The sequence below is a fragment of the Pseudomonas rubra genome (assembly GCF_028656935.1).
GTDB lineage: Bacteria > Pseudomonadota > Gammaproteobacteria > Pseudomonadales > Pseudomonadaceae > Aquipseudomonas > Aquipseudomonas rubra.
Genome location: NZ_JAMDGZ010000037.1, coordinates 1 through 56,280, shown reverse-complemented (window position 1 = coordinate 56,280; position 56,280 = coordinate 1). Strand labels below are relative to the sequence as shown.

The following is a 56,280-nucleotide window of genomic DNA, read 5'->3' as shown; positions in this document are numbered from 1 at the left end:
GGAGGCGGGCGCGACATTGATGACCCTGGGCAGTGACCTGTATGCCGAGGCCGGTGGCGCGCAAGTCGCCATCAGTGGCTTGATCAAGCGGCGCAACGCCAGCCTGGCTGAGGAGATCACCACTACCCGGGCGCTGCACCTGCAAGAGCTCGAAGGCAAGCGCCGGCGCCTGGCCGTGCTGCAAAGCGAACAGGGCAAAGTCGTCAGTCAAATGGGCATCAGCCGCCAGCGCCTGGGGCTGGCCGAGGGCATCGCCGCGCGCTACGCCGAGCTGCAGCGCCAGGACTATGTGTCGCGCGACCAGCTTCAGGAAAAGCAGGATGCGGTGCTGGAGGTGCGCCTGCGCAGAGAAGAACTGAGCCGTTCGTTGCTGTCGTTGCGCAACGACATCACCACCCTGCGCGCCGAGCTTGCCGAGTTGCCATTCAACCAGGGCAAGCAACTGGCGGAGCTTGAGCGGCGCTTGTCGGAGAGCCAGGGCAGCCTGTTGGAAAGCGAAGTCAAACGTGAGGTGCTGATTACTGCGCCGGCCAGTGGTGAAGTCACGGCCATTGGCGTGGTCAACGGTAGCCGTGCTGACGGCAGCCGGCCGCTGTTGAGCATTGTGCCCAAGGATGCCCAGCTGTATGCCGAACTCTACGTGCCCAGCCGTTCGGCAGGTTTTGTACGCGCCGGGGATGCGGTGCGCCTGCGTTATCAGGCTTATCCCTATCAGCATTTCGGCCTGGCCCGCGGCACCGTGGCGTCGGTGTCGCGCAGCGCGTTGCCGGCCGATGAAATCATGAGCGTGGGTGGTGTATCCGAGCAGCAGCGCGAACAGGGGCCGTTGTACCGGGTCAGGGTCACCCTCGAACACCAGAGCATGCTCGGGCGCGGTTTGAACGAGCGCTTGCGCTCGGGCATGCAACTGGACGCAGACATTTTGCAGGAGAACATGCCGCTCTATGAGTGGCTGCTTGAGCCCCTGCGCGGCATAGGGAAACGCCTTTGAACATGCACCAACCCCTGGCTTTCGGTATTGGTCGTAAATTGCCCATGGTGCTTCAGGCTGAGGCCGCCGAGTGCGGCCAGGCCTGCCTGGCGATGATCGCCGGTTACCATGGCCAGCACCACGACCTGTTCTCCCTGCGCCAGAAGCTGTCGCCGTCAATGAAGGGCGCGACCCTCAAACAACTGATGGCCATGGCCGCCCAGTTGGGCCTGGCCAGCCGGCCATTGCGCCTGGAGCTGCAAGCGCTGGGGCAGTTGCGCTTGCCCTGTGTGCTGCACTGGAACTTCAACCACTTCGTGGTGCTCAAGGAGGTCGGGCCGCGTGGGGTGACGCTGCACGATCCGGGACGTGGGGTGTGCAAGCTGTCGTTCGAGGAGGTGTCGGCAGCCTTCACTGGCGTGGCGCTGGAGCTATGGCCACAGAGCGACTTCCAGCCGGGGCCGGCCAATCCGCCGCTGCGTGTGCGCCAATTGCTGGGCCGGGTGCAGGGCTTTGGCGGGGTGCTCAGCCATGTGCTGCTGTTGGCGGTGGCGCTGGAGCTGTGCATGGTGCTCAGCCCGTTCTTCTTGCAAACGGTGATCGACAAGGTGCTGGTCAGCGCTGACCTGGACCTGCTGGCGGTTCTGGCGATCGGTTTCGGCTTGCTCCTGCTGATGCAGCAAACGCTGGCCCTGGCCCGCTCCTGGGCCCTGATGTACCTGGGTACGCTGCTCGGCAGCCAATGGCAGATCAATGTTTTCCGCCACTTGGTGCGCTTGCCCGTGGCCTTTTTCGAGCGGCGCCATCTGGGCGATATCGTTTCGCGCTTCGGCTCGCTCAAATCGATCCAGCACACCCTGACCACCTCGTTCGTCGAGGCCTTGCTCGATGGCCTGATGACCCTGGTGACCCTGGGCCTGATGTTCGCCTACAGCCCGCCACTGGCCCTGATCGCCCTAGTGGCCATGCTCATCTATGCCCTGGCTCGCTGGGCCTGGTTCGGCCCGTTGCGCCGCGCCAGCGAAGAGCAACTGGTACACGCCGCCCGCCAGCAGAGCTACTTCCTGGAAAGCATGCGCGGGGTGCGCACCATCAAATTGTTCGGCCATCAGGAGCAGCGAGCCAGTACCTGGGGCAGCCTGCTGGTCGAGGAAATCAACGCCGGCTTGCGCCCGCAGAAGCTGGAGCTGGCTTACCGCGCGTTCAATGGCCTGTTGTTCGGCCTGGTGACCTTGCTGGTGATCTGGCTGGGTGCGCGGTTGGTGCTCGAGGGCCAGTTCAGCGCCGGTATGCTCATCGCCTTCAACGCCTACAAGGAACAGTTCAACAGCCGTGTGGCCGGGCTGATCGACAAGCTGGTCGATGTGCTGATGCTGCGTCTGCATGGCGAACGCCTGGCCGATATCCTCTTGCAGGTGCCCGAACGCGCCGCGTCTGCCGAGGCCGACGACAACGACGCGGTCGATAGCGTGCCAAGCCTTGAAGTGCGCCAACTCAAGTTCCGCTACAGCGACCATGAACCCTATGTGCTGGACGAGGTGTCGGTGCGCATCGACGCCGGGGATTCTCTGGCCATTGTCGGCCCCTCGGGCGGCGGCAAGACCACCTTGCTCAACGTCATGCTCGGTATCCTCACCCCGGTCAGTGGCAGTGTGTTGCTCGACGGTGTGGCGATCGATAGCCATAACCTGGAGCGGCTGCGGCGGGTCAGCGCCACGGTGTTGCAGGACGATGTGCTGTTCGCCGGCTCCATTGCCGACAACATCAGCTTTTTCAGTGCCGAGGCCAACCCGCGCTGGGTCGAGCAGTGCGCGCGCATGGCGGCGGTACATGACGATATCGCGCAGATGCCCATGGCTTACAACACCCTGGTGGGCGACATGGGCACGGTGCTGTCGGGTGGGCAGAAACAACGCATCCTGCTGGCACGGGCCTTGTACCGGCGGCCCAAGCTGCTGTTTCTCGACGAAGCCACCAGCCACCTCGACATCGCCAGGGAGGCGGCGGTCAACCACGCGCTGCAAGCGTTGAATATCACCCGCATCATTGTCGCTCATCGGCCCGATACCATCCGCTCGGCACGCCGGGTGCTGGCGCTCGACAACGGTCGGGTGGTGTATGACGGGCCGCTGATCGAGACGGTTGAAGAGCCGGGCGCCGTGGTCCAGGATGCGGCGTCCTCGTCATGAGCAGGCACCTGCTTGGTTGGTGTCTGGTTGGGTTGCTGGCGGCCTGCGCGAATGCACAGGGTGGGGCCGTCGATGCCTGCCCCAGCCATGTATCACTGTCCGAGCCGCTGGGCTTGTCCACTGCCGTCGCCATGGCCCTGTGCGCCGACCCTCAGGTACGCGAGGCCTGGCTGTCGCAACTGAGCAGCCAGGCCAACCTTGACGCTGCGCACTCGGCGTATTGGCCGACCGTGCAAGCCCAGCTCAGCAGCGGCCGCGCCAACCGCAAGACGCGTTATGACAATTTTCCCGAAGCCGATTCGACCTTGAGCACCCGCACCAACAGCTACGGCCTGGACTTGAGCTGGGTGTTATACGACTTTGGCCTGCGGGCGGCTAAAGTCGAGGGCGCCCGCCAAGTGTTGAATGCCGCCAGCAGCAGCCGCGTGGAGAAAATCCAGGCAACGGTGCTCGACACCAGCAAAGCCTTCTACCAGGTCCAGGCCAACGCAGCCTTGCTCGAGGCCAAGCGCAGTGCCGAGTCCCTGGCGGCCAACAGCCTCAAGGCGGCGACGGCCAAGTACCAGGCCGGGGCCGGCGAGCAGAGCGATCGCTTGCAGGCGCAGACCACCCATGAACAGGCGCAGCTCGAACGGGTGTTGGCCGAGGGTGAATACGCCGCAGCGCAAGGCGCCCTGGCCAGTGCTCTGGGGCTGTCACCCTCAGCCCCGCTGACACTCGCGGCCTTGAACGAACCGGCGGGCCAGGAGGCTGAGTTCACAGCCAGTGTCGATGCGCTGATGGCGCAAGCCAGGGCCCAGCACCCGGCCATCGACAAGGCCCGCGCCGAGTGGGCCGCAACCCGCGCCAAGGCGGACGAAGCGCGGGCCGAGGGACGCCCCAAGGTGTCGCTGTTCAGCAGCTACCAGCAGCAGGACACGCCGATCGACCAGGTGTCGACGCGCCAGCAGATCGAGACCTGGAGTGTCGGGGTGCAGATCAGCGTGCCGATCTTCGACGGCTTTCTCAGCCGTCGGCGTGCCCGCGCCGCCGATTACGAAGCCGGCGCCCGCGAGCAGGCCGTGGCGCAGACCGAGCGCACAGTCGCGCTGAATGTCTGGAAGAGCCGTCAGGCCCTGGATGCCCGCACACGGGCTCTGTCGATCAGCCGCAGCTTTGTCAGCAGCGCCGGGCAATCCCACCGGGTCGCACTGGGGCGCTACAAGGCCGGGGTGGGCAGCATCATCGAACTGCTCAGGGCGCAGAACGAACTGGCCATCGCCGAGCAGCGGCGTGTGGAGGCGCAGGTCAACTGGTACACCGCCAGGTTGCAGCTGGCGGCGGACCTGGGGCAGTTGCATGGCGCGCTGTAGGCCGGGTTGTCTTGAGGTCTAGAATCACCCTGGTATTGACCCACCGTGGAGAATCAGAATGAGCAATAAAACTACGCTCTGCCTCTGGTACAGCACTCCCGCCATGCACCAAAGCTAACAACGCCGCTCCTACAGGCCATGGCACGTTGCAGCAAATGTGGGAGCGGCGGTGCGACGACTCGACCTTGCCCCGCGATGCGCCGCGCGGGCGGCGCTCGATCTCAAGGGCGCCACAAACCTTGCGGCGTACACCTGGTAGGCATTATGCCATCTCAAGCCCTGCGCCTTTGCGCCGTCACCCAATCCAGAGATGTGTAGATACCGATGTTCATCGCGGGGCAAGTCGGATCGCCGCACCACCGCACAAGCCCCCGCGATCGTTACCAAAATTGCCCTTCAGAAGCCCAGAGTCGCGGATACCAGGTAGGTTCGTGGCGTCGACAGGGTCAAGCCCGCCTCGCTGTCGTCGGAGGCGCCGGCCGAGGCCCAGTAGCGGTCGTCCAGCACGTTCTCGACACTGGCGCGCAAGGTGATGTCCTTGTCGTCGACCTTGAAGGCATAGCGCGCTCCCAGGTCGTAACGCTCCCAGCCGTCGATCTGCTTGCTGTTGGCCTGGTCCAGGTACTGTGAGCTTGAATGGATACCGCGTGCCGTCAGGGTCAGCCCGGACAGGGCCGGCACGTCGTACTCGGCGCCCAGGCTGACGTTGTACTGCGGTGTTGCCGGAGCGCGGTTGCCATCGAAGGTGCCACCGACGGTGTCGGTCAGTTCGCTGTCGATGTACATCACCCCACCCAGCAGACGAAAGCCCTTGAGCGGCTCACCAAATACATTGAGCTCGACGCCCTTGTTCTCGCGTTTGCCGTTGGGCCCGAACACCCGGGTGCTGGCGTTGGTCTCGTAGGCCGGCTGCTTGATGCGAAAGACACTGGCGGTCAGGGCGAAGCTGCCCAGGTCATACTTGGCGCCGACTTCCACCTGACGGCTGATGAACGGTGCAAAGATCTGGTCTTGGTTGATCGAGGTCGACGGGGCGATCTTGCCCTGGCTCAGGCCTTCCATGTAGTTGGCATACAGCGAGAGCTGGTCGCTGAGCTTGAACAGGATACCGCCCGAGGGTGAGAGCTTCTCTTGGTCATAGGCGGTGTCGCCCTTGATGCCATCGCTCCAGTCGTCGACCTGAACCCGCTGCCAGCGCGCGCCCAGGGTCAGCAGCAGACGCTGGTCGAAAAAGCCCAGGGTGTCGGACAGCGCCACGCCGCTGAAGCGGTTCTCGGTGTAGACCTTGGGGTCCGAGCGCAGCAGCGTGCCCGGCGTTGGGGTAGGGCGCGGGTTGTAGAGGTTGCTTGCGCCTGCGGCATAACGACCGCCGCCGTTCTCAAAGTCCATGTAGAAGTAGTTGGCCGCCAGGTTGAGCTCATGGCTGACCGGGCCGGTCTGGAACCAGTTGCGCAGGCCGGCGGTGGCGGTGCGCACGTTTTCATCGCGGGTGAAGTCGCGGGGCTGGACACTGAAGTCGCCGGCATCGTTGGAAACCGGCACGTTGTGCCGGAGGAAGTCGTGGTTGCTCTTGCGTGCGCCGACTGCGCCATAGGCCATCAGCGCGTCATTGATGTCGAACTCGGCGTTCAGCGTGCCGAAGGTATCGTTGGTGCGCGCCTTGCTCCAGGCCTGGGCGTAGTTGCGCCGCACATCCTCGGCATCCGGCACCTTGGCATTGGCGCCGATGATCACGCGTTCCTGGGGCGCATCGGTGTTGCGCTCGGTGTGGCCGATGTCGGTCGACAGGCGCAACCGCTCGCCGCGAAAGTCCAGGCCGAGCACGGCCATCTCGCGGTCGACGCTTTGGTGGTCCCATTCGGTGTCGCCCGATTGCTTGACGCCGTTGAAGCGCAGGCCGAACATGCCGTCCTCGCCAAAACGCCGGCCGATATCGACGGCGCCACCGACCTGGCTGTCTGAGGCGTAACTTCCGGTGAACTCGGTGATTGGCTTGTCGCTGGCGCGCTTGGGCACCACGTTGATGCCGCCGCCGACGCTGCCCCGTGGCGAGATGCCGTTGATCAGCTGGCTGGGGCCTTTGATGATGTCGACGCGGTCGGCCATTTCCATGTCGATCGAATAGGTCGGCAGGACGCCGTACAGGCCGTTGTAGGCGACATCGCTGTTGAACAGACTCAAGCCACGAATGGTGAACTGCTCGAAGCGCCCGCCGGCCGGGTTGGTGGCGCGCACCGACGGGTCGCTGGCGATCAGGTCGCCGAGGGTCCGCGCCTGCTGGCCCTTGATCGCCTCGCTGGTGTAGGTGGTCATGCTGAAGGGCGTTTCCATGAAGTCCCGCGAGCCCAGCAAACCTTGCGAACCGCGACGGGCGACCTGGCCGCCGGCGTAGGGTTGGCCATCGTCGTTGCCGCTGTGAGCGCCGAGGATGCTGGTCGGGGCGATTTCCAATGCGTTGCCGCTTTGCGGTGTAGGCACCAGGGTGTAGGCACCCGCCGCCACGGGTTGCAGTTGCAGGCCAGAGCCCTGCAGCAACCGGGCGAAGCCTTCGTCGACGCTGAAACTGCCGCTCAAACCGGCACTGCGCCGGCCATTGACCAGGCCCGGGTCCACCGACAGGCTGACCCCGGCCTGGGCGGCGAAACGGGTCAGCGCTGCGCCCAGCTCCCCTGCCGGAACCTGGTAGCTGCGGCTGGCGGCGTCGGCCAGCGCCGCCAGCGGGGCCAGCGACGTCAGGCCCAGTACCAGGCACAAGGTGGGCGATGAAAACGAAGACGCCAGGCGCGTTCGGTGGCGTGTCAGTGCGGGCATTGTTGCGCTCTCTTTTGGGTTCACATGCCCTTGATGACAAGCGAGCGAACAAAAGGGGACAAAGATTTCGCCAATAATGCCACGCGCTGCGCTGGCGGGTCAGGCCGGCTGGTACGGCGGGTAGTCGATGTAGCCTTTGGCTCCGCCACCGTAGTAGGTGTCGCGGTCCGCCGGGGTCAAGGGCCAGCCGTTTTTCAGGCGTGCGACCAGGTCGGGGTTGGCGATGAAGGGCTGGCCAAAGCCTGCCAGGTCGATCAGGCCGGCGTCGACCAGGGCCTGGGCACGCTCCAGGGTCATGTCGCCGGCCAGGATCAGCGCGGTGCGGCCCAGTTGCGCCTTGCACTGCGTCAGCAGCTCACGCAGTGCCTGCTCCTGGGCCTGGGCACCTTCGCTGGCGAGGAAGAAGTGGGTCTGGTCCATCACATGCACGTAGGCGATGCCGCGTGCGCCCATGCCCGCGCAGAGTGCCGCGTAGGTCTCGTCGATTTCAGGGTAGAGCGGCATGTCGAACAATTGCCCGTACGGCGAGATGCGGATGCCGACCTTGTCGGCGCCGATGCGGCTGGCCACGGCGTCCACCACTTCAAAGACGAAGCGCAGGCGGTTTTCCAGGGTGGCCGCCGAGTAACGGTCGCTTCGATCGTTGACCTGCGGATTGAGGAACTGCTCGAGCAAGTAGCCGTTGGCCCCGTGAATCTCGACACCGTCGAAACCGGCATCGATGGCGTTGGCTGCGGCCTGGGCAAAGTCTGCGACCACCTGGCTGACTTCATCGGTGGTCAATGGGCGCGGCGTCGAGGTGGGGACGAAACCCGGCTCGCCACTGTCGTCATAACCGAAGGCGATCGCCCCCTGGGCAACGTTGCCGGTGGCGCTGACCGGGGCCTGGCCGTTGGGCTGAATCGAGGTGTGCGACACCCGGCCGACATGCCACAGCTGGGCAAAGATCTTGCCGCCGACGCTGTGCACCGAGTCGGTCACCAGCTTCCAGCCCTGGATCTGCTGCGCGCTGAAGATGCCCGGGTTGAACAGGTAACCCTGGCCCTGGCGGGAGATCGGCGTGCCCTCCGAGACGATCAGGCCGGCACTGGCGCGCTGGGTGTAATGCAGGGCGATCTGTTCGGTGGCAATGTCTTCAGGTGCACGTGAGCGGGTCATCGGCGCCATGACGAAGCGGTTGCTCAAGGTCAGTGGGCCGAGGTGATAAGGGGCAAACAGGTCATTCATGGGGGGCGCTCCAAGTGGAATGGCGCCATCCTAGGTTTTTGCCAAAACAGCCACAATCAAACTAAAAGGCAAAACACTATTGCTGATAAAGCAATACACTGGCTGGATTTCCCGTTGCCGGAGCCGTCCATGCACCTCAAAGCCCATCGGTTTTTCGCCATGGTGGCCGTAACTGGCAGCTTCTCCGCTACCGCCCGGCACTTTCAGGTACCTGCCTCGTCGGTGTCACGCTTCATTGCCGCGCTTGAATCCGAGGTCGGGCAGCAGTTGCTGTACCGCAACACCCGCGCGGTCAAACTGACCGAAGCCGGCGAGCGCTATTACCTGCAGATCCGCGAGGTACTGGAACTGCTCGATGCCGCTGACGAGTCGATCAGCGGCAAGGCTGGCGACATTCGCGGCCTGGTGCGGATCAACGCGCCGGTGGCCTTCGCTCATCTGCATATCGTCCGGCTGCTCAATGGCTTGCAGGAGCAGTACCCGGAACTGAGCGTGGAGCTGACCGCCACCGATGCCTATATCGACCCGGTGCAGGAGGGCGCCGACATCACCTTTCGCGTCGGCCATCTAGAGGATTCGGGGCTGATCGGGCGGCAGATCTGTACCCAGCGTTATGTGCTGTGCGCCAGCCCCGACTACCTCGCCAGACATGGCCATCCGACGTCCGCCCAGGACCTGCGCCAGCACTGCTGCCTGGTCTACAAAGGCACGGGCGGGGCGCAACGTTGGCACTTGCGCCGCCCGGGCAGCGATAGTGTTGAAGTGGTCGACGTACAGGGGCCGCTGCGCAGCAACAATGCCCAGGTGCTGGTCGAGGCGGCACTGGCCGGGCGGGGCATTGTGTTCTTCCCCTCCTGGCTGTTCAGCAAGCACAGCTTTACCAGCAAGGCCCTGGTGCAGTTGTTGCCCGACTGGGAAGGCGCCGTGGAGGCGACGCCCAGTCAGATCCACCTGTTGTCGCCGGAAAACCGCCTGCGCTCGCAGAAGGTGCGTCGGGTCTGGGATTACTTTCTCGACGCCATCGGCACGCCGCCGTACTGGGACGACCTGGGCGCTTGAATCAACCCTTGGCGCGCCAGAGCACCGGCCAGTATTCCTCGTTGATGCTGTCGCAGCGCCACATCGTCCGGCGGTCCTTGAGCTGCATGGCCGCACCGTCGTACTGCCAGATCGAGCTTTCGCCGCAGTCTTTGCCCATCTCGCGGTAGATTTTCAATTGTCCGCTAACCGGATTGAAGCTGATCTGCCCATACAGGTCGGGGCTAAAGTGAGCCTTGGGGTCTGCTTTGAGTTCCAATGGCGTCGCCTGGTAAGGCGCCGAGCGTGAGACGCGGTAGAGGCTGTGGTTGCAACCGTCTTCGGCGCAACCGTAACGCAGGCGCACCAGGGCATGGGCCGGGTCCAGGGGGTAGACCTCGGCCTGGGCTTTCCAATTCTGATGGGGGGAGGCACTCAACTCGTCTTTGGTCTGCGCGATCATGTCATCGCCGATTGCCTGTTGCTCGGCGTCACTCAAGGTCGGCGCCAGGGTAAAACGCGGCAGTCTGGGCGTGGCCGGGGCGGTGGGCAGGCGGCTGTCTGGCTGGAAGCCTGGGCGCACAAATGCGCTGGGGTGGCCGATGCGCCCTTGCACCGAATCCATCAACAGCAACGTGGCGCTCAAGCCCTGCAGCGATACCCGGCGCTCGCCATGGTTGCTGTTGGAACTCAGGGTGTCGCCGATGCTCAGCTCGCGCAGCTTTTCAACGGCGGCGTCGCCCTCAAGGTAATAGTACTCACGCGCTGTCGAACCGTACTTCCAGGGTTCGGTAGGGTGGCCGTCGAGGTGAAATTCGTAACGCAGGCTGATGTCGTCGTAGCTGATCGCACTGACCCGGGTGCTGCCCTTGAGCCCGGCTTCGCGGACGATGTACAGGCCCATGCCCGGGTTGTCGGTGCTGCCCGACACCGCCGTGCAGCGGCGGGTGTTGTCGCAGGCCACCCGCCAGTCCTGGAACACCCGGCTCAACGGTACTTGTTCCGCCGCGGCGGCCAGGGTCAGGGTGGGTAACAAGGAAAGGGCCAGCCAGTTCCATCTTGCTGAAAACATCGTGCATCGATCCTGCGCAGTCACTGAAGGGCGGCATGATCGCACCTTGGTGTTAGTCTGGCAGCTGTTTATGGTCAATCAGCGCAGGAAGCCTTGTGATCTGCATACGTCCCGTTTCACCCCATGAATGGCCAACCTACCGCGACCTGCGCCTGCGGGCACTGCGCGATTCGCCCGATGCCTTTGGCAGTACCTTTGACGCCGAGTCGCAACGCACTGATGAAAACTGGGCCGCGCGGATCGCGGTGGCCGCTGCCGGTGGCAGTGATCGGGCGTTTTTCGCTTTTCATGGCGATGCAGTATGTGGGCTGGTGTGGTGCAAATTGTCCGCGGCCGAGCCGGGTGCGGCTGACCTTTATCAGATGTGGGTCGACCCGGTTTCGCGTGGCCTTGGCGCCGGTAGTGCGTTGCTCAAAGCGGCATTGCAGTGGGCGGCAAGCGCTGCGGTGCTCCAGGTGCGCCTGGGTGTCACACTCGCCGATACCCCGGCGATGCGCTTGTACCAGGCCCATGGTTTCCAGCCAGTTGGTGCCCCGGAACCACTGCGTGAGGGGTCGAGCCTGTTGTCGCAAGCCATGGCGTGCAGGCTGGGCGCCTAGTCCTCAAAGCGCCCTGACGCATCGCGATCTTTTTCGTAATACCTGCTGAGCGGGAAGGGCGGCAGCCAGGATTCGCGGCGGATAGTCCAGCTTTCGTAGGTGGGCGTGAACAGGTCTGGGGCATCCATTGAGCCGAGGTTCAGTTCGATTTCATCGCCTGAGCGGGCGAACACCGACGAACCGCAACGGGGGCAGAAATGGCGCCCGGCGTAGTCACGGGTTTTGCCCTCGATGCTGACCGCGTCTTTGGGGAAGATCGCCGAAGCGTGAAACAGCGCGCCGTGATGTTTGCGACAGTCCAGGCAGTGACACAGGCCCACCCGGTAGGGACGGCCCGAGGCTGAGAATCGTACGTCGCCGCACAGGCAACCGCCGGTGAATCGGTCCATGGTGCGTCTCCTGTCGCGTATTACGAGCGCGCGAGCGCAACGGCATGCTTTTATCAAAAGAGCTACGAGGGGGCCTAATGGATATTGGACGTTTACTGAAAAAGCGGCAATTGAATGTTCAGGAACAAAACGCGGTATGCGCCCATCGGCTCATGACCATCGCCCGCGCGTGGCGCGTTAACGGTGTACCCGTAGCTCTGGTTCAATTCGGTCAACGCCAGGGCATTGATTGGTCTGCAACCATTGTCCTCGACCTTCAGGTCGATTTTCCCGGCATGCCGTCCTTGCATGGCATGTTACTGACACAGGCTGAACGCTTTATCGCTTTCGAAATTGAAACCGACAGGGCGCACAGGCAGGTTGAATCAGTGGAGAAATGGGAGGATGTTTCTGCACATCAGGACTATTCAACTGCCAAGCGAGGTACCGGAAAAGGCTTTGCCGCAATTGCCCTACACGTGCGGCATGAGTTGATGTTGCCACTAGGCTGAATAGGTTGTGAAAAGGAATCGCTGCCGCGTTTTTTATCTCTTCAATCCCCATACTTCCTTTCTACAATCCACTTCCAGTTCCTCAAGAAAAGCCGCCAGTTGGTCCACTTCAAGCAAGGCGAGTGTCAACTCAGCGGCATCTCGCAGAGGCTGCCACGCCTCGTGCTCAAACATCTGTCGGATCCCACAATCGAAAACTGTCTCGGGCAGTTCGTTGCACATTTCCCAGATCCGTTGCAGTTGATTGCGCACTTGAGCAGGCATTACGCTGCCACAGACAGTCAGCGCGTCGTTCAAAGGCAACATCTTTACCGACCAGGTTTCGCATGCCCGGCAGGAGGGGATAGCATCTTCTTGCGCACTGGCGCTCATCGCCAGAAAGGTCAGCCCTTCAATCGCCTCGCACACCGCCAGTACGCGTTTGTACTCCGCTTGCCCGTACCAGTGCCACAGGGTGGTGGGAAATTCCATTTTCAACTCCGTGAGTGCAAGTCATTGGGCGTGCCTAAGGCAAATCATACCCGACGGTTTCATGCGATCATATTTGCTCAATACACAGGGTCAAAAGAAGGGAGCGCTATGCCACCACTGATCTGGGACCCGTTCGCCCTCTTCGAGGTGCTAGGTGTCTTGCCTTGTGAAGATGAATCGGGCCACTCTCACGCGTACCTCATTGAGCAAGGCGCTGTCAGGCTGGCACTGACGATCTGGCCGTACGATGCTGATGTTGAAGTGCAGGTATCGGAGGTTTCTTTGCCCAAGCCGCTCTTCAAGTACTCATTATTGGGGTGTCCTGGTATTCGGGTGGTGGATGACAAACGCGGAAAATTTCTCGAGTTCGCAGCGCCCAGTACCTTCACTGGCCGATACGATGGTTATGGTGTTATGCCTTATGGCTTGCGAGTGTGGGTCGATCCGCAAATTTTCCTGGAACCCTTCACCTATCCATCCTGATAGATCGTCAACCAGCCCGATCGAGGTGCCCGGTTCTGTTTAGTACCCAGTCATCTCCAGGTAACCCCTACCGCTCACACTCCCACTAAAGCGCACCGGCCCCTCCCAATAGGGGAAGCGCGTCTGCATCCAGGCCTTGGGCTCCAAAGCATCCACCTGCACATCCACACCATGCTCCGGCACCTGCACCCGCCAGCGGGTAGGCACCTTGCGGCCGTTGTCCTGTTTGCTCCAGGCCAGTTCCCGCAGCTGGATCTGCTCGCCCTGCAGCGCCTGCGCAGCCCCGTTGGCGCTGATCCAGGTACCGGCGCGGTAGGGCGCGCCTTGCTGCTCGCGCACGCGAAACAGCATCAGCTTGGCGCCGCTGTCCAGGTGCAGGGAGAACCAGTCCCAGCCCGATTGTTCGGGCGCCAGGGGCTGGCTGCTCCATTCGCGGTCGAGCCAGGCAACGCCGGTGACGGCAAGGCGCTGGCCGTAGCGTTCGACCTCGCCACTGACCTGATAGAACGGCTGGCTGTAATAGTACGACGCCTGGCCCTTGCCGGATTTTTCGCTGTAGCCCTGGGCACCATGCAGCACTAGCGGGCCGGTGCTGACCAGGTTCAGGGTGTAGTTGAAACCCTTGCCGTTGGCGCTCATCTGCAAGCGCCCGGTGTCGTCGCTGCCCTGCAATGACCAATCGTTGATCCAGGCCCGAAATGGTCGGGCTTCGACGCCTGCCTGGCCAATACCGCCGCGGGCCAGGGTTTCACTGGACTGATGGCCGCCGGGGCCGGTCAGCGCGGCATGCCCCAGCCACAGATTGGGGCTGTTCCAGCCGGTTGTTTCTGCGCCTGGGCGCAGGGCCGAGCGGAACAGGGTCCACTGTGCGCCCCAGTCACGGCCCTGGCGATCGGTAAGGTTGGCGGTGACATACCACCACTCGATGCGAAAGCCGTTGTGGGCAGCGTGATCGAGGGGAAAAACCAGCGGCTGGTTGCGCGTCACCTGCTTGAAGGCTGCAGCGTCCTGACCCAAACCGGCAAAGCTTTTGGGCGCTGGCGCAGGCTGGTCGCAAGCGCTCAGCAGTAACAAACCGATCAACAGGTAGAGGCTAGGCTTCATCGGCAAACTGCCTCAATAGCTCGCTGGGCTGGCGTCGCGCCAGTTGCCATAACGGCCAGGCGCTGGCCAGCAGGCTGGTCAACAGGCCAAGCACGGCCAGGTGCAGCAGCTGTGCGGGAAACACGTGCAGCGGCAGGCGCCAGCCAAAGGCCTGGACGTTGACCACCGCCACCAGGCACCAGGCCAGCAGCAGCCCCAGGGGCACCGCCAGCAGCACAGTCAGGCTGCTGAGCAGCAGGGTTTGCCCCAGCGACAACCACGCCAACTGACGGCGCCGTACGCCGAGGGCCCACAGCGGTGCCAACTGGCCCAGGCGGCTCTGGCTCAGGGTCAGCAGGCTGATGAACAAGGCGATGCCCGCCACCCCCAGGGTCAGGCTGTTAAGCGCCGTGGTGGCGGCAAAGGTACGGTTGAAAATTTCCCTGGACCAACGCTTCAGAGTGGCTTGCTCGACCACGCGGCTGTCGTCCAGGGCGAAGCGTTGCTGCAGCTCGGCCTTGAGCGGCGCAATACGCTCGGGTGCAAGGTTCAGGCTCAGGGCGCTCAGTGTCGCCTGCGGCAGGTGAGCGCGCAGCCAGCCGGCACTGACCAGCAAGTGGCCTTTGGGGTTGCCATAGTCGGCATAGATCCCGACGACGGTCAGGGTGTCGCTTGCGAGCTCAAGGCTGTCGCCCAAGCGCAGGCCCAGGCGTCGGGCCAGTTGCTCGCTGAGCATGAACCCCCGGCCGCTCGCCAGTTGCGCCCAGGCCTGCGGGCTTTGCTCAAGCAACGGCCAGCGAGCCGGGTAGGCGGGGTGGTCGATGATGCCCTGAACCTGCACCGGCCACTGCTGCAAGCGTATTTCCGCACGCCAGCCGGGCAGCACGGTGACGGCCGCTTGCTGGGCGAGCCAGGCGTTGATCTGCAAGGCCTGAGTGGTGTCTTGCGGCGTGAGGTAGAGATCGGCGGACAGGCGCTGATCGAGCCAGCCGATAAAGGTCTTGCGAAAGCCCTCGGTCATGCTGCCCACACCGACACTGGCGGCCAATGCCAACAGCAGTGCCATCAACGCCAGGCTTAGCGCGGGGAGCTGCTGGCGGCTGTCGGCAATGAACCACTCTGCCAGCGCACCGCGACAACCGCGGGCCAGCCACGCCAATGCGCCGTCGAGCAGGGCGGGCAGCAGCAGTGCTGCCGCCAACAACAGCGTCGCGAGCAGGATCAAGGCGCTGGTGAGACTGTTGCCCCATTGCCAGCAACCTAGCGCGACCAGCAGCAACAGCCCTGCTGCCATAGCCTGGCGGCGCAACCAGGGGCCTTGGGCCATGCGCCAGGCTTGCGCTTGGGCCAGGGCCAGCAACGGCAGGTGTGCGGCGCGCAGCACACTGCTGACGCCAGCGAGCAAGGCGCCGAGGATGCTCACCAGCACGCCTGCCAGCCACCACCCGGCCGGCAGACTCAACTGCCCGGCAATCTGGGCACCATACAGGCCGCGCACACTGGCAGCGACATCGGGTAACAGCGCGGCTGCCAAGCCATAGCCGCTGGCCACCCCGGCCAGGCCTCCGAGCACGGCGAACACCCCCAGTTCCAGCGTCAGGCTGAGCAGCAGCGTGTTCAAGCTGATACCGCAGGCCCGCAGGTTGCGAATCAGGCCACGGCGCTGTTCAAGGGCCAGGCCGATGGCGGCGTGGGCAATGAACAGCCCGACGACAAAGGCCAGCAGGCCCAGGGCCGTGAGATTGAGGTGAAAGCTGTCGGTCAGGCGCTGCAGGTCGCCGTCATCGCCGGGCGTTTGCAGGGTTAGGCGCTGGGCGATATCTGCCGGCAAGGGCCTGGATTCACCGGCCAGCAGTAGCCGTGACACTTGCCCCGGCGCCTGCAGCAAGGCTTGCGCATGACCGATGTCCAGGACAATCACGCCGGGCGCCAACTGCGGCTGAACAACGAACGGCGGCAGCCGCTGGCCGTCGCTGCTGGTGGCTTGCTCGTGGCTGTTCAAGCCCAATTGCTGCAACGTATCAGGGCCAATCCAGGCCTGCCCGGGGGCGTCGATGAACGCCTGCAGATCGAAGGCTGGTATGGCAATGCCGGCAACGGCGGCAGTGCTGGGTAGGCTCAGCGGTTCGATGCCGATCAGGCGCACCGTCAGCGGATGCGCCCCGGCAATCCGCAAGCGGCCTTCGAGCAGCGGTGAGACCTGCCAGCCGAGCCTGCGCAGTTGCAGGTACAGCGCTTGCTCGAAGCGCTCACCGTCACGCGCCAGCAGTTGCGCTTGCCCGGGGCCGGTCAGTACTGCGGCGGCGCGCGCATAGTCGGCGCGGGCCTGGCTGTTGAGCGCTTGCACCCCGGTCCACAGCGCGGTGGCCAGCCACAGGCCGGTGAAGATGCTGAAAAACTGCAAGCGATGGCGCCGCCAGTGGCTCAGCAGCGCCTGCAGGGTAATCAGCAGCGGGTTCATCAGCGGGGCTCGGCCCGCACACGCCCGGCGTGCAGGACGCAACGCCGCTCAAGGCGCGCGGCCAGGCGCGGGCTGTGCGTCACCATCAGCAAGCTGCTGCCGGCCTCGCCGACCAATTGCAGCATCAGCGCCAGCACTTCATCGCTGCAGGCCTCGTCGAGGCTGCCGGTGGGCTCATCGGCCAACACCAGCGCCGGGCGAGCAGCCAGCGCACGGCCAATGGCAACCCGCTGCTGCTGGCCACCGGACAATTGCTCCGGGTAACGCTGCAGCAAGCTGTCCAGGCCAAGGCGGGTGGCCAGGCAGTCCAGCCACTGGCGATCAAGCCGCCCAGCCAGCCTTGCCTGAAAGCTCAGGTTGGCGGCCACATCGAGGCTGCTGATCAGGTTGTACTGCTGGAACACCAGGCCGATGCCTTCCCGGCGCCAGCGCGCCATGGCTGATTCGAGGCGACCGTCGAGGGGCTGGTTGTCGATCAGGATGCGCCCGCTGTCGGCGCGGTCGAGCCCGGCGACCAGGTGCAGCAGGGTGCTCTTGCCACTGCCCGATTCGCCCATCAGCGCAAGGCTGGCGCCCCGGGCCAGTTGCAAGTCGACACCCTGCAGCACCGCCAGTTTGCCCTGGGTGGTGCTGTAGGACTTGTGCAGGTGTTCGATGACCAGCATTGCACGGCGGCGCTATGGCTTGTTTGCCGCCGCCAGAAAATGCGCCACTAGCGCATTGGCGTGGCCATGGCCCAGGCCATGCTCGGCCTTGAGCCAGGCCACCAGTTCCATGTGCTTCTTGCCACTGAGGGTGCCGAGCAGGCTCAGCCAGTGGTTGATGGGCTGACCGTACTTTTGCTCGATCGAGGGAAAGTACGAGGCTGGTCCTTTTACTTTTGGCGCATCGCTCATGCTGTACATCCTGTCTTTTAGGGTGAGTAGGGTTGCGCGATCAGCAACAACGACTGCGGCACCGCGCTTTGCGGGTGTTGCGGTTCTTGCAGGCCCAGCAGCCTGTAGCCCGCCATGTCCAGGGCAGTGATCCAACTGGACAAGGTGCGCATGTACCACGGCATCGGCTGCCACTGGCCTTTGAAACCGGCGAAGGTTTCTTCGCGCCAGCCATCCTGGTAATCGCCGGCACTGGCCGTCCAGGGGTGCAGCGTCTGGATCACCAGGGCGCCGCCGGGGGCGAGCAGGGTGTTCATGGCGCAGAGCAGGGGGATGATGTCCTGGTGCAGCAGGGCGAAGTTGGCGCAGATCAAGTCGTAGTCGTGGCCCAGATCCACCGTGGCCTCGGCCAGTGCCTGGTAGTCGGCCAGATAGACGGCCGCCGAACCTGCGCTGCGCGCCGCTTCAACCAAGGTCGGGTCGCCATCCACCCCGACGGCTTCGATGCCCCGCTCGGCCAGCGCCCGCAGCAACCAGCCCTCGCCGCAGCCCAGGTCCAGCACGCGTGCTGGCTGACGGCCCAGCACCGCGAGCAGGATAGCCTGGTCGGTGACCTGCTGGCGGCTGTCTATGGCGCCGCTGCGCACGGCGTCGATCCAGGCGTGCGCGTTGTGCTGCCAGCTTTGCAAAAGCCTGGTGTCCGGGGGGTACATGTGGATATCCGCAGCCGTCGATGGGGTCAAGGATAGAACAGTTCCTGCTCCCGCGATCAGGGCAAGGCCGCTTGACACACCAATGGCACGCGTTCGTAGTTCAGCGCCGGGTTGCGCTCGGGTAGCGCGTAGGCGGCGGTGCAGTGTTGTTCATTCCATTTGATCAGCAACTCGCCAGCGTCGTTTTCCATCAAAGCCAGCGCCTTGCCGCTGGGGTCGGAGATCGCCAGCTGTTTGCCTGCCTGGTCTTCAAGCGATGCACCGAACGGGATTGGCTGATGCTGGGCATCGAACAGTTCAAATTGCACCCGCCTGCCGCTCTTGCTGGCATAGCGGGCCAGCACCACGGCGCCACGGCGTGGCACGACCTGCTGGGTCGCATTGTCCATGTCGATACCGGTGTCCAGGTCGCGCGTGTCCAGGCTGATCCAGTTGACCCGATAGGGCTGCACGTTGGGCACCACCGCATAGCCATTGGCGCCGGTTTCGGCTCCACTGTAGCTGCCAATCTTGACCCCTGATACATCGGGGACCTGGGCCAGTGCGAAGGTTTCGCCCACCGTTTGGCCAAGGTTGATGCCGCCACCATGGGCGACGATGGAGCCTGCCAGGTTGAGGCTCTGGGAGTTGTAGCCACGGCCCTGGCTGTAACCGGCACTGATGTCGGCAACAGCGGTGCGGGTGTTGATGTTGGCCGATGCGGTGCTACCGCCGGTGCTGCTGTTGCCGCCTTGCACCGAGTAATAGGTGTCGCTGTCTTCTGACAGGTAGCCGTTGATGCCTACTTGCGCGGTGTCGTTGCCTTTCTGTGTGCTGGCGGAGACGAAGGCACGTGGCGCGCGAGGTTTGGAACCCAGCGGGAATGACACGGACAGGTTGAACAGGGTGTCGTTGTTCGAGGGGCCGAAATCACCGACGTCTTTGCTGTAGGTGGCGTCAAGGTTGTAACTCACTTCCCCCCAATAGTTGCTGTAACCGGCAGACAGGCTCTGGGAGCCGCCCCGGCCCCAGTAGCGTTGATCGCTGGCATTGAGGTAGACGCTGCCATATTGCTGGTTGCGACCGATACTCTGGTTGATGGTCAGGTCTGTACGGGTTTTCGAATTGCCGGTGCGCCTTTGGCTGTCGCTGTCGAGCTCTTCGACATGGTTGGTCAGGGTCCGGTAACCCTCGGTCGAATAGCGGTAGGCAGCCAGGGTGAAGCTGGTGTCGGTGCCGGTGAAGGTTTTCGCGTACAGCGCCCGCAGGCTGTTGCCCCGGACCGATTGCCCCGGAGTGCGGCTGCTTGAGTGGGTGAGGTCGACAGACACGGCGCCAATGGCCGTATTGCGCCCGGCACCCAGTGCCAGCGCCTGGTAGTTCTCGGTGACCTGGAGCCCGAGGATGCCGCTCAGGTTGCTGCTGATGCCGTAGGCCAGCGTGCTGCTAACAAACTGTGGCGTGGCCAGGCCTTCGCTATTGCTGTTGTATTGGCCTGCCGAGAGGCTGTAGTTCAGCTGACCTTCGCGCACCATGATTGGCAGGCTGGAAAATGCCTGCACCGTGACCCGGCGCGTGCCATCGGCTTCGATGATGGTCACCTGCAGGTCACCGTTCGAGCCGCTGGGGTAGAGATCACTGATTTCAAATGGGCCCGGCGGAACGTTAGCGGTGTAGAGAATGTAGTTATTCTGGCGGATCTCCACGGTGGCGCTGGTTTGTGCCACGCCACGGATGATCGGGGCGTAGCCGCGCTCACCGTCGGCACGCATGCCCTGATCCGAGGCCAGTTTCAGGCCGCGATAACGCACGCTGTCGAACACCTCGGCGTCGGAGAAGATCTCGCCGGCGCTGAATTGCCCCTTCAGCGCGGTCACGTCGTGCTGCAGGTAGCTGCGGTTACTCTTGAATCTGTTGGGTTGGCCGGTGCTGCTACTGAAGTTCGACTCGTTACGCAGTCGCCAGGCGCCCAGGTTGATACCGTTGCGCAGCCCCAGGTTACTGGAAAAGGTGGTGGCGTTGTCGGTGCTGTTGCGGCTGCTGCTCAACTGATAGTTGATAAACGCAGCCGGTACGCCGTGGTCCCACAACGCCGGGTCGACATACCCGCGCATCCCGCGTTGCAGGGCAATTTGCGGCACACTGACCATCAGGCGCAGGCGGCTGACGTCATAACGCTGGGTAGCCTTGGCAATCAACGCCGGCAGGTCGTAGCAGGCCTGCGGTTCATTGAGGTCGAGTTTGCCGGCGGCCTCGAGTTTTTTCATGTCGATGCCCAATTGCTCGAGCATGTCCAGGGTCAGGCAGGCTTCGACTTTGCCGCTATCGGGATGGCGCCGGAAATCGATATCACGACGGCCTACCAGCATCTCGTTACTGTACAGGTCGACCCGGTACGTGCCCGGCAATACGCTGCTGGACGAGAGCAGCAACTGCAAGTCCACCGACGAGGGGGCGCCCTGCAGAAACGAGGTGTTGAATTGCTCGACCTGCTCTGGCTCAAGGTCGTTGGCGGTCGCTGCGCTGGCATCAGGGCCAAGGCAGGATGCCAGGGCAACAAACAGCGGGCCAAGCGTCGAGGGGGTTGAAAAGGCAGCAGGCGAAGACGATCGCTTGCCAGGGTGAACGCCATGAGCAAGTCTGCAGCCAGTGAGTAAAGACATGCAAAGAACCTATATCACCCCCGATACGAAACCGAGCGGAGCGAAGTAAAGTGCGGGAGAGGTAGTGGGCAACCCAATGGGCGCGTCAAGGCGACGCTTTGATCAGCTCGGCGGTTGCTGGCGCTGTGTTGCTCAGTGGCGTGGCGTAACGCTCTTGTGCGCCATAGTCGTTGATGCTGGTAAAGGACAACTGCGCAGCACCTGCACTATTGAATTGCTTGACCGGGAACTCTTTGAGCTCACCTGGCCCGACCATGACCGAGTCAACGACGGTTGCCGTGGTTTGGCCTGAGTGCAGTGTTATATCCCCCATGGACACATGGTAGAGACCGGGGTTCTCGACCTTCAGGTAGGTTTTCCCGGCCTGCTCAAGCACTGTCCATTGCAGTTGTGTGGGGGCAAGGTATGCGTTGCTGCTCAGGCCTTGCGGGCGAAAAAACACTTTGATGCGCTGGCGCACCGCGAGCTGCAAGGTGTTTTGCGTTTTCGCCGCCTGAGGAATTTCCTGGACATTGAGCCAGACCACCGACTCTTTATCCGTCGGCATGCCGGTGCCCTCGTAGATCACCCGCAGCAACTGCTGTTCGTTGCCGGGCACCCGTGCCAGGGGTGGGGTAACCGCGAAAGGCGCTGGTGTGGTGTCAGAACCATCGCGGTCTACCCAGGACTGGATCAACACATCTTCACCGCTATTGCGTACGGTGATGCCTGCCTCTTTGTGTTTGCCATCAAAGATCAGGCGGGTGCCGCTCAAAGAGATACCGGCGCTGGCCTGGGTGAGCACGAGCATGCCGAGAATGCCCAGGCAAAAGCTGAGGGGGTGACGTAGCAACATAATGATTACCGCGTTATTGCAAAGAGACAGAGCGGGGCAGCCAGACCCCGCTCCAGGTCAAACCCGCAGTGGGGTTATTCGTACTGCAGAACGAACGGCAGAGTGGCATCACCGCGACCGGCGACGACCGTGTCCAGGGCGCCAGTGGTGACGTAGGCGGCGGAGAACTTCAGCGAGGTGTTGCCGTCCTGCAGGGTGTTTTCGACGCGCGCGGTGGCGTCCGAGGTCAGGTCGATCAACGCACCGTTTGCATCGAGCAGGGCGATACCGACGTTCTTCGCAGCCCCCAGGCCGTCGATCAGGCGCAGCACCTTGGTGCCCTCGACCAGGCCGGAACCGGCGCCGGTTTTGGGTTGGAAGATCATCGACACCTTGGTGCCCTTGTTGCAGTTGATCTTCATGTCAAAGTTTTCGGCGCTCAGTGTACCGTTGCCGATTGGCGCAGCGGCAGTGCCCATGTCTTTGATCGATACGTTGCCCAGTGGCACGGAGATCGACTTGTTCAGGTCCGAGCCCTGCACGGAACAGGCGTCATTGTTGATTTGGCCGGTGAAGCTGATCGTGCCGGAACCGGCTTTGGTCGGCATCGGGTCGGCGGCGAATGCGCTGCCGGTAGCGGCGAGGATCGACAGGGTCATGAATGCCAGGGTGAACTTTTTCATCGTGATGTCCGTATGTGTTTGAAGTGCTGCATGTAAGTGCAGGAACACAATACAAAGGACACCGGGCGGCAAGAATCAGACGATCCTTATAAGCCTAGTCGAACAGTTTACGTTCAAGGCAATAGGCCAATAAGTCCTGATTGCTGGTGACCTCCAGTTTACGCATGGCGGCGACCTTTTGCGCACTGATGGTCTTGGTACTTCGATTCTGCATACGGGCGATGTCGTTGACGCTCAGCCCGGCGACAAACAGGCGCAGTATTTCATGTTCCCTGGGCGAGAGCCGGGCAAAGCGTTCGTCCAGGGCGCAGGTGGATTCCACCACCGAGGTTCGCGCAGCCCCGGCGCTGCGAAACGGCTTGCCCGTGGCGACGGCCTTGAGTGCGGCTTCAATGTCGTTGTGCAACTGACTTTTCTGGATCACCCCAAGCACGCCCAGTTCATGCAGCCGGGTCAGGATCAGTGGGTTGCTGATCATGGTCAGCACCAGGATCTGCACGTCCGCAAAGCGTCGCTTCAAATAGCCCACAAGTTTTAGGCCATCGCCGTAGGGGGAGTCCACGGGCATGTTGAAATCGGTGATGATCAGGTCTACCGACTGTTGCTCCAGCAGTGCGACCAGACCGTCGGAGCTGACGGCTTCGCCGACTACACGAAAATGCACATCGCGCTCGACCAACTCGCGTACGCCAAGCAACACGATCGGGTGATCATCAGCGATGACAACGTTTAACTTCTCCATGACCTGGTCATCCTTAAGCGTTATTGAAAATACGGGGTTGATCATTCAACGCTGAGCAGCAGAGCGCTCAGCTGTTCAAGGATGTTGCGTACCGCCAGTGCCAGGGGCGGGGTGATGTTCAGCCCGGTGAGGCGGCACTCAAGTTCTGCGCAGGCCTGTGCAAGCTCGGCGGCATGTACCACGGCCAGTGATCCGGCCATGCTGTGAAGTTTTTGTGCAACGCCGTCGGCATCGCCACGCTCCAGCGCCGCGAGAGTGTCTTGCATGTCCTGTTGCAGGGTGCGGACAAACAGTTCACGCATTTTTGCTGACAGCTGCAGTGGGGGGGAGGCCGGTTGTGGTATTGGAGGCAGGCTAGCGCTGAGGACCTGCTCGGCTTTGCAGTGTTTGAGCAATTGTGTGCGCAAGGTCTGCAGGGTCAGCGGCTTGACCAGCCAGGCATTCATGCCCACGGCAGCGCAGCGCTCACCTTCCTCGCGCAGGGCATTGGCCGTGACCCCGATAATCGGCACCTGGCTATCTTGCTGGCGCAACGCCGAGGCCAGTTCGTAGCCATTGGTGATGGGCATGTTGACGTCAGTCAGAATCAGGTCGAACAACCCGGGCCGCCACTGGGCGAGTGCCTGTTCTCCGTTGTCGGCCACCGTTACCACACAGCCCAGGGCTTGCAGCTGCTCTTCGATGATGGCCTGGTTGATCGGGTTGTCTTCGGCCACCAACACCCGCAGGTTCAGGGGCAGGGCCTGGTGTGTCGGCGGTAACTGATGTTGGGGATTGGCACCTTGCTGCGCCAGGTACACGGCCCAGGCGATCGCCCGCACATCATGGGCATCGACATCCCAGCCATGGGCCGAGTGCTGTGGCGGATTTGGCGCACCGGCGGTGGCGATAATCCGTGTACCGGGCCAGGGTGCCTGGTTGTCTGCGGGCAACAGGTCTACCAACAATGTCGAGACCGTTGCCGGTTTCATCTCGGCGCCAGCGGGCCAGGCCTGGGCGCCCAGGCGGTTGAGCCAGGCACACAGGTGTTGTGCCAGCTCCTGGGTTGGGGCGCGCACGCACACCTGCGCAGCGCTTGCCTGCAAATCTGGACAATCGGCCAGCTTGCCCGGTTGCTGTTCAAGTGTCAGTTGCAGGGAGAAGCTGCTGCCCAGGCCAGGTTCGCTGACCACCTTGAGCTGGCCTGCCATCAATTCGCATAGCCACCAGCAAATAGCCAGTCCCAAGCCTGCGCCCGCTTCACTGGAGGCATCGTGAACCTGATAGAACGGATCAAACAACTGCTTCTGCTGGGCCTGGGAGATACCGATGCCCGAATCGCTGACCTGCCACTGCAGGCCAACTTCCTCGCAATGCTGCTCCACCACGCGCAGCCGCAGCACCACCCGCCCGTGCTCGGTGAACTTGATGGCGTTGCTCAGCAGGTTATTGAGGATCTGGCGGATGCGCAGCGGATCGCCACGCACCCGGTCAGGGAGCTTGGCGTCAATGCAGGCGTACAGCTGCAAGCCCTTGGCCTGCGCAAAGGCACTGTAGGTGCGCAAGGTGTCTTCGGTGAGTTCCAGGGGGCAGAAGTCCTGGGCTTCCAGGGTCATCTGCCCGGATTCGATCTTCGACACATCCAGCACGTCGCTGATCAACTGGAACAAGGTTGCCGAAGAGCGCTGGATGGTGTCCAGGTACTGCCGCTGGCGAGGTTCAAGCGCTGTCAAACCCAACAGTTCCAGGGTGCCCAGAACGCCGTACAGCGGCGTGCGGATCTCGTGGCTCATGGTGGCCAGGAACCGGGTCTTGGCCTCGTTGGCCGAATCTGCGTCCTTGCGCGCCTCTTCCAGCGCGGCGGCGTCCTCGACCCGGCGGGTGACATCGTGGATCGCGCAAAGCCAGACGTCCTCACCGTGATAGCGCGTAGAGATGAAGTCGACATGCAGGTGCCGACCGTCACTCTCAAGGTCGGTCTGCCCGGCGTGGATAAGATCGTGCTGGCGGTTGAGGGCACTGATCAGCTTGGCGCTGTCCTGCCATTGTTGGGCACGCTGGTTCTCCAGCAATACGCTGTGGTCACTGCGGCGTATCACGCACAGGCCGGTAGGCGCCGAGTCGATAACGGCGCGGCTGAACGCCTCGCTTTCAGCGATGCTCTCGTGGGCCCTGTGAGCCGGCAGCACGACCCGGCGCTTGTACCAGCGATTGAATGCCCAACCACCGGCCAACGCCGCCAGCAGCGCCAGCAACAGGCCGAGCAACGGCCAGCGGGCGTAATTGAGGAAGCTTTTCACGCTGATGACGTAGATCCCCGACCAGGGCCGCTCGCCGGCGCTCGACACCTTGAACACCAGCCCGTCACTGTTGAAATTCAGCCCTTCATGCAGATGCACCTGCGGCTTTACCGTGCCGATCAGTGCTTGGCCAGAGGGGGCGATCAGGGTGAAATGGTCATAGATCGACCACTGCATGATCCGCTCGACGTCGTTGACCTGAGACAGGTTCAGCAGTGAAGCGACGACTACCCAAGGGGTGGCGCCTTGGATATCCAGGTGGGTCGAGGAGAGATCGATATTGATGTAACCGAGTACGGACGCGGTGGTCTCGTTATCGGATGCTGTGTTGTATTGCACCCAGTGCACCCGACCGTCCAGTGGCTTTGGATTGTTGTCGTGCAGGCGCTGCAGCACATGCTGCATCACCTCGGCGAACGTACCGCCCTGTATCTGGCCGGCGTCGCGCAGCCGGCCAGCGGCGGGCACGGCGATGTCGAACTTGTCCGGAACGTTGAACAGAAACACCTGGGGTGACTGAAAGTGCGAGGCAGACCAGAAGGCGCTGTAGTAATCGGCCAGGTGCGCTCCGAGGGTGTAGATTTTCGGATGTTGGCTCGCAGTAACCATTTTCCCGTCGATCTTCACGCTGAAGGGCAAGGAAAACGAATGCTGCTGGCCTTTAACGATATCAGGGCCTTCATTGGGCAGTGCCTGTTGCAACGCCAGGGGCGTGGCGACTGCAGCCGGTAGGTCACCCACGGCGGTTTGCACGGACACGGTGTTGAGGAAGGCTTCCTGCTCGCGCAGGTTCTCCAGTAGCCGGGCAAAGTGAAAGCGCACGGTGTCGTGCTGTTCTTCGAGTGTGCGTTGCACCCCCCAATAGCTGATGCCGATCAGCAACAGAGCGGTTGCACACAGTACAGTCAGGCCGGTGTGCAAGCGCAGTGAACTATTGGCCAGCCTCTCGAAGAAGGCATTGGGTTGATTCATCAAGCGGCCACCCGGTGGCGAGTGAGTGCGAAGTGGTTATGCACGGTGACCTCGAAGCGATAGACGATCATAAGCCTGTAGGTTCGGGTCAATAGGCGCTCGCCGGACCGTCATGGGTCAACAATTGCTGGAATTGACTCGAAGACACAGCGTGGGAAATCAGGAAGCCCTGAACCTGAGTGCAGTCAATTTTACGCAACAGAGCAAGTTCCTGCGCGGTTTCCACGCCTTCGGCCACCACGGTCAGCCCCAGTTGCCGGCCCAACGCGACAATGCTGGTCAAGGCCTGGGCCAGTTCTTCGTTTTCGTTGCAGCCCTGGACCAGCGCCCGATCGATCTTCAACTCGGTAAACGGCGTCGACACCAGGTTCATGTAGGAGCTGTAGCCTTTGCCGAAATCATCTTGTGACAGGCCAAACCCCATGATCCGCAAACGGCAGGCGCCGGCGTAGAAGTTGCTCATGTCCTGTGGCACCGAGCACTCCATCAGCTCAAAGCAGATTCTACCCGGCACGCCGTGTTGATTGCGCACAAACTCAAGAATGCGATCTGCCAGGTCATGGCTGTTGAGCAGGTGCGTGGGCAGGTTGATCGACACCGGAATGTCATAACCCAGCGTCCGCCATTGCGCCTGGGCCTTGATCGCCTGCCCCAACACCAGCCACAACAGGCGTTCTTCCAGGCCGTACAGCTTGAGCGCGGTCAGGAACATGCCCGGCAGCAGCACACCGTACTCGGGGTGCATCCAGCGCACCAGCGCTTCGGCTGCAACGATGCGACCATTGGCCAGGGCCTTCTTGGGTTGAAACCAGGCTTGCAGTTGGCCATTGTCGAGGGCATTGAGGATCACCTGACGTTCGAAGCCCGGGGTAGGCGCGGGCAGGACGGTGTTGCGCAAGCCCAGGAGTTGCTCTGTCAGGCTACGCAGCGCAGTGACTTGTACCGGCTTGGAGATCAGGCCGATGACCCTTACCCCCAGGTTGCGGGCTACCAGACCGGCAGCCATCATCATCCGTCGTGAGGTCGCGCTCATGATTGCCAGGGCGGGCCTGCAGCGCAGGGCTGCCAGGCCCTGGATAAATTGCACGCCATCCATGCCGGGCATCAGCAGATCAGTGAGGACCAGGTCGAACTCACGCCGTTTCAAGCGTGCGAGCGCTTCTGCGCCATCGCTTGCCACCTCCAGGTGGAAATCACCCAGTTCGCTGAACAGGTGCTGCACGTACAGATGCTGGAACGGGTGGTCTTCGACAATCAGGATGCTACAGGGCTTCATGGGCAGTTCTTTCATAAGGCGCCAGATAGTTGAACAGGTCTCTGAGGGTGAACGGCTTGACCAGGCAGTGATTCATGCCGGCCGCCAGGCACAAGGCCGCTTCACCGCGCAGGGCGTTGGCGGTGGCACCGATGATCGGCGCCGTGCAACCCAGGTCGCGCAGCTTGCGAGCCAACTCGTAGCCATTGAGACCAGGCATGTTGACGTCGCTCAGGACCGCATCGAATTGCCCGTGGCGCCAGAGTGACAACGCCTCTTTGCCATTGGCAGCCAACGCCACGGTGCAGCCAAGCGCTTCGAGTTGATCGCGCAGGATCAGTTGATTAATAACGTTGTCTTCGGCCACCAGGATGTGCAGCCCCAGCGGTTTGAGGTCGGGTAGCTCGAGTGCCTCCTGAGGCGTTGCCACCCACAGTCCCTGAGCCAGGCTTACGGCCTGGTGAATGGCCAGCAAGTCGTTGAGGTTGACCTTCCACGCGCCGGACATGATCTGCGCTTCGTTGCTGCCATCAGCACTGGCCAGCACCAGCGGCCCACGCCACTGGGGTTCAAGACGTTGCTCGAATGCGTTGGCGTGCAGTTCGATCAGCACACTTTGCGCAGCGAATTCCGCCCGTGGCGGGCGCCCGATGTGTGGGCGGGCGCCCCAGCGCCGCAACCAGCCACTGATGGCCTCGGCCAGTTCACGGATCGGTGAAACCACATAGATAACCTCCGGCAGCAATGCGCTCATGGCGCTGGGTGCGTTGCTGCTCAAGGCTTGCTCCAACGGCAGGGTCAAAGAAAAACTGCTGCCCAGCCCCAGCTCGCTGACCATCTGGATGCTGCCGTTCATCAAATGGGTCAGGCGCTGGCAGATGGGCAGGCCCAGGCCCGTGCCGGCCACGACATTGGCGTTGCCGTTGATCTGATAGAAGGGGTCGAAGATCAACGCCTGGTCGTCCTGGCTGATGCCTTTGCCGGTGTCCGACACTTGCCATTGCACGGTGCTACGCTCGCCTTCCTGGCACAGCAGCCTGACCCGCAGAACCACCCGTCCGGCGTCAGTAAACTTCACGGCATTGCTCAGCAGATTGTTGAGGATCTGGCGGATCCTCGTGGCGTCGCCATTAACCCGTTCCGGTAGCTTCGGGTCCAGGCAGCTGTACAGCAGCAAGCCTTTGCTGCGCGCGGCGGCGGCATAGCCGTGGAGGCTTTCTTGAACCAGCGCCAACAGGGAAAACTCGTTGGACTCCAGCACCAACTGTCCCGCTTCGATTTTCGACACGTCCAGGACATCGCAAATAAGTTGCAACAACGTCGCCGAGGAGCCTTCGATCGCCCGCAGATAATCGCGCTGCTGGACATCCAGCGGGGTGCGCGTCAGCAGCTCCAGGGTGCCCAGCACGCCATACAGCGGCGTACGGATTTCGTGGCTCATGGTGGCCAGAAACAAGGTCTTGGCTTCGTTGGCGGCATCAGCCAGCTGCCGTGCCTGCTGCAAGGCCTCTTCGATCTGGGTTCGCGCACTGATGTCGCTGAAGGCGCACAGCAGGACCTCCTCGCCCTTGTAGCGGCTCGGCGCACCGCTCAAGTACAGGTGGCGTCCGTCAGCGGTTTGAAAATAGTCGGTGAGGGTCGCCGATGGGCTGTTGAAGGCCTGACGAATCCAGCCTGGGCACAGCTGCTTGCGCTCATCGCCCTGGCCCAGCCATTGTTGCGACAGGGTATTTTCCAGGACGATCTGACCGTCGCTACGGCGCAGTACACACAGGGCCACGGGGGCGGTCTGGATCACATCGCGGCTGAACAACTCGCTTTCGACCACCGCCTGGATCCGGTGAATCGTCGGGTTAATGAAGCGCAGCTCCAGGCGCCGGATCAGCAGCCATACCAGGCTGATGCTGAGCAGGCAGAACAGCAGGGCGCCTGCCAGTTGTGGTACGAGTGCTGCAAGCAGCGCTTGCAGGCTGATGAAGTACACCAGTTGCCAATCGGATGACTTGAGTTGTTTGCGAATCACCAGATGATCGGGCAGCCAGCCTTCACCGACCAGGCCAAAGAAGTTCGCGCGCTGTAGCTGCAACAGGTTCTGGCTCAAGTGCGGGCTGTGGCTGTTGCTGAACAGCAGCATGCCCTGGGCGTTGAACATCAGGAACTCGCCCGCGCTTTGATCGTTCAAGGCACTGGAGACTTTACTGCCATCCATTTCCAGCCCCAACCAGCCGGAGTTGACGTCACGCGCGTCCAGACGGATGAAAATATAAAGTTGTGAATGCCGGGCCGACTGGTGGGTCAGCCAAAGTTCCTCGTGGGGCGCTGTATTGTCGCGCTTGAGGGTTTCCAGGCGGTTCAGCATCGCCTGGGGGAAAGTCTTTGGCATCGTGGTTGCGGTGTACAGACGTTTCACCTGGGCGTGGCTACCGCTGCTGACATAGAGCAGATTGACCTGCTTGGCTTTCAGGTTGTCGCGCATGCGCTGGGTCAAGCCGATACGCCACTGCTTGCCAAGGGTAGTGCCCAGCAGCAGGTGGATCTCTTCATCGGAGGCTGGTGGAGGCGTTCGCGATTTACGGGTAGCGGACAGGCTCAGGCCTTCGAGCAGAGCCTGGCGGGTGGTGAAGAAGGTATGCGCTTCGGCAATGGCGCTGCTCATGTAACCGCGGCGTTGCGACACTTCATTGGTGAAGGTGAACAACAGAAAGTTGTAGACCCCTCCCAGAATGCCAACCAGCAGCACTAGGGCGAAAATGCGCAATAAGCGCCGCGCCGCATGGGGGGTGGAAAGGATCGGGTTGATCTGATGCAGGTACGTCTTCAATCTCATGCCGGCACTCTAAGCAGGCAGAAGTGCGGGCGATATCAGACGATCCTTAAATGGCTACAGGTAGTTCATGATGAAGGTTACTGCGGTGTTGGCGCTGCCTGCTTCAAGACGACCTTCGGCCAGGCGGTAATAGGCGGCGGACAACGGAATCTTGAAGTCGCTACCGCCGGGGTCGAAGCCACTGAAGGTGTACGGCGTATCCAGGGCGATCGGCTGACCGGCCTCGTTCATCAATTGCAGGCCGATGCCCTTGGCCGTCGAGCTGGCATTCAATGCCACGATGCCCTTGCTTGAATCGATGACCGCAGTGGTGGCCTTGAGTTGGTAGGTCACTTTCTTGATGCCGCGTTGGCACTGATTCAGGGCGATGTTGAACTTGATTGGCCGTGGGGCGTCGCCGGCTTTTGCAAACTCATGCAGGCTGTAGTCGTTGCCCATTTCCACCGGCACTGAAGGGGTCTGGCATGAAGCGGTGTTGAGTTTGATCGGATTGGCCAGGTAGAACTGGACGAACACCAGGTCTGTGGCTTGAAGATTGCCCAGAAAGCCTGCGGGCACCTCGTTTGTCGATGCCAGCTCAGCGGACTTGAATATTTCCAGGGTGTAGTTGCCACCGTTGGTCGTGTAGGTACCCGAGCCTATAGCAAACGGTGGTGGCATATGGGTGATGTTTGGGTGAGGCGTACCTACCCGAAAGGAAAGCCCGGTCTTGCCCAGGGGGTAGGTGTTGCTGACCGGAACTCCCAGGGCGGGGTTCATGGTAAAGCCATACCGCGATGCTGCCGAACAGGTGAAGATATGTTCGGCCGAGTTCAGGCTTTGCTGGTACACCAGGGTACCGATCGGTGCGTCCCGGGGAATGGTAAAACTGTCAGCATTCAAATGGGTGCCGAAGTTCAGCGTCGCGGTGACGTTGTGCATGTCGGTATAGGTAAATTTACAATTGGCAGCCTTTGCCTGGGTCGTACCTGCAAGGGTGAGTGCGCAAGCGATGGTCAGGGCAGCGCGCAGTCGGCGTTGGCGGGTGGAATGTTCCATGGCGATGAGGGTACACAGTGAAAAGATGCTCGGCACTCTAGTCACTGTGATCTGCCGCGGACATCAGGCAATTCTTAGATTGCCACGCGATACTCCCGCGCATCTCAGGGGAGCTTCAACGGTTCGTATTCCAGCGCTGTTTCGTTACCCTGGCGGTCGATCCGGTAGTGCTTGCCGTCACGTTTCACGATGGCCTGACCGTCACGGAAAAAAGCCCGGCTGTCATAGATGAACGGCAGTACCACCTTGCCCTTGAGGTCGACAAATCCCCATTTGCCTTCCTTGGACACGCTCAGCAGATTGTCGTTGATCAACCGTCCGCCCCAGGTGTTGTAGGCGATGCCGTCGTACTGGAAGGGCAGAACCTGTTTGCCGGAAGTGCTCATAAGCCCGCCCAGGTCATTCTCGTAGACCACCACATAACCATCCTGGCACAACGGGCGCTGGCTGAAGCGCAGCGGGATCACCACTTCGCCCTTGCGATTGAGCATGCCGTAGCGGCGGTCTTTTTTAACGATGGCCAGGCCGTCCTGGCTTTCTCGGAAGTACTCGACCCGTTCATACTCGAAGGGCACCACTGTGCGGCCCTTGGTATCGATGTAGCCGCAGGTCTCGGGCGTCAGGCAAGCACCCGCCAGGCCCATTGAGAAGCCGTCTACCTTGGTGTAGCGGGCAGGGATCTGCAGTTGCCCGTTGCGGCCCATGAAACCCCACTTGTTGTCGATCCGCACCGGCGCCAGGCCTTCGTGAAAGGTGGGCTGGAGCTCCAGGGTCGGTGCGACAATGACTTTGCCGGTGGAGTCTTTGAGCCCGTACTTGCCGTTTTCACGAAAGCTGATGGGATCGACGGGAGTCATGCTGCAAGCCGTCAGGGCAGCGCCCAGGCACAGTAACGGGAGGGAGCAAAACAGAGCCTTCAATTGAGTGCATTCCTTGGCAAGGCGAGAGAGGAGAAAGGCGCGCACCTTAGCCGATCGCGCCGGCCTTGCCCAGCCATTCAACCGCGGGCAAAGGCCTCAAGCCCCGCGCCTTCAAGGCGGTAGCGCACCCATTCATCCTGGGGCAGGGCGCCGAGGGATTTGTAGAACTCGATGGCCGGTTCGTTCCAGTCCAGCACGCTCCACTCAAGGCGCCCGCAACCGTTCTCGCAGGCTTCGACGGCGATATGGCGCAGCAACTTTTTGCCCGCACCGCCACCGCGCTGTTCCGGGGTGATGTACAGGTCTTCAAGGTAGATGCCGTTGCGCCCCAGCCAGGTCGAATAGCTGTAGAAGTACACCGCATAGCCGATGGCCTGGCCGTCGCGCTCGCAGATCAGGCTAAGGGCCTTGGCGCCGTCATCGAACAGGGTGCGTTCGATGTCAGCCTGGGAGGCGATCACTTCGTGGACGGCACGTTCGTAGTCGGCCAGTTCAGTGATGAAGGCAAGGATCTGGGCGGCGTCGTCGCGTCGGGCAGGGCGGATGGTCAGGCTCATGGCGGGCTTTCCGGCAGGTGAGGTAATCGCCCATGTTAGCTGGAACTGGCCTTCAGCGTTAGCGCACGGCATGCTAGGGCCACGTTCGAATTTCCAAAGCCACACAAGGAAACCTGCGATGACCTGGTCTGCCGCGCAGTACAGCACCTTCGAGAACGAACGCACACGCCCGGTGCGCGACCTGGTGGCAGCATTGCCCAACCAGGCGGTGGCCAGCGCCGTGGACCTTGGCTGCGGCCCGGGCAACTCCACGCAAGTGCTTGCCGGCCGCTATCCCGGGGCGCAGGTGAGCGGCCTCGACAGCAGCGAAGACATGATCGTTGCCGCCCGCCAGCGTTTGCCGCAGATGGCGTTCGAGGTGGGCGATATCGGTAGCTGGCGCAGCGAGCAGGGCGTCGATGTGATTCTCGCCAACGCCTCTTTGCAATGGCTGCCCGACCACGCAGTGCTATACCCGCGCCTGGTGCGCCAGTTGGCGGTCGGTGGCAGCCTGGCCATCCAGACCCCGGACAACCTCGATGAACCGGCCCATCGGCAGATTCGCGAGATCGCCAAGCTTGGTACCTGGGCCAGCAAGGTGGGTGACCTCAAGCTGCCGCCTCGGCACACCGCCGCCTACTACTACGATGTGCTCAGCCCTCACTGCCGGCGGGTCGATGTCTGGCGCACCACCTATTACCACCCGCTGGTGGGCGGTGCGGCGGCGGTGGTGGAGTGGTTCAAGGGCTCGGCGCTGCGGCCGTACCTGGCGGCACTGGAGGCCCAGGAGCAGGCAGACTTTCTCCAGTACTACCTGCAGGCCATGGAGCAGGCGTATCCGCCTGCGGCCGATGGCACGGTGCTGTTGCCGTTTCCGCGGCTGTTCATCGTTGCCACCCGCTAGGCAATGCGCTGCTGGCGCCGCGCCTGCCACCGGCGCACCACACGCAGGTAAACCAGGCCGTTGACCAGTACCACCACCGAGCCGAGCACCAGCTGGATGCCCGGCGTCAGCCCGGCCGGGTAGATGATCGGCCAGATGTAGTGCTCGATGAAGCCGCCTTCGTAACCGGCCAGGCCCGAGGCCTGGCGCAGGTGGTTTTCCCAGGCGGTGAGCGGGCAGGTGAGGTGAAAGAACTCCACGGCGGTGCCCCAGCACACTGCCGGCAAATGCCACCACATTGCGCCGCGCCATTTGAGTACCAGCAAACCGCCAAACAGCACGAAGACAATGAACAACAAGTGAAACAGCACCAGACCATCGGCGCCCAGGCGGTACAGCATGACGATTCCTTCCTTGCGGGGGGTTCCTGTAGTCACCATGATATAGGCATTCACCGGCCGGCACGATTGCCATGATCCACCTGGCCAAGGCATGCTTGGGTCTTTCTGCCTGCGGAGCCTGCGATGGAAGCCTCGACCCTGCTGCTCTATGTCATTGCCGCCGGCGCGGTGATGATCACCCCCGGCCCGGCCATGCTCCTGGCCCTGAACAATGGCGCCTCCCACGGCATGCGCGTGGCGGGGTTCGGCATGGCCGGTGCGATGCTCTCCGATCTGCTGTTGATTGCCGCGGTGGGCTGCGGCCTGGGTGCGCTGCTGCAGGCCTCGGAGCAGCTGTTCAGTGTGGTCAAGTGGGTGGGTGCGGTGTACCTGCTGTACCTGGCCTGGGTGCTCTGGCGTGCGCCAACCAGCGCCTTGCAACGTAGCGGTATCAGCGCCGGTGCCACCGGGCGTTCGGCGTTCTTGCGGGCCTTGTTCGTCGGTTTGTCCAACCCCAAGGGCTTGCTGTTCTTCTCGGCGTTTTTGCCGCAGTTCATTCGTCCCGATCAGCCAGTGGCCGAGCAGTACCTGGTGCTGGCGATCACCAGCGCGGCGATCGACGGGGTGATGATGGCCGTCTACGCCTATGGTGGGCGCCACGCCATGCGGCGGTTTTCGGCGCGCACCATGCAATGGATCAACCGCAGTTGCGCCGGCATGCTGGCAGCGCTGGCGGTGGGGTTGAGTTTGTATCGGCGCAGTGATCTGCGCTGAGAGCAAACAGGCGAGGGAGGCTCAATGAGCCTCCCTCGCTGTTTTACCCTGTACCTCAGGACGCTTCGCGATAGGGGTTGCGCGGGTCATGCAGCCAGTCGAGGAACGGCTTGCCGGTGTCCTGGTGGACCATCTCGATGCAGTCCTGCACCGGGCAGGTGATCTGGCACAGGTTGCAGCCCACGCATTCGGCGTCGATCACTTCATAGCGGTGGCTGCCGTCGGCCTGCTTGAGGTTGGCGATGGCCTGGTGCGAGGTGTCTTCACAGGCGATGTGGCAACGGCCACAGTTGATGCACGCCTGCTGATCGATTTTGGCCACCACCTGGTAGTTGATGTCCAGGTACTTCCAGTCGGTGGTGTGGCCCACAGCGAGGCCCTGAAATTCCTTGAGGCTGCGGTAGCCCTGGCTGTCCATCCAGCGCGAGAGGCCGTCCTTCATGTCCTCGACGATGCGAAAGCCATGCAGCATCGCCGCTGTACACACCTGCACCGCGCCGCAGCCCAGGGCGACGAACTCGGCAGCGTCACGCCAGCTGCCGATGCCGCCGATGCCGCTGATCGGCAGGCCCTGGGTGGCCGGGTCGCGAGCGATTTCGGCGACCATGTTCAGGGCGATCGGTTTGACCGCCGAACCGCAGTAGCCACCGTGGGTACTCATGTCGCCAACGATCGGCAGGGCGACCATGCGTTCGAGGTCGACGCTGGTGATCGAGTTGATGGTGTTGATCAGCGACACCGCGTCGGCGCCACCGCGATGGGCGGCGCGGGCCGACTGGCGGATGTCGGTGATGTTCGGGGTCAGCTTGACGATTACCGGTAGCGAGCAGTGGCTCTTGCACCAGCGGGTGACCTGCTCGACGTACTCCGGCACCTGGCCGACCGCCGCGCCCATGCCGCGTTCGGGCATGCCATGAGGGCAGCCGAAGTTCAGCTCGATCCCGTCGGCGCCGGTGGCTTCGACCAGCGGCAGGATGGCTTTCCACGATTCCTCGACGCACGGCACCATCAGCGACACGATCAGCGCGCGGTCGGGCCAGTCCTTCTTCACCTGGGTGATTTCGCGCAGGTTGATCGCAAGCGAGCGGTCGGTAATCAGCTCGATGTTGTTGATGCCCATGACCTCGCGGTTGACCCCGTAGTGCGCCGAGTAGCGCGACGAGACATTGACCGCGGCGGGGTCTTCGCCCAGGGTTTTCCAGACCACGCCCCCCCAGCCGGCCTGAAAGGCGCGGACCACGTTGTAGGCTTTGTCGGTGGGCGGTGCGGAAGCCAGCCAGAACGGGTTGGGCGCCTTGATGCCAGCGAATTCGATCGACAGGTCAGCCATCATGCAGCCTCCACATTGAGCGTCAGGTGCGCATGCATAGCCTCGGCGGCCAGCTTGCCGTGCTGCACGGCCTGGACGGTGAGGTCCTGGCCGAGCTGGGTGCAGTCGCCGCCGGCATACACGCCGGGCAGGCTGGTGCGCAGTTGTTCGTCGACACGAATGCGCTCGCCGTCGCGGGCCAGCTGCTGGCCGCTGCTGTCATTCAAGGCGCTGTTATCGAATGCCTGGCCGATGGCCTTGAAAATGGCATCGGCGGCCAGTTCGAAGGTTTCTCCTGTGGCTTGCAGGCGCCCGTCAACCATGTTCGTGCGGGCAAAGCGCATACCGCGCACTCGGCCCTGATCATCGAGCAGTACTTCCTCGGGCTGGGCCCAGGTCAGCAGGCGCACCTGGTTTTCCTTGGCGATGTGTTGCTCGTGCTCGGTGGCGCCCATGTCCTCGACACCGCGGCGGTATACCAGGTTGACATCGCGGGCGCCGAGGCGGGCCATCTGCACGGCCATGTCGATGGCGGTGTTGCCGGCGCCGAGGACGATGCAGCGCTCGGCGAGCGGCAGGCCGGTGAGGTCGTCAGCCTGGCGCAGTTCGCGGATGTACTCGGTGGCCGCAAGCATGCCCGGCGCGGTCTCGTTGGCCAGGCCCAGCTGGCGCACGGCATTGAGACCCAGACCAAGGAACACCGCGTCGAATTGCTGTTGCAGTTCGGCCAGGCTGAGGTTGTCGCCCAGCACCTGGCCGTGGCGGATTTCGATGCCGCCGATCTGCAGGACGAAGTCCACTTCACGCTGGGCGAAGTCGTCCACCAGCTTGTACTTGGCGATCCCGTACTCATTGAGGCCGCCGGCTTTTTCCCGGGCTTCGAAGATCACCACCTCATGGCCGTGCCAGGCTAGCCGGTGGGCGCAGGACAACCCCGCGGGGCCTGCGCCAACCACGGCAATGCGCTTGCCGGTGCTGGCGGCGCGTTGGAACGGGTGCTGGGCAAACTCGGCATGGTCTACGGCATAGCGCTGCAACAGGCCGATCAGCACCGGCGCGCATTCCTGGTGATGGTTGCGCACGCAGGCCTGCTGGCAGAGGATCTCGGTGGGGCAGACCCGCGCGCAACTGCCGCCCAGAATGTTGGCCGAGAGGATTTTCTGCGCCGCACCCTGGACGTTCTCCTGGTGGATATTGCGGATGAACGAGGGAATGTCGATCTCGCTGGGGCAGGCGTTGACGCACGGGGCATCAAAACAGTACAGGCAGCGTGAGGCTTCCAGGGCAGCCTGGCGCGCGTTCAGCGGCGGGGCCAGGTCGCTGAAGTGCTCGGCGAGGGTGGCGTTGCTTTGCGACGGTCGGGGGAGGTGGTTGAGGGCATCGATCACGGTGGTTTCCTCTTTTTTTATTTTTTTGGGGAAGGCTTTGCCTTCCATCGCTGGCAAGCCAGCTCCCACAGTTAAGATATGTACCGGACCTTGTGGGAGCTGGCTTGCCAGCGATGCTCTTTCAGCGCTTCACGGCGGTCGGCCGCAAATGCTCGGCGCGCTTGCTCAGCAGATCGAACACAGCCGGATACGCCGGCCGCTCGATATAACGCCCGGCACCGCGCTCGGCGCGCAAGTCACCGTTGGCCCAGACCAGCTTGCCCTGGCTGATGGTGTGGCTGGGGATGCCGCGCACGGTCTTGCCTTCGAAGATGTTGAAGTCCACCTGCTGATGGTGCGTGGCCGCCGAAATGGTCCGCGTGCCGTGCGGGTCCCAGAGCACCAGGTCGGCATCGGCGCCCACGCGCAGGGCGCCCTTGCGCGGGAACAGGTTGAAGATCTTCGCGGTATTGGTCGAGGTCAGGGCGACGAAGTCCTGCATCGACAATTTGCCGGTATTGACGCCTTCGTCCCACAGCACTGCCATGCGGTCCTCGATCCCGGCGGTGCCGTTGGGGATGCGGCTGAAGTCGTCACGCCCGGCGGCCTTCTGTTCGGCGCAGAAGCAGCAATGGTCGGTGGCGGTAGTGTGCAGGTTGCCCGATTGCAGGCCACCCCACAGCGCTTCCTGGTGGCCTTCCTTGCGCGGGCGGAAGGGCGGGCTCATCACATAACCTGCAGCGGTCTGCCAGTCCGGATGGCGATAGACGTCCTCGTCCAGCAGCAGGTGCCCGGCCAGGACCTCGCCGTAGACTTTTTGCCCTTGCTGCCGGGCATAGGTGATCTCGTCCAGCGCCTGTTTGGTCGACACATGCACCAGGTACACCGGGGTACCCAGGGTTTCGGCAATCCGGATCGCCCGGCTGGCCGCTTCACCCTCCACCTGCGAGGGCCGCGACAGCGGGTGCGCCTCCGGGCCGGTGATGCCCTGGGCCAGCAACTTGCGCTGCAGGTGATAGACCAGCTCGCCGTTCTCGGCATGCACGGTGGGGATTGCGCCCAGTTCCAGGCAGCGTTCGAAGCTGGCCACCAAGGTATCGTCGGCGGCCATGATCGCGTTCTTGTAGGCCATGAAGTGCTTGAAGCTGTTCACCCCATGCTGGCTGACCAGCTCGCCCATCTCTTCGCGCACCTGTTCGCTCCACCAGGTCACGGCGACGTGAAAGCCATAGTCGCTGGCTGATTTTTCGGCCCAGCCACGCCACTGGTGAAAAGCTTCGAGCAAGGACTGCTGGGGGTTGGGGATCACGAAGTCGATGATCGAGGTGGTGCCGCCGGCAAGGCCTGCGGCGGTGCCGCTGTAGAAGTCCTCGCTGGCCACGGTGCCCATGAAGGGCAACTGCATGTGGGTGTGCGGGTCGATGCCGCCAGGCATCAGGTACTGACCGCTGCCGTCGATCACTTCACAACCGGGCGGGACCTCCAGGTCATTGCCGATGGCCTTGATCACGCCGTCGGCACACAACAGATCGGCACGGTAGCTTTCTTCATGGGTAATCAGGGTGGCGCCACGAATCATAAGCGTCATCAGATGCTCCTCGCAGGCTTGACCGGTTGTTACCGGTTCTAGGTTTTGTACTGTTTTCAGCGTAGGTGAAAACCTGTCATAGCTGTCAGGAACTGAATCTAGTCGGCGATTTTCGATAGGGCAAATATTTAATTTATATGCTTATTCGAATATTAAATAACTGATTTAAAAGGATTTTATTGTTTTTACCGTGCTGAAAGAAAACGACCAGTGGTCCTGTCGTTCTTGACAGCTTGTGGAAATGGTCAAGATTTCTCATGGGTAACCGTGATTGCCCCAATGCCCGTGCAATGCAACCAACTCCCAAAAACACAACAACAGTGGAGCGGCCATGCAGCAGACCAGATCGCAGGTGAGCGAACGCGACGGCTTGTATGAACTCGACGCCGGCAGCGACGTTCTCGACAGCCCCCGGTACAACCACGACATCGCTCCGACCAAAGTGCATGAGCGCACCTGGAACAAATGGCACATCACCGCGCTGTGGGTCGGCATGTCGATCTGCGTGCCGACCTATACCCTGGGTGGCGTACTCACCGCCTATTTCGGCCTGACCGTGGGCGAGGCGCTGCTGGCGATCCTGCTGGCCAACACCGTGGTGTTGATCCCGCTGACCCTGAACGCCTTTCCCGGTACCAAGTACGGCATCCCTTTCCCGGTGCTGCTGCGCTCGTCATTCGGCATCATCGGCTCCAACGTGCCATGCCTGATCCGCGCGTTGGTGGCGTGTGGCTGGTTCGGTATCCAGACCATGTTCGGCGGCCTGGCCATTCACCTGTTTCTCGGCTCGCTGTCGGCGGACTGGAAAGCCCTGGGCGGCACCGGCGAGGTGATCGGCTTCATGCTGTTCTGGTGCCTCAACCTGTGGGTGGTGCTGCGTGGCGCCGAGTCGATCAAGTGGCTGGAAACCCTGTCGGCGCCGCTACTGGTGCTGGTCGGTGCTGGGCTACTGGTGTGGGCCTTGCCCAACGTCTCGATCAGCGAGCTGATGGCCCAGCCGCCCAAGCGCCCCGAAGGGGCCAGTGTGTACGGCTACTTTTTTGCCGGGCTGACCGCCATGGTCGGCTTCTGGGCCACCTTGTCGCTGAACATTCCCGACTTCAGCCGCTACGCGAAAAGCCAGAAGGACCAGATCCTCGGGCAGATCTTCGGCCTGCCGCTAACCATGTTCCTGTTCGCCGCCCTCGGTGTGGTACTGACCGCAGCCTCTGCCTCGCTGGTAGGCCAGACGGTGTCCGACCCGGTCAGCCTGATCGGGCATATCCAGAGCCCGGTGTGGGTAGCGCTGGCCATGGCGCTGATCATCATCGCCACGCTGTCGACCAACACGGCGGCAAACATAGTCTCGCCGACCAACGACTTCCAGAACCTGGCGCCGAAATGGATCGGCCGCACCACGGCAGTGCTGCTCACCGGTCTGGTGGGCTTGCTGCTGATGGGGCATGAGCTGTTGAAAAAGCTCGGCTGGATCGTCAGCGAGGTGAGCTTGGAGAGCGTTTATTCCAACTGGCTGCTGGGCTACTCCAGCCTGCTCGGGCCGATTGCCGGGTTCATGGTGGTGGACTATTTCATCACCCGCAAACAGACCCTGGACCTGGCCGGCCTGTACCGCGACGACGTCTACCCGGCCTGGAACGCCGCCGGCTTCATCGCCTTCGGTGTGCCGGTGCTACTGACCTTGCTGTCGCTGCACAGCACCGCCTTCAGCTGGTTCTACGACTTTGGCTGGTTCACCGGCTCCGCTCTGGGCGGGCTGATCTACTACGGCCTTGGCAGCCTCAGGGCGGCCCGCGCGGCCAACCTCAAACCTACCGTGTAACCGCCATGGCCCGCAGAGGCCAGGCCCGTGATGCAGGAGAGAAACATGCAAACAGCTCAGGACGTTCTGCAATCGACCCAGCGGCATATCAACGGCGAACGCTTGTGGCAGTCGCTGATGGACCTGGCCAGACTCGGCGCCACGGTCAAGGGCGGCGTCTGCCGGTTGGCCCTGACCGACCTGGATCGCCAGGCCCGCGATCTGTTCGTCAAATGGAGCGAAGACGCCGGCTGTACGGTGACGATTGATGGCGTCGGTAATATCTTCGCCCGCCGCCCGGGGCGCAACCCGCAACTGCCACCGGTGATGACCGGCAGCCATATCGACACCCAGCCCACCGGCGGCAAGTTCGACGGCTGCTTTGGCGTGCTGGCCGGCCTTGAAGTGCTGCGCACCCTCAATGACCTCAAGGTCGAAACTGAAGCGCCGCTGGAAGTGGTGGTGTGGACCAACGAGGAAGGCTCGCGCTTTGCCCCGTGCATGATGGGTTCGGGGGTGTTTGCCGAGAAATTCACGCTGGCCGAAACCCTGGCCAAGACCGATGCCGAGGGCATCACGGTCGGCGAGGCGCTCAATGCCATTGGCTATGCCGGGCCACGGGCGGTCAGTGGCCATCCGGTGGGCGCGTATTTCGAGGCGCATATCGAGCAGGGGCCGATCCTTGAAGACCAGCACAAGACCATCGGCGTGGTGTTGGGGGCATTGGGCCAGAAGTGGTTCGACCTGACCCTGCGCGGCGTCGAGGCGCACGCCGGGCCCACGCCAATGCACCTGCGCAAGGATGCCCTGGTCGGCGCCAGTGCCGTGGTGGCGGCGGTTAATCGCGTGGCCCTGGAGCATCAACCCCATGCCTGTGGCACGGTCGGTTGCCTGCAGGCTTATCCGGGGTCGCGCAACGTGATCCCGGGCGAGGTGCGCATGACCCTGGATTTTCGTCACCTGGAGCCGGCGCGGCTGGACTCGATGATTGCCCAGGTCAAGGATGTGATCAGCAGTACGTGCCAGCAGCATGGGCTGACCCACAGCCTGACGCCGACAGCGGATTTCCCGCCGTTGTACTTCGACCAAGGTTGCGTGGAGGCGGTGCGTAGCGCGGCCGAGGGCCTGGGGCTGTCGCACATGGATATCGTCAGTGGCGCCGGGCATGATGCGATCTTTGTCGCAGAACTGGGGCCTGCCGGGATGATCTTTGTGCCTTGTGAAGGCGGCATCAGCCACAACGAGATCGAGAATGCCGCACCGCAAGACCTGGCCGATGGCTGCGCGGTGCTGTTGCGCTCGATGCTGGCGGCGGCGCAGGTGGTAGCGCGGGGCAGGGAAGCGGCTTAAGGCCCTGTGCCTATCGCGGGGCCTGGAGGGTTTTTTTGTCGATGGCTTGCAGAGCGTATAAACTGCTCCCCACTTTGGCCGGTCGCTACCTGACCGGCACCTGAAACAAGAGAGTCGAGATGGGCGCACAGTGGAAAGCCAAGCATAGAGAAACCGCAGCCAACGCCAAAGGCAAGATCATGGGCAAGCTGTCCAAAGAGATCCAGATCGCGGCCAAGGCCGGTGCCGACCCGGACATGAACCCACGCCTGCGCCTGGCCGTCGAACAGGCCAAGAAGGCCTCGATGACCCGCGAGACCCTGGAGCGGGCGATCCGCAAGGGTGCGGGCCTGGACGGCGATGCGGTGCAGTACACCGCTGTGACCTATGAAGGCTTCGCTCCACATCAAGTGCCGCTGATCGTCGAGTGCCTGACCGACAACGTCAACCGCACCGTGGCGCAGATCCGCGTGCTGTTTCGCAAGGGCCAGATGGGTGCCTCGGGCTCGGTGGCCTGGGACTTCAACCATGTCGGCCTGATCGAAGCCACGCCGAACGATGGTGCTGACCCGGAAATGGCCGCCATCGAAGCCGGCGCCCAGGATTTTGCCGAAGGCGAAGAAGAGGGCGCGACCCTGTTCATCACCGACACCACCGATCTGGATGCCGTGCAGAAAGCCCTGCCGGAACAAGGTTTCACCGTGGTTTCGGCGAAAATCGGCTACACCCCGAAAAACCCGGTCAGTGGCCTGACCGAGGAGCAGATGGCAGAGGTTGAAGCCTTCCTGGGAGCGATCGACGATAACGATGACGTGCAGAATGTCTATGTAGGTCTGGCGGGTTGAGGTAAGCCTTTCGGGCCTCATCGCGGGGCAAGCCCGCTCCCACTGTGGGAGCGGCGGTGCGACGCCTCGACTTGCCCCGCGATTCAGACGCCGCGAAGTTGCTGACAAACCTCGGAAAATTCCGGCCGGCGAAGCACCTCAGGCTGCACACACGCCTGCTGCACCACGCGCAAAGCCTCGCAATCCTCCTCGCAACACGCCAGCAATTCCCCCAGCAACACCCCGAACGCCAGCACCTCGATTCGCTGCAACGCGGCGGCTGCCACGCTGCCGTCGAGCGGATGGAACGACGCCGCGCCAAAATCCCCCAGCAAGCAACCGCCCGCGTCATCACACAAGACATTGTGCGCATACAGGTCGCCATGGGTGATGCCATGCCCGTGCAGGTGCGCACTGACCGAGGCAAGGCCACCGGCCAGGCGCCGTACGCAGGCCAGGCTCAAGCGCCGTTGCGGCGGGTAGCAGTCGCGGGGGCACGAGTCCAGGCTCGGCGGTCCGGCGAGGTTGAACCAGCTTGGCTCGATCAACTGCATCACCAGCGCCGGTAATTGCTCTGGGTGGTTGTCGATGCGCCCGGCCAGGCGCACCAGTTGCGGATGATCGCCCGCCGCAATGCAGGCGCTCATTTCGTTGAGCGGCAAGCCGTCGCTGGTGATCTCGCCCTTGTACAACTTGACCGCCACCGGCGCGCTCTGCTGTTGCCAGCGGGCCTGGTGGATGACCCCGGACGCGCCCTGGCCCAACACCTGTTCAAGCGTGATGTGCTGCCAGTCAACGACCTGGCAATGGCCTGGATCTGCCGGCGTGCACAAACCCGCTGCCATGGGGTTGCCGGCATATGCCAGCCAGGCCAGGCGCGGCATCTGTAGCAGCCACTGGGGCAGGGCTGGCAAGCGGTTGGCGGACAGGCGCAGCAGCTCGAGCTGGGTGCAGCGTGCAAGGGCCGCTGGCAGTTCGCTCAAGCGGTTACCGGCCAACATCAGCTTTTGCAGCTCGCTGCAGTTACCCAGGGCCTCGGGCAAGGTGTCGATGCGGTTATCGGTCAGCACCAGGGCGCGCAAGCGCGGCGGCAGTGCGGCGCCGCTGACCTGCTCGATCTGGTTGCTCTTGAAGCCGACCATTTCCAGCATCGGGCACTGGCCGATGCTTTCGGGTAAATGGCGAAAGCGGTTTTGCGAGCAGAACAGCACTTTGAGCTTGTGCAGGCGGCCCAGGTCTTCGGGCAAGTCGCTCAGGCGGTTACCGGTCAGGTTGAGCACTTGCAGGCTGTCGGCCAGGTCGAAAATTTCCTGCGGGAACTGCTCCAGCCCGCAGGCCAGGTCGAGGCGGGAAATGCCCGCCAGGCGGCCGGCTTTGAGATCTTCAAGGGTATGCATGGGCGTGGCGACAGGCTCGAAATTGGACGGCGCCCATCATACCGGCAAGATGCGACTTAAGTCCCATGGCAGACTGGCCGCTGCGGTCCATACTCGAAGCTCGCCCTTTATTAATAACAACAAGTTCAGGGTTTCCAGTCGATGACCTATCAGCACAGCTATGCCCGCTCCATTGCCGATCCCGCCAGTTTCTGGGCCGAACAGGCTGACCACCTGGCCTGGTACCGCAAGCCCCGGCAAACCCTTATTGAAAATGCCGATGGCAGCCACCAGTGGTTTGCCGATGGCCAGCTCAACAGTTGCTACCTGGCCCTCGATCATCAGATCGAGCAAGGCCGTGGCGAGCAGACTGCGCTGATCTACGACTCGCCGGTGACCGGTTGCCAGCAACAGTACACCTACGCGCAGTTGCGCGATGAGGTGGCGCGCCTGGCCGGACTGTTGCGCGAGCTTGGCGTAGAGAAGGGCGACGGGGTGATCATCTACATGCCCATGGTGCCCCAAGCGGCCATGGCTATGCTCGCCTGCGCACGGATCGGCGCAGTGCACTCGGTGGTATTCGGCGGCTTTGCCGCCAACGAGCTGGCCCTGCGCATCGACGACGCCCGGCCCACGCTGCTGCTCACCGCCTCGTGCGGGCTGGAGTTCGACCGGGTCATCGAATACAAGCCGCTGGTCGATCGCGCCTTGCAACTGGCCAGGCATCAGCCACGCCAGGTGTTGGTGCTGCAGCGCCCGCAAGCCCAGGCTGAGCTGGTCGAAGGCCGCGACCTGGACTGGCTCGCTGCCGTGGCCGGGGCCCGCCCGGTGGCGCCGGTGGCGCTGGATGCGGCCGACCCGCTGTACATCATGTATACCTCCGGCACCACCGGAAAACCCAAGGGCATCGTCCGTGAAAACGGCGGCAACGCCGTGGCCCTGGGTTTTGCCATGCGCCATATTTATGGCATGCAGGCCGGTGATGTGTGGTGGGGGATTTCCGATGTCGGCTGGGTGGTCGGCCATTCGCTGATCGTCTACGGGCCGCTGATGAACGGCTGCACTACGGTGTTTTACGAGGGCAAGCCGATTCGCACGCCGGACGCCGGTGCCTACTGGCGGGTGGTCGAGCAGTACCGGGTCAACGGCCTGTTCTGCGCGCCCACCGCCATGCGCGCGATCCGCAAGGAGGATCCCGACGGCGAGCTGCTGCGCCGCTATGACCTGAGCTCCCTGCGCCAATTGTTCCTGGCCGGTGAGAAGCTTGATTCCAGTACCCATCAGTGGCTGGAGGCAGCCAGCGGCAAGGCCGTGCACGATCATTGGTGGCAGACCGAGACCGGCTGGCCGGTGACGGCGCCGTGCATGGGCCTTGAGGGCAGTGCTGCGCGACCGGGCTCAAGTAACCGGGCGGTGCCGGGGTATCACGTGCAGGTGCTGGACGACGATGGCCACTTGCTCGGCGCCAACCAGCAAGGCTCGATCGTCATTGCCTTGCCATTGCCCCCGGGCTGCAGCCAGACCTTGTGGGGCGATCACCCGCGTTATCTGGACGCTTATCTCAAGACCTACCCCGGTTACTACCATACCGGCGATGGCGGGTACCTGGACGAGGACGGTTTTGTCTACATCATGGGCCGCACCGATGACGTCATCAACGTCTCGGGGCATCGCCTGTCCACCGGGGAGATGGAAGACCTGGTGGCCCGCCACCCGGCGGTGGCCGAATGTGCGGTGATTGGTGTGCACGATGACATCAAGGGCCAGGTGCCGTTGGCGCTGGTGGTGCTCAAGGATGGCCAGGACATTGCTCAGGCGCAGTTGCAGAGCGAACTGGTGGCCAGTGTGCGCGAGCAGATCGGCGCGTTGGCTTGCTTCAATCAGGTGCGGGTGGTCAAGCGCCTGCCCAAGACCCGTTCGGGCAAGATCTTGCGCGCGGTGTTGCGCAAGATTGCCGATCAGCAGCCTTTTACCGCGCCCTCGACCCTGGATGATCCGGCGGTGCTGGTGGAGATCGAGGCGGTGCTGGCGAGCCTGGCGCGGGTTGGATAAGGCGCCCGTCAGTCCTCCAGGTCTTCCTCGCTCATCCACTCCAGCGCATCGGCCAGCGCCACCTCGGCGAGCCACTGGCCGAAGCTGCGGGTCACCTGTGCATGGCTCAGGCGTTCGCGCAGCTCCAGCTTGTCGGCAAACGACAGGTGCACGGTGATCACCTTGTCCTCGATCACCCCATCGCGCACCACGAAGAAGGCGAAGTCTTCCCGGTCCTGGCGGCGGGCGAACAGGTACACCTGGAAGTCTGCCCCGGTCTCCTTGGCGAAGGCGCGGGTGGCAAAGGCGTTCTTACCAAGGTCCGGCGCCTGTTGCAGCGACGCTTTAGTGTCGCAGAAGTACCAGGGCTCCCAGTCGGTCAGGCCCTTGTGAATGAACCAGCGGTAGGCAAGCGGGTAGGGCATGGGGTCAGTCCGTCAGTGAGTGCAGGCGCGTCGATACTCGCCGGGCGTTACGCCATAGGCTTGCTTGAATTGGCGGTTCAGATGGCTCTGGTCAGCGAAGCCCAGGGCGAAAGCGACGTTGAACGGCAGGCAATCGTTCTTCAACAGCTCGCGGGCGCGGCTCAAGCGCCGTTGCTTGAGCCAGGCATGCGGCGGCAGGCCGGTGGCCTGGCGGAACACCCGGGCAAAGTGAAACGGTGAAAGGTTGACCGCAGTGGCCAGTTCCTCCAATGACGGCGGGTACGCCAGGCGGCTGTCCATCAGCTCCTTGGCACGGGTCACGGCGCCGGGTTCATTACCCGGCGCTCGCGCCTCGCCGCTACGGGCGTGGCGCTGCACCAGCAACAACACCGCTTCGCGCCAGGCGGTCTGCTGCTCCAGGGCGCTGGCACCCTGTTCGGCCGAGCAGTGCAGCCAACTGAACGCCTTGGCCAGCTGTGGGTCGTGCAGCACGCTGGCGTCGAAGCGCGGCAGGCCGTCGCGCTTGAGCTCCAGCTCGTCGAGCACGCCAGTGATGCGCTCGCAGTCGGGGTAGAAACCGCGATAGCGCCAACCGTCTTCGCTGGCCTTGGCGCCGGTGTGCAGCTCATCGGGGTTGATCAGCACCATGCTGCCCACCGGTGCCAGGTGTTCGCTGCCTCGGTGCCAGAAACGCTGGGCGCCGGACTCGATGATGGTGATCACGTAGCCTTCATGCACATGGGGGGCAAAGCGCTGCTGAAAATAACGCGCATGCAGCATTTCGGTGTCACCGAGCGCCGATGCTTGCCAGAAGCGTGTCTGTTCCTTGTGTGCAGGGTTCATGGGCTGCCGTTCAACCACCAACGAAAGACAAAGAAGAAAGCCATGCTCAGCAGCATGCTGATCAACACACTGCGGGTCAACAGGACCAGCGCCACGGCCACAATCGATCCGCTCAGGTAAGGGTTGCTCAGGCTCAGGTCGAGCTGGTGCCCGGGCAGGAAGACGATTGGCCCGCAGATCGCGGTGAGCATGCCGGGCACGGCGAAGCCGAGGAACTGCCGCGCATTGGAGCTCAGGCGCAAGGGCAGGCGCGGCTCCAGAAATGCATAGCGATTGAGGAACACCAGCAGGCCCATGCCGATAATCAGGGCGAAGATCATGAGCGTGCTCCACTGAATTTCTGGCAGATGAAACCGGCGCTCATGCCCAGCAGGCCGGCGGCGACCAGGCCGATGTCCCAGTGCCAGACGCTGAACAGCACCGAGCAGAACAGCGACACCGCCACGCACACCACCGTGGACAGGTTGCGCACCAGCGGTGCGATCAGGGCGACGAAGGTGGCGACGATGGAGAAGTCCAGGCCCAATTGGTCCAGGTGCGGGATGTTCTGGCCAAGGATGATCCCCGCCAGGGTGAACAGGTTCCAGGCAATGTAGAAGGTCAGGCCCACCCCCAGGGCGTACCAGCGGTTGAATTGCTGTTTGTCGTACTGGCTGGTGAGGGCAAAGAATTCGTCAGTGAGCAAAAAACCCAGGCCCAGCCGCCAGCGGGTCGGCAGGCCTGACAGCACCGGGCGCATCGACAAGCCGTAGAGCAAGTGCTGGGAGGTCAGCAAAAGGGTGGTCAGCAGGATCGAGAACAGGTTGGCGCCACCCTTGAGCATGCCGATCGCCACCAGTTGGGCGGCCCCGGCAAAGACAATGGTCGACAAGCCCTGGCCTTCCCAGGGGCTGAGGTTGGCTTCGATGGCCATGGAACCTGCAAGCAGGCCCCAGGGCGCGACCGCCAGGGACAACGGCAGAATGGCGATGGCGCCACGGGTAAAAGCCTGACGGGCAAACGGCGGACTGGACATGGACGGCGGCAACGACAAATGAACAAGGCAGCACAGCATGCCAGAGCCATGGGCTGCTGGCTTGAACGATCTTGCTGTCAGCGGCGGCGCCCAGGGTCAGTACTGATTGTTGGCCAAGTGCCGGTGCGCCGCGATGCAGCCATTGATCTCCACTGCTTTTTGCCAGTAGGCCTTGCTCAGCGCCGGGTCGGCACTGGCCAGCAGGCGGTAGACTTCGGCCTGATAATCGCGCTGGCGGCCCCACTGCATGGCCAGGCCTTGCGGTTGCTCGCGGTGGCACAACAGACGCACGGCCGGTTGCGGGTAGTAGGGGGCAAAGACGCTGGCCATGGCCGACACGCTTTCCAGGGCCGCGCGGTACTCGCTGCGGCTGTAGCTCGGGCACCAGTTTTCGATGCCCAGGGCTGGCGGGGCGAAGCCCTGCTTCATGCTGGCTTCGAGCAGCGGGCAGGCCGTGTCGGCGACCTGTGCGGCGGGCAGGTAGGTGATGTAGTAGAGCGCCAGGCGGTACTGGGCCACCGGGTGATGGCGGTCCGCGGCTTTCTTCAACAGGCTGACCGCCGGTGCCAACGTGCGGCCCAGGGCCTGGCCTTGTTGGGCGAGGTCCTGGTCGGTGGTGCTGGTCTTGAGGCTGAAGCTGGCGTTCTGGCTATCGGCCTGTTCTAGCAAGGTCAGGGCCTGGCGATACAGCAGGTCGGCATGTGGGTCGATCTGCACGCCGGCGGCCAGTGCCGAAGCAGGTAGCATGACAGCAAGCAGGCCATGCAAAAGGGGCGAGCGGATCAAGTAGGTGCCTCTGCAATTCGGGGCCGGGCGGGGATGCGTGTTGCCTGTGAGACGACTGCGCTGTTCAGGGTTCAATCCGACTGTCCATAGTGTGGCTGGCCTGGGATATGGCGCGTCATTCTAACCGCCCGGGCCCGCGCCCGGAAGCTTAGCCCGTCAGGGCAGCAGTTGCCCAAGGTTGTACGCCAGGCCCACGATGGCGATGGCCAACAGTACCACGGCGCTGATGGCGCTGATCAGGCGCCGGTTGATGCGCTCGGCCAGGCGCCCGATCGCCAGGATGTAAAGGCCCAGGATTCCCAGGTCGAGCACCAGCCAGACCAGCGCCAGCAGCATCAGACTGTGGCTGAAGTGCTCAGTGACCTGGATGAACTGCGGAAAGAAGGCGACAAAGAACAGAATGTCCTTGGGGTTCGCAAGGCCGATGGCAAAGCCTTGCCACAAGCCACCTTGACGAGGTGCCAGGGGCTCCGCCGCAGCGTCGGGCTGGCGCAGTTCGGCCAGGGCGCTCACACCCAGGTAGCCGATGAACAGGCAGCCGAACACGCTCAGGGCGCTGAGCAGCAGCGGGTTGAGGGCGGCGCTGCTGATGATCAGCAGTGCGGCCAGGGCAATCAGCACCAGCGACGCGCCGTTGGTGCCCAGGGCGGTCAGCAGCGCCTGTTTGCGCCCGGCGCGGGCGGTGGTGTTGACCACCAGTGCCACCACCGGGCCGGGGCTGGCAATCAGCAACAGGACGGTCAGGGCATAGGTGGCAAGCAGGGCACTGTTCATGGGCATGACTCGGCGTTTTTGTCAGGAGCGGCATTTTCGGCAGGCCCCGACAGGTTGTAAAACGCCTGTTACTGTGGCTTTCTATTAGTTTTACTCATGCTTTAGACGACCATGACCGAACGCATCCCCGCATTGCAGGCCCTGAGGGCGTTCGAGGTAGCCGCGCGCTATGGCTCGTTCACCCGCGCCGCTGAAGAACTGGCCCTGACCCAAGGCGCCATCAGCCATCACATCAAGACCCTCGAAGGCCTGTTCGACTGCGCACTGTTCGAACGGCGCGGGCCGAAAGTGGCGCTGACCGAGCCGGGCCGGTTGCTGGCCCAGGAGCTCAAGGTCGGCTTCAAAATCATCGAAAACGCCTGTGGCCTGCTCAAGCAGGACCGCCAGCAACTGCGTCTGAAAGCGCCCTCGACCCTGACCGTGCGCTGGTTGCTCAGGCAGTTGACGCTGTTCAAGCAAGGCGCAGAACACCGTCAGGTACAACTGAGCAGCGTGTGGATGGACATCGACACGGTGGACTTCTACAGCGAGCCCTACGACTGCGCGATTCTTCTCGCAGACGGCCATTTTGGCGCAGACATCGCCTGCCTCAAGCTGTTTGACGAATGGCTGGTGCCGGTGTGCCAACCCGGTTACCCGGCAGACCTGACCCGCTGCGAGCTGCTGCACCCCTCGCCGGATCGCCGTGACTGGCGGCGTTGGTTGAAGCGGACAGGAGGCGATGCGCCGAGCCTGGAACGCGGTCAGGTGTTCGACACTCTGGATCAGGGCATCTCGGCGGCCCAGCAAGGCCTGGGCGTGGCGGTAGTCGACCTGCTGCTGGCCAGCGGCGAGATCGACGCCGGGCGTCTGGTTACGCCCTTTCCCCAGGCAGTGGCTACCGGCGAGGGCTATTACCTGACCTGGCTCCAGGCCAGCCCCAAGGCGCGCCAGGTGCAGGCACTGGGTGAGTTCTTGCAGCAACATGTGCCGCAACTGCCCAGTCAAGGGCTGGACTATTTATATGACTAATGCTGCGGCAGCACCCGCGTGCTCATGAAGTCGATGAACACCCGCAGCCGTGGCGGCACCTGGCGGCCGGACGGCCACAGCAGGTAGAAGCTGCCGCGCCGCTCCATGTAGTCATCGAGTACCGTCACCAGCTCCCCGCGTTGCAGTTGCTGGCGCACGGTGAAATCCGGAATGCAGGTAATGCCGCGATCGCGCATGGCAAAGCAGATGCGTGTGTCGACGTGGTTGCAGACCATCGACACCGGGATCTGGTATTCACGCCCGGCCGGTTCCTGGCGCAACGGCCATTGTTCAAGCTTGCCGGTGCTGGGGAAGCGGTAATGCAGGCAGGTGTGCCGGGCCAACTGGTCGGGGTGAGTAGGGGTGCCATTGCTCGCCAGGTAGGTCGGTGAGGCCACCAGTACATGGTGGAAGTGGCCGAGAAAGCGCGCGCTCAGGCGTGAGTCGCTGGGCGTGCCGCCGCGCATCACCACATCGAATCCTTCGCCGATGATGTCGACCAAGCGGTCGTCGAAATCCAGGTCCAGCTCGATGGCTGGGTATTGCGCCATGAACTCGCTCAAGGCCGGCATTACCAGTGCGGTCACCTGCGGCAGGCTGATGCGCAGGCGCCCGCGGGGCAGCTCGCGGGCCTGGGAGAGTTCTAGCTCGGTGGCTTCGATCTCGGCGAGGATGCGTCGGCTGCGTTCCAGGAACAGGTTGCCCTCGGCGGTCAGGGTGATGCTGCGCGTGCTGCGGTGAAACAGGCGCACCCCCAGGCGGCTTTCCAGGCGCGCCACGCGCTTGCCAATGGCCGAAGCACTGACCCCCAACGACTGGGCGGCGCCGACGAAGCTGCCGGTTTCCGCCACCTGCACAAACACCACGAAACCACTGAGGCTATCCATCTGCATGCTCTGATTGCGGACATCAATGTCCGTTATGAGTGGAATTGTACCCGTCTTTTTCCGCAGTGACCGCAGGCTTAAGGTTCGCCCATCTTTCCTACAGGAGTTTCACCATGACCCAGATGAGTTGCGCGGCCGATGGGTCGACCGAGCTGGTACAGCCCCTGCCGGTCAGCGGCCTGCTGGCCCTGGCCATGACCGGGTTTATCGCCATCCTCAGCGAAACCCTGCCGGCCGGCCTGCTCGGGCAGATCTCCAGCGGCATGCAGATCAGCGAGGCCATGGCCGGGCAGATGGTCAGCGTCTATGCCCTGGGCTCACTGCTCACGGCCATTCCGCTGGTGACTATGACCCAGGGTTGGCGCCGGCGGCCGGTGTTGTTGCTGGCGATTGTCGGCTTCTTGCTGTTCAACACGGTGACGGCCTTGTCCAGTGCTTACTGGCTGACGTTGGTCGCCCGCTTCATGACCGGCGTTGCTGCGGGCCTGGCCTGGGGTGTGATCGCCGGGCATGCGCGACGCATGGTCAGCCCTGAGCAACAGGGGCGGGCCATGGCGCTGGCGATGATCGGCGCGCCGCTGGCCCTGTCGCTGGGGGTGCCGGCCGGCACCTGGTTGGGTGAGTTGCTGGGCTGGCGCATGACCTTTGCCCTGGTCTCGGCGGCGACCCTGCTGCTGGTGGCCTGGGTGTTGTGCAAGGTGCCTGACTTTGATGGCCACGCCCCGGGCCAGCGCCCGGGCATCGTCCATGTGCTGCGCACACCCGGGGTAATGTCGGTGCTGCTGGTGATCCTCACCTGGGTGCTGGCGCACAACGTGCTGTACACCTACATCGTGCCGTTCCTGGCCTCGGTGGGCTTGGCGGCAAGCACCGGCATGGTCCTGTTGACCTTCGGCATCGCCGCGTTGGTCGGCATCGGCGTGGTCGGTGCGTTGATCGACAGGCACCTGCGCACCATGGTGCTGCTGAGTTTGTTCGGCTTTGCCGTGGTGGCGCTGGTGCTCGGTTTTGTCAGCCAGTCGGCAGCGCTGGTGTATGCCAGTGTCGCGCTCTGGGGGCTGACCTATGGCGGTGCGCCGACCTTGCTGCAAACCGCCAGCGCCGACGCCGCCGGGGAGGGTGCGGATGTGGCGCAGTCGATGATCGTCACGGTATGGAACTCGGCGATTGCCGCCGGCGGCCTGCTCGGTGGCGTGCTGCTCAGCCAGTGGGGTGTGGGCAGTTTCCCCTGGGTGCTACTGGTGCTGATCGGCCTGGCCCTGCTGATTGCCGGCCGTGCCCAGGGTCACGGTTTCGCTCCGGGTGCGCGGGTGCTCAGCTAAGTTCGGCAGGCAGCTGCGCAGACGGGTAGAATCGGCGCATACAGGTGTTTTCGAGGTTGCAGCGGTGGAGTTACAGCAGGGCTTTGTCCTGACCCGGCATTGGCGCGACACCCCGGCGGGGACAGTGGTCGAGTTCTGGCTGGCCACCGATCAGGGCCCGCAGCGAGTGCGACTGGCGCCGCAAACCTCGGTGGCGTTCATCCCCGCCGAGCAGCGTGGGCAAGCCGAAAGCGTGTTGCGCGGCGAGCGCGAGGTCGAGTTGCGCGAACTGGCCCTGCGCGACTTCGAGCAACGGCCCGTGCTGGGCCTGTACTGCCGCCAGCACCGCCAGTTGATCCAGCTGGAAAAGCGCCTGCGCGCAAGCGGGGTACAAATCTACGAAGCCGATGTGCGCCCGTCCGAGCGCTACCTGATGGAGCGCTTCATCACCGCGCCGGTGAGTTTCAGCGGTACGTCCGATGCCAGCGGCGTGTTGATCGATGCCCAACTCAAGCCTGCCCCCGACTACCGCCCGACGCTCAGGCTGGTGTCGCTGGACATCGAAACCACCGAGCGTGGCGAGTTGTACTCCATTGCCCTTGAAGGCTGCGGCCAGCGCCAGGTGTACATGCTCGGGCCGGCCAATGGCGATGCCGAGGGCGTGGACTTCGACCTCGAATACTGCGACAGCCGCAGCCAACTGCTCGAACGCCTGAACGACTGGCTGGCCCAGCACGACCCCGACGCGATCATCGGCTGGAACCTGGTGCAGTTCGACTTGCGCGTGCTGCAGCATCACGCCACCCAGCTCAAGGTGCCGCTGTGCCTGGGGCGTGGCGGTGAGGCAATGGACTGGCGCGAGCACGGCAGCCGCACGCACTTCTTTGCCAGTGCTGCCGGGCGCCTGATCATCGACGGTATCGAAGGGCTGCGCTCGGCGACCTGGAGCTTTCCCTCGTTCAGCCTGGAGAACGTCGCCCAGACCCTGCTCGGCGAAGGCAAGGCCATCGATACGCCGTACCAGCGCATGGATGAAATCAACCGCATGTTCGCCGAGGACAAGCCGGCCCTGGCCCGCTACAACCTCAAGGACTGTGAGCTGGTCACGCGGATTTTCGCCAAGACCCAATTGCTGACCTTCCTGCTGGAGCGGGCGACGGTCACCGGCTTGCCGGTTGATCGCAGCGGCGGCTCGGTGGCGGCGTTTTGTCACCTGTACATGCCCTTGATGCACCGTCAGGGCTACGTGGCGCCGAACCAGGGCGAGCGTCCGGAGGAGGCCAGCCCTGGCGGCTTTGTCATGGATTCGCGGCCGGGGCTGTACGAGTCGGTGCTGGTGCTCGACTACAAGAGCCTGTATCCGTCGATTATCCGCACCTTCCTGATCGACCCGCTGGGGCTGATTGAAGGCTTGCGCGAGCCGGGCCTGGATAGCTCGGTGCCGGGCTTTCGCGGCGCGTACTTCTCGCGTACCCGGCACTGCCTGCCGGCCATTGTCGAACGGGTCTGGCAGGGCCGAGAGACGGCCAAGCGCGAACACAACGCGCCGCTGTCTCAGGCGCTGAAGATCATCATGAACGCCTTTTACGGCGTGCTCGGTTCCAGTGGCTGCCGCTTCTTCGACCCGCGCCTGGCATCATCGATCACCATGCGTGGCCACGAGATCATGCGCCGCACCCGCGAGCTGATCGAGGCCCGGGGGTACGCGGTGATCTACGGCGACACCGACTCCACCTTCGTCTGGCTCAAGGGCGCCCATGACGAAGCGGACGCGGCGCGTATCGGCCGTGAACTGGTGCAGCAGGTCAACCAGTGGTGGCGCGAGCATCTGCGCGACAGCTATGGCCTGGACAGCGCCCTGGAGCTGCAGTACGAGATCCACTACAAGCGCTTCTTGATGCCGACCATTCGCGGCGCCGAGGAGGGCAGCAAGAAGCGTTACGCCGGCCTGGTGCAGCGTGGCGAGGGCGTTGAGGAGATGATCTTCAAGGGCCTGGAAAGCGTGCGTACCGACTGGTCGCCACTGGCCCGGCAGTTCCAGCAGGAACTGTACGAGCGGATCTTCAAGCGCCAGCCGTACCAGCAGTACCTGCGCGAATACGTGCGCAAGACCCTGGCCGGTGAGCAGGATGAACTGCTGATCTACCGCAAGCGCCTGCGTCGGCCGCTGGCCGACTACCAGCGCAACGTGCCGCCGCATGTGCGTGCGGCGCGCCTGGCCGACGACTTCAATGACCGCCAGGGCCGGCCGCGGCAGTACCAGAATGGCGGCTGGATCAGCTACGTGATCACCCTGGCCGGGCCTGAGCCGTTGGAGACGCGGCATTCGGCGATCGACTACGACCACTACCTGACCCGGCAGTTGCAGCCGGTGGCGGATGCGATTCTGCCGTTCGTGGAAGATGACTTCACCGCGCTGATCGATCGGCAGATGGGGTTGTTCTAGCGAACCCTGTGGGAGATTCTATGGCCCAGGAAAGACCTCATTGTGGGAGTAACTGTCTTGCACAGCTTTTTAATAGCTGGCGAGATCCCTGTGGGAGCGGGCTTGCCCCGCGATAGCATTCTGTCAGCCGCATTGTATCGCGGGGCAAGCCCGCTTGTATGGTAAGACTTGAAGGGGTGGTGTGACTACACATCTGATGCTGACTGTTCACATGGAGTACAG

General features: G+C 63.0%; 48 protein-coding genes (1 of these 48 only partly in view). 16 read left to right on the top strand and 32 right to left on the bottom strand.

Annotation, left to right across the window (positions count from 1 at the left end):
* The 3 genes in view from M5G17_RS17565 to M5G17_RS17555 are tightly spaced (at most 2 nt apart) and all read left to right on the top strand, a layout consistent with a single transcriptional unit that may run on beyond the window.
* A protein-coding gene (locus M5G17_RS17565; RefSeq protein WP_273894189.1) for an HlyD family secretion protein crosses the window boundary here: on the top strand, positions 1-991 show its 3' portion. 263 nt of this gene lie to the left of the window's left edge; 991 of the gene's 1,254 nt are visible here — the last part of the coding sequence; the start codon falls outside the window, past its left edge; its stop codon occupies positions 989-991.
* 2 nt (positions 992-993) lie between these two features.
* Complete coding sequence (locus tag M5G17_RS17560) at positions 994-3,159, top strand: peptidase domain-containing ABC transporter (RefSeq protein WP_273894188.1); 2,166 nt, start codon at positions 994-996, stop codon at positions 3,157-3,159.
* Positions 3,156-4,511 carry a TolC family protein gene (locus M5G17_RS17555; protein ID WP_273894187.1) on the top strand — a complete coding sequence of 452 codons (1,356 nt, stop codon included), beginning with the start codon at positions 3,156-3,158 and terminating at the stop codon, positions 4,509-4,511. The genes M5G17_RS17560 and M5G17_RS17555 overlap by 4 nt, the downstream gene beginning before the upstream one ends.
* Before the next feature lie 396 nt (positions 4,512-4,907).
* Here M5G17_RS17555 and M5G17_RS17550 read toward each other — a convergent pair whose 3' ends face one another.
* Positions 4,908-7,322, bottom strand: coding sequence for a TonB-dependent receptor (locus tag M5G17_RS17550; protein ID WP_273894186.1), 2,415 nt, complete (start codon positions 7,320-7,322; stop codon positions 4,908-4,910).
* 99 nt (positions 7,323-7,421) lie between these two features.
* Complete coding sequence (locus tag M5G17_RS17545) at positions 7,422-8,549, bottom strand: alkene reductase (protein WP_273894185.1); 1,128 nt, start codon at positions 8,547-8,549, stop codon at positions 7,422-7,424.
* 129 nt (positions 8,550-8,678) lie between these two features.
* Here M5G17_RS17545 and M5G17_RS17540 point away from each other — a divergent pair, with 129 nt between their 5' ends.
* Positions 8,679-9,608: a LysR family transcriptional regulator gene (locus M5G17_RS17540; RefSeq protein WP_273894184.1), complete on the top strand. Its 930-nt coding sequence runs from the start codon at positions 8,679-8,681 to the stop codon at positions 9,606-9,608.
* Between the two features lies 1 nt (position 9,609).
* Here M5G17_RS17540 and M5G17_RS17535 read toward each other — a convergent pair whose 3' ends face one another.
* Positions 9,610-10,638, bottom strand: coding sequence for a DUF1176 domain-containing protein (locus M5G17_RS17535; protein WP_273894183.1), 1,029 nt, complete (start codon positions 10,636-10,638; stop codon positions 9,610-9,612).
* A 95-nt stretch (positions 10,639-10,733) separates the two neighbouring features.
* Between M5G17_RS17535 and M5G17_RS17530 the strand changes: the two genes are divergently transcribed.
* Positions 10,734-11,237 carry a GNAT family N-acetyltransferase gene (locus M5G17_RS17530; RefSeq protein ID WP_273894182.1) on the top strand — a complete coding sequence of 168 codons (504 nt, stop codon included), beginning with the start codon at positions 10,734-10,736 and terminating at the stop codon, positions 11,235-11,237.
* Here the strand turns inward: M5G17_RS17530 and M5G17_RS17525 are convergent.
* Positions 11,234-11,626, bottom strand: coding sequence for a GFA family protein (locus M5G17_RS17525; RefSeq protein ID WP_273894181.1), 393 nt, complete (start codon positions 11,624-11,626; stop codon positions 11,234-11,236). The two genes, M5G17_RS17530 and M5G17_RS17525, sit on opposite strands and share 4 nt — an antisense overlap.
* Before the next feature lie 77 nt (positions 11,627-11,703).
* Between M5G17_RS17525 and M5G17_RS17520 the strand changes: the two genes are divergently transcribed.
* Positions 11,704-12,117 (top strand): hypothetical protein, encoded by a 414-nt coding sequence (locus M5G17_RS17520; RefSeq protein WP_273894180.1) that lies wholly within the window; start codon positions 11,704-11,706, stop codon positions 12,115-12,117.
* Between the two features lie 33 nt (positions 12,118-12,150).
* Here M5G17_RS17520 and M5G17_RS17515 read toward each other — a convergent pair whose 3' ends face one another.
* Complete coding sequence (locus M5G17_RS17515; RefSeq protein ID WP_273894179.1) at positions 12,151-12,588, bottom strand: hypothetical protein; 438 nt, start codon at positions 12,586-12,588, stop codon at positions 12,151-12,153.
* A 108-nt stretch (positions 12,589-12,696) separates the two neighbouring features.
* Between M5G17_RS17515 and M5G17_RS17510 the strand changes: the two genes are divergently transcribed.
* Positions 12,697-13,071 carry a Ypar14, super integron cassette gene (locus tag M5G17_RS17510; protein WP_273894178.1) on the top strand — a complete coding sequence of 125 codons (375 nt, stop codon included), beginning with the start codon at positions 12,697-12,699 and terminating at the stop codon, positions 13,069-13,071.
* Between the two features lie 39 nt (positions 13,072-13,110).
* Here the strand turns inward: M5G17_RS17510 and M5G17_RS17505 are convergent, their stop codons facing one another.
* From M5G17_RS17505 to M5G17_RS17435, 15 genes are all read right to left on the bottom strand, one after another.
* Positions 13,111-14,175, bottom strand: coding sequence for a lipocalin-like domain-containing protein (locus M5G17_RS17505; protein WP_273894177.1), 1,065 nt, complete (start codon positions 14,173-14,175; stop codon positions 13,111-13,113).
* Positions 14,165-16,615 (bottom strand): FtsX-like permease family protein, encoded by a 2,451-nt coding sequence (locus M5G17_RS17500; protein ID WP_273894176.1) that lies wholly within the window; start codon positions 16,613-16,615, stop codon positions 14,165-14,167. The genes M5G17_RS17505 and M5G17_RS17500 overlap by 11 nt, the downstream gene beginning before the upstream one ends.
* A complete protein-coding gene (locus tag M5G17_RS17495; RefSeq protein ID WP_273894175.1) occupies positions 16,615-17,280 on the bottom strand; it encodes an ABC transporter ATP-binding protein in 666 nt (221 codons plus the stop codon). The genes M5G17_RS17500 and M5G17_RS17495 overlap by 1 nt, the downstream gene beginning before the upstream one ends.
* A gap of 12 nt (positions 17,281-17,292) precedes the next feature.
* Positions 17,293-17,511, bottom strand: a complete 219-nt coding sequence (locus M5G17_RS17490) for a DUF4287 domain-containing protein (protein ID WP_273894174.1) — start codon at positions 17,509-17,511, stop codon at positions 17,293-17,295.
* Between the two features lie 17 nt (positions 17,512-17,528).
* Positions 17,529-18,203 carry a class I SAM-dependent methyltransferase gene (locus tag M5G17_RS17485; RefSeq protein ID WP_273894173.1) on the bottom strand — a complete coding sequence of 225 codons (675 nt, stop codon included), beginning with the start codon at positions 18,201-18,203 and terminating at the stop codon, positions 17,529-17,531.
* 56 nt (positions 18,204-18,259) lie between these two features.
* Entirely contained in the window at positions 18,260-20,845 is a 2,586-nt protein-coding gene (locus M5G17_RS17480; RefSeq protein ID WP_273894172.1) for a fimbria/pilus outer membrane usher protein, read from the bottom strand.
* Positions 20,846-20,930: 85 nt separating this feature from the next.
* The gene (locus M5G17_RS17475) at positions 20,931-21,680 is read right to left on the bottom strand and encodes a fimbrial biogenesis chaperone (protein WP_273894171.1); all 750 of its coding nucleotides are present in this window, start codon (positions 21,678-21,680) and stop codon (positions 20,931-20,933) included.
* A gap of 74 nt (positions 21,681-21,754) precedes the next feature.
* Positions 21,755-22,342, bottom strand: a complete 588-nt coding sequence (locus tag M5G17_RS17470; protein WP_273894170.1) for a fimbrial protein — start codon at positions 22,340-22,342, stop codon at positions 21,755-21,757.
* 94 nt (positions 22,343-22,436) lie between these two features.
* Positions 22,437-23,084: a response regulator gene (locus tag M5G17_RS17465; protein WP_273894169.1), complete on the bottom strand. Its 648-nt coding sequence runs from the start codon at positions 23,082-23,084 to the stop codon at positions 22,437-22,439.
* Positions 23,085-23,125: 41 nt separating this feature from the next.
* The gene (locus tag M5G17_RS17460; protein ID WP_273894168.1) at positions 23,126-26,335 is read right to left on the bottom strand and encodes a hybrid sensor histidine kinase/response regulator; all 3,210 of its coding nucleotides are present in this window, start codon (positions 26,333-26,335) and stop codon (positions 23,126-23,128) included.
* 88 nt (positions 26,336-26,423) lie between these two features.
* Positions 26,424-27,611 carry a response regulator cyclic di-GMP phosphodiesterase PvrR gene (gene pvrR / locus M5G17_RS17455; protein ID WP_273894167.1) on the bottom strand — a complete coding sequence of 396 codons (1,188 nt, stop codon included), beginning with the start codon at positions 27,609-27,611 and terminating at the stop codon, positions 26,424-26,426.
* A complete protein-coding gene (locus M5G17_RS17450) occupies positions 27,598-30,417 on the bottom strand; it encodes an ATP-binding protein (RefSeq protein ID WP_273894166.1) in 2,820 nt (939 codons plus the stop codon). Before M5G17_RS17450 ends, pvrR begins: the two co-directional genes overlap by 14 nt.
* A gap of 54 nt (positions 30,418-30,471) precedes the next feature.
* Positions 30,472-31,455 carry a fimbrial protein gene (locus tag M5G17_RS17445; protein ID WP_273894165.1) on the bottom strand — a complete coding sequence of 328 codons (984 nt, stop codon included), beginning with the start codon at positions 31,453-31,455 and terminating at the stop codon, positions 30,472-30,474.
* 104 nt (positions 31,456-31,559) lie between these two features.
* The gene (locus tag M5G17_RS17440; protein WP_273894164.1) at positions 31,560-32,312 is read right to left on the bottom strand and encodes a WG repeat-containing protein; all 753 of its coding nucleotides are present in this window, start codon (positions 32,310-32,312) and stop codon (positions 31,560-31,562) included.
* Positions 32,313-32,452: 140 nt separating this feature from the next.
* Positions 32,453-32,932, bottom strand: a complete 480-nt coding sequence (locus M5G17_RS17435; protein ID WP_273894163.1) for a GNAT family N-acetyltransferase — start codon at positions 32,930-32,932, stop codon at positions 32,453-32,455.
* Positions 32,933-33,050: 118 nt separating this feature from the next.
* On the opposite strand from M5G17_RS17435, the gene tam reads away from it, so the two are divergent.
* Positions 33,051-33,815 carry a trans-aconitate 2-methyltransferase gene (gene tam / locus M5G17_RS17430; protein WP_273894162.1) on the top strand — a complete coding sequence of 255 codons (765 nt, stop codon included), beginning with the start codon at positions 33,051-33,053 and terminating at the stop codon, positions 33,813-33,815.
* On the opposite strand, the gene M5G17_RS17425 is transcribed toward tam, so the two are convergent.
* On the bottom strand, positions 33,812-34,195 hold the full coding sequence (locus M5G17_RS17425) for a DUF2784 domain-containing protein (protein WP_273894161.1): 384 nt from the start codon (positions 34,193-34,195) through the stop codon (positions 33,812-33,814). The genes tam and M5G17_RS17425 overlap by 4 nt on opposite strands.
* A gap of 123 nt (positions 34,196-34,318) precedes the next feature.
* Here M5G17_RS17425 and M5G17_RS17420 point away from each other — a divergent pair, with 123 nt between their 5' ends.
* Positions 34,319-34,948 (top strand): LysE family translocator, encoded by a 630-nt coding sequence (locus M5G17_RS17420; RefSeq protein ID WP_273894160.1) that lies wholly within the window; start codon positions 34,319-34,321, stop codon positions 34,946-34,948.
* A gap of 55 nt (positions 34,949-35,003) precedes the next feature.
* On the opposite strand, the gene preA is transcribed toward M5G17_RS17420, so the two are convergent.
* The 3 genes from preA to hydA all read right to left on the bottom strand — a co-directional run bounded on the left by preA (position 35,004) and on the right by hydA (position 39,212).
* Positions 35,004-36,281, bottom strand: coding sequence for an NAD-dependent dihydropyrimidine dehydrogenase subunit PreA (gene preA / locus M5G17_RS17415; protein WP_273894159.1), 1,278 nt, complete (start codon positions 36,279-36,281; stop codon positions 35,004-35,006).
* Positions 36,278-37,645: an NAD(P)-dependent oxidoreductase gene (locus M5G17_RS17410; protein ID WP_273894158.1), complete on the bottom strand. Its 1,368-nt coding sequence runs from the start codon at positions 37,643-37,645 to the stop codon at positions 36,278-36,280. The genes preA and M5G17_RS17410 overlap by 4 nt, the downstream gene beginning before the upstream one ends.
* Before the next feature lie 121 nt (positions 37,646-37,766).
* A complete protein-coding gene (gene hydA / locus M5G17_RS17405) occupies positions 37,767-39,212 on the bottom strand; it encodes a dihydropyrimidinase (RefSeq protein WP_273894157.1) in 1,446 nt (481 codons plus the stop codon).
* Positions 39,213-39,543: 331 nt separating this feature from the next.
* Here hydA and M5G17_RS17400 point away from each other — a divergent pair, with 331 nt between their 5' ends.
* The 3 genes from M5G17_RS17400 to M5G17_RS17390 all read left to right on the top strand — a co-directional run bounded on the left by M5G17_RS17400 (position 39,544) and on the right by M5G17_RS17390 (position 43,184).
* A complete protein-coding gene (locus M5G17_RS17400; RefSeq protein ID WP_273894156.1) occupies positions 39,544-41,031 on the top strand; it encodes an NCS1 family nucleobase:cation symporter-1 in 1,488 nt (495 codons plus the stop codon).
* A gap of 45 nt (positions 41,032-41,076) precedes the next feature.
* The gene (locus M5G17_RS17395) at positions 41,077-42,360 is read left to right on the top strand and encodes a Zn-dependent hydrolase (protein ID WP_273894155.1); all 1,284 of its coding nucleotides are present in this window, start codon (positions 41,077-41,079) and stop codon (positions 42,358-42,360) included.
* Positions 42,361-42,479: 119 nt separating this feature from the next.
* Positions 42,480-43,184, top strand: coding sequence for a YebC/PmpR family DNA-binding transcriptional regulator (locus M5G17_RS17390; RefSeq protein ID WP_273894154.1), 705 nt, complete (start codon positions 42,480-42,482; stop codon positions 43,182-43,184).
* A gap of 83 nt (positions 43,185-43,267) precedes the next feature.
* Here M5G17_RS17390 and M5G17_RS17385 read toward each other — a convergent pair whose 3' ends face one another.
* Positions 43,268-44,560: a leucine-rich repeat-containing protein kinase family protein gene (locus tag M5G17_RS17385; RefSeq protein WP_273894153.1), complete on the bottom strand. Its 1,293-nt coding sequence runs from the start codon at positions 44,558-44,560 to the stop codon at positions 43,268-43,270.
* 141 nt (positions 44,561-44,701) lie between these two features.
* Here M5G17_RS17385 and M5G17_RS17380 point away from each other — a divergent pair, with 141 nt between their 5' ends.
* On the top strand, positions 44,702-46,591 hold the full coding sequence (locus M5G17_RS17380) for a propionyl-CoA synthetase (protein ID WP_273894152.1): 1,890 nt from the start codon (positions 44,702-44,704) through the stop codon (positions 46,589-46,591).
* Between the two features lie 8 nt (positions 46,592-46,599).
* Here the strand turns inward: M5G17_RS17380 and M5G17_RS17375 are convergent, their stop codons facing one another.
* From M5G17_RS17375 to M5G17_RS17350, 6 genes are all read right to left on the bottom strand, one after another.
* Complete coding sequence (locus tag M5G17_RS17375) at positions 46,600-46,995, bottom strand: hypothetical protein (protein WP_273894151.1); 396 nt, start codon at positions 46,993-46,995, stop codon at positions 46,600-46,602.
* Positions 46,996-47,007: 12 nt separating this feature from the next.
* Entirely contained in the window at positions 47,008-47,838 is an 831-nt protein-coding gene (locus M5G17_RS17370) for an AraC family transcriptional regulator (protein ID WP_273894150.1), read from the bottom strand.
* Positions 47,835-48,158: an AzlD domain-containing protein gene (locus tag M5G17_RS17365; RefSeq protein WP_130264269.1), complete on the bottom strand. Its 324-nt coding sequence runs from the start codon at positions 48,156-48,158 to the stop codon at positions 47,835-47,837. Before M5G17_RS17365 ends, M5G17_RS17370 begins: the two co-directional genes overlap by 4 nt.
* A complete protein-coding gene (locus M5G17_RS17360) occupies positions 48,155-48,853 on the bottom strand; it encodes an AzlC family ABC transporter permease (RefSeq protein WP_273894149.1) in 699 nt (232 codons plus the stop codon). Before M5G17_RS17360 ends, M5G17_RS17365 begins: the two co-directional genes overlap by 4 nt.
* A 96-nt stretch (positions 48,854-48,949) precedes the next feature.
* A complete protein-coding gene (locus tag M5G17_RS17355) occupies positions 48,950-49,600 on the bottom strand; it encodes a sel1 repeat family protein (protein WP_273894148.1) in 651 nt (216 codons plus the stop codon).
* A 195-nt stretch (positions 49,601-49,795) separates the two neighbouring features.
* On the bottom strand, positions 49,796-50,413 hold the full coding sequence (locus M5G17_RS17350) for a LysE family translocator (protein WP_273894147.1): 618 nt from the start codon (positions 50,411-50,413) through the stop codon (positions 49,796-49,798).
* Positions 50,414-50,524: 111 nt separating this feature from the next.
* Here M5G17_RS17350 and M5G17_RS17345 point away from each other — a divergent pair, with 111 nt between their 5' ends.
* Entirely contained in the window at positions 50,525-51,424 is a 900-nt protein-coding gene (locus M5G17_RS17345; protein ID WP_273894146.1) for a LysR substrate-binding domain-containing protein, read from the top strand.
* On the opposite strand, the gene M5G17_RS17340 is transcribed toward M5G17_RS17345, so the two are convergent.
* Positions 51,421-52,311: a LysR family transcriptional regulator gene (locus tag M5G17_RS17340; RefSeq protein WP_273894145.1), complete on the bottom strand. Its 891-nt coding sequence runs from the start codon at positions 52,309-52,311 to the stop codon at positions 51,421-51,423. The two genes, M5G17_RS17345 and M5G17_RS17340, sit on opposite strands and share 4 nt — an antisense overlap.
* Positions 52,312-52,424: 113 nt before the next feature.
* Between M5G17_RS17340 and M5G17_RS17335 the strand changes: the two genes are divergently transcribed.
* Together M5G17_RS17335 and M5G17_RS17330 are read left to right on the top strand one after the other, a co-directional pair.
* On the top strand, positions 52,425-53,633 hold the full coding sequence (locus tag M5G17_RS17335; RefSeq protein ID WP_273894144.1) for an MFS transporter: 1,209 nt from the start codon (positions 52,425-52,427) through the stop codon (positions 53,631-53,633).
* Positions 53,634-53,697: 64 nt separating this feature from the next.
* Entirely contained in the window at positions 53,698-56,058 is a 2,361-nt protein-coding gene (locus M5G17_RS17330) for a DNA polymerase II (protein WP_273894143.1), read from the top strand.
* The last annotated feature ends 222 nt before the right edge of the window (positions 56,059-56,280 follow it).

What these genes read in the sequence shown, in the direction of transcription:
- M5G17_RS17560 (WP_273894188.1), top strand. Translation starts at nt 994, where the DNA reads ATGCACCAACCCCTGGCTTTCGGTATTGGTCGTAAATTGCCCATGGTG.
- M5G17_RS17555 (WP_273894187.1), top strand. Translation starts at nt 3,156, where the DNA reads ATGAGCAGGCACCTGCTTGGTTGGTGTCTGGTTGGGTTGCTGGCGGCC.
- M5G17_RS17550 (WP_273894186.1), bottom strand. Translation starts at nt 7,322, where the DNA reads ATGCCCGCACTGACACGCCACCGAACGCGCCTGGCGTCTTCGTTTTCA.
- M5G17_RS17545 (WP_273894185.1), bottom strand. Translation starts at nt 8,549, where the DNA reads ATGAATGACCTGTTTGCCCCTTATCACCTCGGCCCACTGACCTTGAGC.
- M5G17_RS17540 (WP_273894184.1), top strand. Translation starts at nt 8,679, where the DNA reads ATGCACCTCAAAGCCCATCGGTTTTTCGCCATGGTGGCCGTAACTGGC.
- M5G17_RS17535 (WP_273894183.1), bottom strand. Translation starts at nt 10,638, where the DNA reads ATGTTTTCAGCAAGATGGAACTGGCTGGCCCTTTCCTTGTTACCCACC.
- M5G17_RS17525 (WP_273894181.1), bottom strand. Translation starts at nt 11,626, where the DNA reads ATGGACCGATTCACCGGCGGTTGCCTGTGCGGCGACGTACGATTCTCA.
- M5G17_RS17520 (WP_273894180.1), top strand. Translation starts at nt 11,704, where the DNA reads ATGGATATTGGACGTTTACTGAAAAAGCGGCAATTGAATGTTCAGGAA.
- M5G17_RS17515 (WP_273894179.1), bottom strand. Translation starts at nt 12,588, where the DNA reads ATGGAATTTCCCACCACCCTGTGGCACTGGTACGGGCAAGCGGAGTAC.
- M5G17_RS17510 (WP_273894178.1), top strand. Translation starts at nt 12,697, where the DNA reads ATGCCACCACTGATCTGGGACCCGTTCGCCCTCTTCGAGGTGCTAGGT.
- M5G17_RS17505 (WP_273894177.1), bottom strand. Translation starts at nt 14,175, where the DNA reads ATGAAGCCTAGCCTCTACCTGTTGATCGGTTTGTTACTGCTGAGCGCT.
- M5G17_RS17500 (WP_273894176.1), bottom strand. Translation starts at nt 16,615, where the DNA reads ATGAACCCGCTGCTGATTACCCTGCAGGCGCTGCTGAGCCACTGGCGG.
- M5G17_RS17495 (WP_273894175.1), bottom strand. Translation starts at nt 17,280, where the DNA reads ATGCTGGTCATCGAACACCTGCACAAGTCCTACAGCACCACCCAGGGC.
- M5G17_RS17490 (WP_273894174.1), bottom strand. Translation starts at nt 17,511, where the DNA reads ATGAGCGATGCGCCAAAAGTAAAAGGACCAGCCTCGTACTTTCCCTCG.
- M5G17_RS17485 (WP_273894173.1), bottom strand. Translation starts at nt 18,203, where the DNA reads ATGTACCCCCCGGACACCAGGCTTTTGCAAAGCTGGCAGCACAACGCG.
- M5G17_RS17480 (WP_273894172.1), bottom strand. Translation starts at nt 20,845, where the DNA reads ATGTCTTTACTCACTGGCTGCAGACTTGCTCATGGCGTTCACCCTGGC.
- M5G17_RS17475 (WP_273894171.1), bottom strand. Translation starts at nt 21,680, where the DNA reads ATGTTGCTACGTCACCCCCTCAGCTTTTGCCTGGGCATTCTCGGCATG.
- M5G17_RS17470 (WP_273894170.1), bottom strand. Translation starts at nt 22,342, where the DNA reads ATGAAAAAGTTCACCCTGGCATTCATGACCCTGTCGATCCTCGCCGCT.
- M5G17_RS17465 (WP_273894169.1), bottom strand. Translation starts at nt 23,084, where the DNA reads ATGGAGAAGTTAAACGTTGTCATCGCTGATGATCACCCGATCGTGTTG.
- M5G17_RS17460 (WP_273894168.1), bottom strand. Translation starts at nt 26,335, where the DNA reads ATGAATCAACCCAATGCCTTCTTCGAGAGGCTGGCCAATAGTTCACTG.
- pvrR (WP_273894167.1), bottom strand. Translation starts at nt 27,611, where the DNA reads ATGAAGCCCTGTAGCATCCTGATTGTCGAAGACCACCCGTTCCAGCAT.
- M5G17_RS17450 (WP_273894166.1), bottom strand. Translation starts at nt 30,417, where the DNA reads ATGAGATTGAAGACGTACCTGCATCAGATCAACCCGATCCTTTCCACC.
- M5G17_RS17445 (WP_273894165.1), bottom strand. Translation starts at nt 31,455, where the DNA reads ATGGAACATTCCACCCGCCAACGCCGACTGCGCGCTGCCCTGACCATC.
- M5G17_RS17440 (WP_273894164.1), bottom strand. Translation starts at nt 32,312, where the DNA reads ATGACTCCCGTCGATCCCATCAGCTTTCGTGAAAACGGCAAGTACGGG.
- M5G17_RS17435 (WP_273894163.1), bottom strand. Translation starts at nt 32,932, where the DNA reads ATGAGCCTGACCATCCGCCCTGCCCGACGCGACGACGCCGCCCAGATC.
- tam (WP_273894162.1), top strand. Translation starts at nt 33,051, where the DNA reads ATGACCTGGTCTGCCGCGCAGTACAGCACCTTCGAGAACGAACGCACA.
- M5G17_RS17425 (WP_273894161.1), bottom strand. Translation starts at nt 34,195, where the DNA reads ATGCTGTACCGCCTGGGCGCCGATGGTCTGGTGCTGTTTCACTTGTTG.
- M5G17_RS17420 (WP_273894160.1), top strand. Translation starts at nt 34,319, where the DNA reads ATGGAAGCCTCGACCCTGCTGCTCTATGTCATTGCCGCCGGCGCGGTG.
- preA (WP_273894159.1), bottom strand. Translation starts at nt 36,281, where the DNA reads ATGATGGCTGACCTGTCGATCGAATTCGCTGGCATCAAGGCGCCCAAC.
- hydA (WP_273894157.1), bottom strand. Translation starts at nt 39,212, where the DNA reads ATGACGCTTATGATTCGTGGCGCCACCCTGATTACCCATGAAGAAAGC.
- M5G17_RS17400 (WP_273894156.1), top strand. Translation starts at nt 39,544, where the DNA reads ATGCAGCAGACCAGATCGCAGGTGAGCGAACGCGACGGCTTGTATGAA.
- M5G17_RS17395 (WP_273894155.1), top strand. Translation starts at nt 41,077, where the DNA reads ATGCAAACAGCTCAGGACGTTCTGCAATCGACCCAGCGGCATATCAAC.
- M5G17_RS17390 (WP_273894154.1), top strand. Translation starts at nt 42,480, where the DNA reads ATGGGCGCACAGTGGAAAGCCAAGCATAGAGAAACCGCAGCCAACGCC.
- M5G17_RS17385 (WP_273894153.1), bottom strand. Translation starts at nt 44,560, where the DNA reads ATGCATACCCTTGAAGATCTCAAAGCCGGCCGCCTGGCGGGCATTTCC.
- M5G17_RS17380 (WP_273894152.1), top strand. Translation starts at nt 44,702, where the DNA reads ATGACCTATCAGCACAGCTATGCCCGCTCCATTGCCGATCCCGCCAGT.
- M5G17_RS17375 (WP_273894151.1), bottom strand. Translation starts at nt 46,995, where the DNA reads ATGCCCTACCCGCTTGCCTACCGCTGGTTCATTCACAAGGGCCTGACC.
- M5G17_RS17370 (WP_273894150.1), bottom strand. Translation starts at nt 47,838, where the DNA reads ATGAACCCTGCACACAAGGAACAGACACGCTTCTGGCAAGCATCGGCG.
- M5G17_RS17365 (WP_130264269.1), bottom strand. Translation starts at nt 48,158, where the DNA reads ATGATCTTCGCCCTGATTATCGGCATGGGCCTGCTGGTGTTCCTCAAT.
- M5G17_RS17360 (WP_273894149.1), bottom strand. Translation starts at nt 48,853, where the DNA reads ATGTCCAGTCCGCCGTTTGCCCGTCAGGCTTTTACCCGTGGCGCCATC.
- M5G17_RS17355 (WP_273894148.1), bottom strand. Translation starts at nt 49,600, where the DNA reads ATGCTACCTGCTTCGGCACTGGCCGCCGGCGTGCAGATCGACCCACAT.
- M5G17_RS17350 (WP_273894147.1), bottom strand. Translation starts at nt 50,413, where the DNA reads ATGAACAGTGCCCTGCTTGCCACCTATGCCCTGACCGTCCTGTTGCTG.
- M5G17_RS17345 (WP_273894146.1), top strand. Translation starts at nt 50,525, where the DNA reads ATGACCGAACGCATCCCCGCATTGCAGGCCCTGAGGGCGTTCGAGGTA.
- M5G17_RS17340 (WP_273894145.1), bottom strand. Translation starts at nt 52,311, where the DNA reads ATGGATAGCCTCAGTGGTTTCGTGGTGTTTGTGCAGGTGGCGGAAACC.
- M5G17_RS17335 (WP_273894144.1), top strand. Translation starts at nt 52,425, where the DNA reads ATGACCCAGATGAGTTGCGCGGCCGATGGGTCGACCGAGCTGGTACAG.